The sequence below is a fragment of the Chryseobacterium sp. GW823-FHT05E08 genome, from assembly GCF_058795655.1.
Window position 1 is genome coordinate 196,432 of record NZ_JBXAHY010000001.1, and the last position, 57,671, is coordinate 254,102.

Below are 57,671 nucleotides of genomic sequence, written 5' to 3' on the forward strand. Positions count from 1 at the left end.
CGGCAAAGCCGCCGCCGAAACCCAGAAAATGAGCTCAAACAAATGCTACGATCAGGGCTAGGTATTTGCCGTTCTTTTCAACCTTCACTATCACCACAAAGTTTGTCATTCCGCAGGAATCTCACCAAAGATTTTACAAAATAATTCCGAAAAAAATAAGACTAGATTCCACTAAATGGATATTGTAGCCTTCCAACCTTCGCTGAGTGAAACGCCTTTGTGAACGAAAAATATCCTCAATCATTTCAAAAAAATCTTTGCGACCTTCGCGTTAAAAAGAGATTGCTTCGCTTTGCTCGCAATGACAAATTCCTTATTTTTGCATAGCTACACATGAAAGATTACTACTATTTTCTCGGTATTTCACAGGATGCTTCAGAAGAAGACATCAAAAAAGTGTATAGAAAACTCTCCATAAAATACCACCCGGATAAAAATGATAACGACGATTTCTTTTCGGATCGTTTTCGTGAAATTCAGGAAGCGTATGAAACGTTGAGTGATAAAAGCAGGAGATATGCGTATGACCAGAATTTAGAAAGTCATCAGAAAAGTTTTAGATATAATATTCCGCCTGCGATCAAGACTTTTACAGCGAATAAAATTCATGCGAAAAAAGGAGAGGAGATCATTATTAATTGGCAGACAAGCAATGCTGATGTCGTGAAAATTCTACCTTTTGGATTAGAAAAACCTTACGGAGAAAGAATTTTTAAAATAACTGAATTCAAAGATGGTAAATTTCAGCTTTTGCTTCATGTAACGAATTCACTTTTACATAAAACTGTAGTTCAGGCCATCACGATCACAGAAGTTTTTGAAAATGATGCGGAAAAATTCAGAGACAAAGCGGAAGCCTTATTCAAGTCGCAACCGAGAACAGTTACGAATCGTCATGGTCAGCCCAAAATTATAAGAATAATTGGGGCGATAATAGTATTAGCAGTTGCTATCTATTTTTTAATAAAAAGTTTTAGCTAAACTAAGCCATTTTCTTTCTTCCAGGGCACTTTTTACATCTTTTTCCTTTCTTAAATTTTTTGCAACAAGATTTCTTTTCGCAAAACATATCTTCATTATTGAAAGCAAATGCTGGAGTTAAAGCCGGAACTTTAAACGGGACAATCATATTCATGTTGCAAATATATTAATTTAGAATAAATATAGATAATAAATTTTCATAAATTATATGAGTGCTGATTAATAACAGTTTATCCCGCTTAAAATGCCTTATTTATTTTAAAAGTTTAACGCAATTGATGACTGAATTCGCCATGCTTCAGCTTTTTGGTCTTGAAAATTTCTTACTCTTCCATAATTTCCTTCAACACCCATTCTCAGTTTTTTTAGAGGTTGAAAAACAAGATTAAGTCCAATATTCTGAAAGTTCTTCGCCAGATCTTTTGGAACAAAATCTTTATTACCAACTTTTGAATAACTTACATAAGCAACCGAAGACCATTCCGGATTCCACCAATGTTCGTACATTCCGACAACATTGAAAAGTGGGAGAGTTTCTAATAAATTTCTGTTGGCGGGATTAGGCACGGCATCATATTTTTCACCATTCAAATCACTGTTATTAGTTGCGTATCCGCTTCCATAAGAAGTTTGAAATCTGAAACTGTTAAGGTCATTAATATAACGTCTTGCCGATATAATGGCTCCCCAACCAATCATGGTTTTAGTTTGATAAGCATCATCTAAGGAATATCTTATATCATAACTTATAGGAGAAATAAGTGCTCCCATTTTTACATAATCTTTCTCATCTCCATAGCGGTACATTGCCGTAAAAGTAGGAATCACTGCTCTTTTTTTCCAGTTTAAGGAATCAATTGGTAATGAAATACTTGGCGTATTTGGATCTTCCAATGAGAAGGACAGATTTTCTTTTGGCGAAATTTTGGTAGAATAACGAACCTGCATTCTTCGGTTGAATAATAATCCGTCAGGGCCAATAAAATCAAAAATATTAGGAAAGATGTCAGGATCGGAAAAGTTCTCCATGTTTGTCCGGCAATCCATTTTTTCCATTTGATGTAGCCTTGTCGGAATCTTGGAGCGGTTGTTCCGTTGGGACCATAAAGATCGACTTCTACATAAGCAGAAAAATTATCGTCGCCTTTAGGATTTCTTTGTTTAATTCCCAATCCGATTTGCGACTGTTTTACACTGAAATTACTGCTTGCAATGTTCCGTTGAGGAACTGTGATAGATTGTGCAGCAAAACCCTCTATCGATTTCATATCCTGAAAATCTACCGTGTAATCTGTCTGAACAAAACCTTTAAGATATAATTCCCATTCGTTTTGATCTTCGGCTTTACTTTTTGTAAGTGTGATTTGCGCATGGGTTTTGATGTTGAATATTAGGATAATACTCAATGAGGCCGTAAGCCTTTTTGTTGTTTTTTTCATTTGTTTGTGTTTAAAAGCTGTCTTATTTACTTATGTTTTCATCTTTATTTAATTTTAATTGGTTACTATTTTTTAGAATAAATTTTTCACATTTTTTTGGTTTGTTTAAAATAATTTCAACTGAATTAACTATTGCTTTTTTATTTTGTATTTATTTGATTAATAATATTTTAAATGATAAAAAACGAAACTACGAAATTAATTTTTAAAGAGTCTTGTTTAAAATATCTACCAATTAATGAAATATTGAGTAAATATTTTTTAGATATTAATAATTGTTTTTAAAAATTAATATTGAATTATTAATAATTTAAAATAAAATCCATAAGAATGATAGATGAAAACTAAATTGAATTTTAATCAAAAAAATATCCGAAAGTCATTAGTTTTAAAAACGATAGAGATCAATCTTTGCTATTTCAATAATTTTAGAGTGTTGTGCAATCCTGTAAAAAATTGTAATTTTACCCATCTTTTTACAAACAAAATCTAATATAAAAAATGAATACAGAACAGTTTGTGAGCCGTCACATTTCCTTAAATGAAGCCGATAAAGAGGCGATGTTGGAAAGAGTTGGCGTTTCAAGTATCGAAGAGTTAATTTCTCAAACCATCCCTTCTTCTATCCGTTTAGAAAAAGATCTTGAAATCTCAGAACCGCTTTCAGAATACGAAATGCTTATCCATTCTAAGGAATTGGCATCGAAGAATACTGATTATACAAGCTATATTGGTTTTGGATATCACAATACATTGTTGCCATCGGCTATTCAAAGGAATATTTTTGAAAACCCGAGCTGGTACACAGCTTACACACCTTATCAGGCGGAGATCGCTCAGGGTAGATTGGAGGCTTTGCTGAACTATCAGACTGTTGTATGCGATCTTACAGGTTTTGCATTAGCAAATGCTTCATTATTAGATGAATCTACAGCTGCTGCAGAAGCAATGCACATGTTCTTTAATAACAGAACGAAAGATCAGAAAAAAGGAGGTGCCAACAAATTCTTCGTTTCCGATCTTGTTTTACCTCAAACAGTTTCAGTTTTAAAAACTAAAGCTGAAGGATTGGCAATCGAGATCGTTGAAGGTGACCACAAAACGCACCAATTTGACGAATCTTATTACGGAGTTTTATTACAATATCCAGGTAAAAACGGTGTTGTTTTAGACTATACAGAAAACATCGTAGAATACAAAAAATTAGACTTACAAGTTGTTGTAGCTTGTGATCCGATGGCTTTGGTTAAACTAAAATCACCTGCTTCTATGGGAGCTGACTGTGCAGTTGGTACTTCACAGAGATTTGGTATTCCATTAGGTTACGGAGGTCCTCACGCAGCATTTTTCTCTTGTAAGGAAGATTATAAAAGAGATATTCCGGGAAGAATTATCGGGGTTTCTCAGGATATGTACGGAAAACGTGCATTGAGAATGGCTTTACAGACTAGAGAACAGCATATTAAGAGAGAAAGAGCGACTTCAAATATTTGTACTGCTCAGGTTCTTTTAGCTGTAATGGCTGGAATGTACGCTGTTTACCACGGTCCGAAAGGATTAAACTATATCGCTGATCAGATCCACTTTAAAGCAAACGCTTTGAAAAACGGTCTTAAAGCATTAGGATATGAAGCAGTTGAAGAGCCAATTTTCGATACTGTAAAAATCTTGTTGAATGAAGATGAGAAAGGAAGGTTAATGAGAATGATGCTTGATCACAGACTTAACTTAAACTATTTCACAGAAGGCGTTGTAAGTGTTGCGATCAACGAAAGTACTACATTGGACAAATTAAATGTTCTAATGGCTTCTTTCGCTCAGTTTAAAGATAAGCAGACTTTCAAATTAGAAATAAAAGAAGGATACAGCATTCCTGAGGAGAATTTAAGAAAAGACGAAATTCTTACAGAAAGTGTATTCAACAAATACCATACAGAAACGGAATTGATGCGTTACATCAAACGTTTGGAAAGAAAAGATTTATCATTAACGCATTCAATGATTTCTCTAGGTTCTTGTACAATGAAACTGAACGCTGCTACTCAAATGTTGCCACTTTCTTGGGATAACTGGGGAGCTGTTCACCCATTTGTACCGGTAGACCAAGCAGGAGGTTATCAGGAAATGATCAGAGAATTGGAGAAAGATTTAGCTGAAATCACTGGTTTTGCAGGAACTTCTCTTCAGCCAAACTCTGGAGCTCAGGGTGAGTATGCAGGATTAATGGTAATCAGAGAATATCACATTTCAAGAGGCGAAGGTCACAGAAATGTAGTATTGATTCCTCAGTCTGCACACGGGACAAACCCGGCTTCTGCAGCAATGGCAGGAATGAAAATCGTTGTTGTTAAAAACCTTGAAAGCGGAGAAATTGATTTCGAAGACTTAAAAGCTAAAACAGAACAACATTCTGAAAACCTATCTTGTGTAATGATCACGTATCCGTCAACTTACGGATTCTTTGACGCAAACATTAAAGAAATTACAAGCTTGATTCACCAACATGGCGGACAAGTATATATGGACGGTGCCAACATGAACGCTCAGGTTGGATTCACAAGTCCTGGAAACATCGGAGCAGACGTTTGTCACTTGAATCTTCACAAAACTTTCGCTATTCCTCACGGAGGTGGAGGTCCTGGAGTTGGTCCGATCTGTGTGGCTAAACACTTGGTTCCATTCTTACCTACCAATGCAAACATCAGAATCGGAGCTAAAGATGCTATTGAAGGGATTTCTGCAGCGCCTTACGGTTCTGGATTGATCTTAAATATTTCTTACGCTTACATCAAGATGCTAGGAACTTCTGGATTGAAAAAAGCAACGGAGCACGCGATTTTAAATGCTAATTATTTAAAAGAAATTTTAGCTGAACATTTCCCTATTTTATATTCAAATACTGAAGGTAGAGTAGCGCACGAGTGTATCGTAGATTTCAGACAGTTCAAAACGTTAGGAATTGAAGTGGCTGATGTTGCGAAAAGATTGATGGATTATGGTTTCCATGCTCCAACAGTTTCTTTCCCGGTTGCAGGAACATTGATGATCGAACCTACAGAATCTGAAAGCAAGTCTGAAATCGACCGTTTTGCAGAGGCTTTAATCGCTATCAAACATGAGATCGATGAGATTGCTAACGGTGAAGCTGATCAGGCGAACAACGTATTGAAAAATGCTCCTCACACTGAACAATTGGTTATCTCCGATTCTTGGGATAAACCATACAGCAGAGAAAAGGCAGCATATCCGCTAGAGTGGGTGAGAGATCACAAATTCTTTGCTTCTGTTTCAAGAGTTGATGAAGCTTACGGAGATAGAAACTTAGTTTGTACTTGTGAGCCGATTGAAGCTTATATGTAATAGAATCTTCTAGATATAAATATAAATTCCTCTCAGAAATGAGAGGAGTTTTGTTTTTTCAGTGTTTAAGATTTAGAAAAAATTTATAACTCCTTTATATATTCTATAATCTCTTCCAATACTTCAATATGAATGTCTTTTAATGTTTTAAACTTAATACAATATCCACTTACACTTGCTTTTCCTAGCTTTTTCCCATAGGTTTCAGCTAAAAATTTTTTATCCTCAATACCAAAAATATAAACAGAAATTCCAGTCGTATTTGCACTGAGACCAATTTTATAAAACTCTTTTGTTGTTCCGTTTGTATATTTTATCGTGTGAAGTCCGTATCCGATATTAGGATTGGAAACAATTTTACCTTCACTGTCTTTACCATCCAAAAACCATAATTTGCATTCAGGCATTATTTGTTTGATGAGATTGTCCAATATCTGCATTTCACTGCGTTTTGGTTCGGGTTGGCTGGCGATGTATTGTTTGATTTGTTCTTCTATGTTCATGGAAAGTATCAAATTATGACTTACTGCTTTAAATCAATCAAATATAAAACAAAATTAGAAATGAAAATTTCTTTTATGTTTAATAGTATAATCATTATTTTTTGAGTAGATGAAGCTTAAGGAGAAAGAAATTTGGTTTGTACTTGTGAGTTGATTGAAGCTTATATGTAATTAAAAGTTTTTTAGAATAAAAAATCCCTTTCGGTGATGAGAGGGATTTTTTTTCTTATTTTATTTCATTCAATTTTTGAATTATTGGTGCAAATTCTATTAAAATTTGATTTTTATAATCTGTGAATTCTTCTGGAGTATTGAATTGCCTTCTTAAATATATTCTAAACATATGTATCTCACATTCTAAAATTTTTAATTCTTTATTAAAATTTTTCCAGTCTTCTTCTATAATATAATTATTATCGGTCTTTTTAGCTATTTTAATCTTTGATTTATCTTCATCTTTAAACACCTTATTAGGAAAATTATCTACAGCTACATAAATATTTTTATCTTTTAATTTCGAAATACTATCACTGATTTGTTGTTTAATTTCTTTTAAATTTTTTAAATTCTCAATTTTATCAGTTGGAGTTATAACTATTTTAGTTTGATAAACCCTTTTCCACAATTTTCTTTCTAGCAATTCATTTAATACATTTAACTTTTCAGTGTCAGTAACAAGTTTATTTTTTAATGTATTCCATAAAAATATTTCATCTGAATTTTCCCAATAAAAGTTTTCTAACTCTAAATAGGTTTTTGCATCAATTACAGATTTTCCATTTACTATATCTTCACATATAAAATCTAACATAAGGTTTGCTGCTCTATTTGTTTTATGGAAATATACTTGATTATATAAATGAGTCCTTGATTGTATAAATCTGATTACAGAATCTATTCCACTTTCTTTTATGCATAAAGTAATTTTATTTTTTATTTTGATAGGTACAAATGACATTAAGAGCCTACTCAGATCATAAATTCCATATTTAACTCCAGAGAAGTAACTGTCTCTATATAAATAATCCATTCTATCTGCATCTAAAGGAAAACTTGATATAATAGAATTAAAGTAATCTGTCATATCAATAGAATTTACTTCTATTTTTACATCTGAGAACTTAGGTTCTATCATTTTTATAATTCTAATTGGATCTAATTGTTTAATTATTAGATTTTCTTCTTCGGAGAATTTAATTGAATTTTTTAAAGATACATTTTTTAAGTTCTCAATTATTTTAATTATAAACAAGCAAGAAATGGTTTCGTGATTTACTCTCTTCTTTTCATTTTTTATAATATTTTTAAAATTTTCATTATATTTATTTAAATCCTCTTCAGATTTTAAAATTTCAAATAATTCTTTTCCAGTTAAAGTGTATTGGTCAAATTTGTGAGCCATTGGTCCATGACCTACATCATGAAGAAGTGCTGCAAGTCTTAGTTCTTGAATAAAAATATCTTCCTTTTCATCAAGTATATCTTTTACTGAACAGAATTCGAAATCTTTTGGAGAATCCGATTTATATTTCTTTTTTTTATAATTTCCTGCTAAATAATTATTATTTGAGTTAACATATATTTGATAGGCTAAATGCATTACTCCGATTGAGTGTTCAAATCGTGTGTGGTTTGAGCTTGGAAATACTAAATATAGAAAAGTATTCTGTTTTATTCTTTTAAGTCTGTTAAAAGGTTTTTGAGAAATGACCCATTTCTCGATTTCTGATAATTTAATGAGTCCATGAATTGGATCCAGAATGTTTCCTGTATGCATGTTTTTAGTTGTTGGTTATTAGTGTTTCAAATATAGTGTTTATTGAGGATTATTTAAAAAATAAAATATCTTGCACATTATTCTGCAAGGCATGTTTGTATTTTGTTTAATTTATCTTACAATCTCATTGAAAGGTCTTCTTCTTTTATATCTTAAATAGACAATTTAATTTCCAACTTCTCAATCAACCTACCTTTCACCGCCGTAAAAGCATAATCCTTCGCCTCCGCAAAAGAAACCTCATATTTCTTATCAATATTTCTCAAATCCTCAGGAAATTTAGACAATAAATTATCATAAAAACTGTCCAAAAATTCTTTAGAAGGCATTTCATAATTAATTTTCAATTGAAAACGTCGTAAAATAGCAGTATCAATGATTTCGGGATGGTTGGTGGCGCAAAGTAAAAGCGCATTTTCAGGATAATAATCGATCAGCTGAATCAAAGTATTCACAAGCCTTCTCATTTCGCCCACATCTTTATCGTCGCTGCCTCTGGCTTTCCCAATCTGATCTAGTTCATCAAGAAAAAGAACCGATCTTTCGCGACCAGCTTTGTCGAATATCATTTTAATATTTTGAGAAGTTTCTCCAATTCGGGATGAAACAATATTGCTGAGGTTTAAGATCATAATATTTTTCCCCAGCGCATTGGCGATCGCTTTTGCTGTCATCGTTTTTCCACAGCCCGAACTTCCCTGAAGCAGAACTTTATTGTTAACTGGAAGTCCGTATTCCTGAAGTTCTTTGATGTAGGTGTGTTCCTTGATGAGCTGTGCAAACTGTTCCTTATTAGATTGATCAAGGAATACGTCATTAAGCGTTATTTCTTCTTTGTCCTGAATAATAAGGTCGTACAGATTCATGATAGCAGATGATTTTTTATAAATTCTCTGCAAAGATAAAACTTTCAGTTGTGGGAAAAAGAAAAGCCGAACATTACGCTCGGCTTGACTAAAAAAATATAATTAAAAATTTTGTTGCGTTGAAATAGGTTTTCGCTTTATGTTTTGTCTGCTCTTTTACTCGGGTTGAGTAAAAGAGCGCGCAATCCGAAATACAGATCAAAAACATAAATAACCAATGTGTAAAAGTTTTCTAGAGGCTATATCTCTTTAGAAGGCTTTAATTAGTTTTTCTCTTCTCTTCTTGCTGTTACGAAATAAGAAGCGAATACTATTAAACATGTTGCGATTCCGATGTAAGTTACCATTTTTTGTTTTATTTATAATTAATTAGAGTTTTATTGCTTATTTTTCAATTGCAATATTACTACTTTCAAACTGTATGCCAAAACAAATAATACTGATGTTTATCAGTGAGTTATGATGCTGTATTCTTAATTTTTGCCACATATTTGTTTACATTAATTTAATATATTATAAAAGATTTTTGCCTATATTTATTGTCTTATTCGTAAAATTTTATCAATCTGATAATCGTTTTACGTCTTGTATTTAAGAGTTGATAATACAAAACAAAAGAAATGGCGTGCATAATATTGTCCTAATTAATGTTTAAAAACATGAATTTTTTTCCTAAAAAAAAGTTTTCATGTTAAGGAGATTTATTATTTATTCTAAAAAGTGTGAATTTTGTACGTGAATTTTTGTCAGTTTCTGTGCATAAAATGACAGTGACAATTCTGCCGAAAAAAAATAACTGTCAATTTTTGCTACTTTTGTAAATCAAGTTTAAAAAATTATGGGACGAAGTTATATCTATCTTATTTTAGCAATTGTTTTTGAAATTATTGCAACAACTTTTCTGAAAAAATCCGAGGAATTTTCAAAATTGATACCTTCAATAGTTACGGTAATAGGATATTCGGCGGCGTTTTATTTTTTAAGTCTGACGCTTCGTCAAATACCGGTTGGAATCACGTATGCGATCTGGTCGGGTGTTGGGATCATATTTATTACGATCATTGGTATTGTGGCTTTTAAACAGATTCCTGATCTCCCTGCCATCATCGGAATTGCCCTGATCGTGATTGGAGTGATAATTATTAATATTTTCTCAAAAATGGGAACGCATTAAATTTATTCATCAAGATTGGTTTCCTTGAAAATCAGAATAATCAATCTTAACTATACTTAACTCCTTAAATTATTCTTAATGGTTAAAAAAGAAAATTATTTTTTCAAATACTTGACAATTAAAGTATTAAGAATAATTTAAGGAGTTAAGAAGATTAAGTTTAACTTAGAGTTATAGAAAGTGATGTCTTAGATGTTCCCATCTTTCACCTGTTCAATCAATTCCAGTCTTTTCACAATACTTTCTTTTGGTAAAATGGTACCAGGCGATAGAACAGCATTAGCTCCAATCCTCGAATCATCACCAACCAACGCTCCGAATTTTTGAGTATTGGTTTTAATAATTTCAGAATTAAAAAGCACCGAAATCGTTTTATCTTTTCTTTCGTTATAATGATTGGCGCAGATAGATCCCGCTTCAAAATTGATGCGGTTTCCGATGATGCTGTTACCAATATAATTAAAGTGAGCAACGGCTGTATCATTAAAAATAATGCTTTGCTTGATCTCGTTTCCGGGTCCGATTTTCACATTTTCTGCAATATAAATCGGACCTCTTAAATAAGCATTAGCACCAACGAAAGAATTTCTGCCAATAATGATTTTTCCTTTAAAAATTACATTCTGCTCAACGATAGCGGTTTGATGAATGGCAGTTTCTCCTGAAATTATAAAATCATCATCCAAATGAGTAAATTTTTCACCTAAAATTGTCTCCAGATTATCAATAATTTCCCAAGGTTGAGGGCTTTCGTCTGAATTAAAATCCGAGAAATTTTGAATAAAATCGGTAATGCTGATCATTTGTATAGGTGTTATTTAAAATTGAATACTAAAAACAAATTTAAATAATAATATCTTGAGTTTTTTGTTTCTGTTTCCAATGTTCGGTTCTTTTTTCGTAGAGAAAAAATTTCCCGAGCTTATATTTGAATTTTAAGTAGCCCCGAAACTCAATACCGTCAAATAATCTGTATGAAATTTTAGGATTTTCCTGTAAAGATTCTCTTATCGCTCTGCTAAAAACGGTTGGGCCGGTCGTTGCATGAATATTGTGGGGATAACGGTGTGTTTCAATATTGTCAAGCATTAATTCTAATGTTTTTTTTAGAAAAGGATGTTTTTTATTAAAAATAAGTCCCCATTGCACGTATAGATTTTTATGCCTTTCTGCACTGATAACGGCATCGTCTTCATCTCGTATCAATTCTTTTAAAGGTCTTGTGATAGAGCTGTCTATATCTAAATAAATTCCTCCTTTCTTATATAAAATTGCGTATCTGAAAAAATCCGCTTTTGCAGCTCCGATCGTCAGTTTATTGTAACTTCTAATATATTCGGGCGGAAATTCATCAGTTATAAATTTCTGAATATCATTGTCATCGTAAAAGAAATAGCGGTATTCCGGGTTTTTCCTTTTCATATTCCAAATATGTAATCTCGTGAGTAAAGGAAGGTTTTTAGATTTAAAAGTTTGAAATATTTGTTTAGGTACAGCCATATTTTACAGATTTAATAATGCGTTATGAGCAAGCTTTAATGTTTAGTTTCGACAGTTGCAAATTTTAACTTTAAAGTTATTTTATCTTAAAAAAATATTACAACTAGATAGTTATTCTAAGATTTCTTGTCTTTACATTAAATATTTGATGAAAAGTTTTGCATTAAGTTAAATGCTTGTTTAAAATAAATGATTATTTTTTTCTGGGCTTTCCAAAAGGATTATAAGAAACTCCGACATTGAAATAAAAGGAAGGTTTGGGTTTGGCTTCAAAAATATAATCCTTGAAAGATTCTTCTTTATCAAATATTCTGGCATTTGGAACTGCTCTTATGCCTGTTTTAAAGGTTCCTATGAAATTTGAGCCTAAATTATGTTCATAAATTACTCCGGAATTAATCGCCAATTGCCTGAATTCATACGTTTTATTGGTTTGATAAAGGTAAAATGAAGTATTACTCATTTCCGAACCTAAAGAAATACGTCCGTTTGAAAAAATATCTTTTCTTATCAAAAGTTTTTGAGGTAAAATAATATCAGCAACCCAGCCATTGTCGAATTTATGTTCGTAGGTGAAAATTGGGATTACAGGAACCTGCGTGCTCGGATCGATCATAATAGCTAAACCTACAGTCATTTTCGTTTTAGCATTGGCTTTTAAGACGATATTTCCGGTTACCATTCCTCGGATTCTTTCAAAATGTTGATCGCTTCCATCTACCGAAGCTGTCGCTGAGTAAATGGCAATTTTATTGAATAACTTTGAAAAATAAGTGAAATTTAACGCTTCTGAATGATAATGAAAATCAGCTTTATTACTATTTTCATTAGAAAATAATGAGTTTGCATTCTCAGTTTCAACAGAAGTATAACGATAATTTAAAGCTGTGCTTAACATCCATTTTCTGTTTTTAATGAAATAAATATTAGCATTTGCGTTGATCTGACTAAAATTTTTAACCTTGTTATCAGGCAAGTCAGCTCCCTGAAATGCTGAAGAATAATTATAAGGTGTAACTTGAGTATATTCGACATTCAGATCACGTGCCTGCGGGAATTTATCTGTGACAAAAGCAACCAATTTTTGCGGAATGCTGTCTCTTTTTTGTGCAGAAACAATATTTTTAAATGGAAAAAAGGCAAGTGGAACCAAAGCTTTTCTAAAGTTGTTCATTGTTATTTTATTTTTTTAATTGTTGATTGAAAGAAGTTGAATAAGAATATTTTGTCATAAAATATTTCAATACTGTTTTCGATGATGAAATCTGTGTAAAGACGGGTGTTGGTATTCATTTCTTCTTCCACAAAAACGAACCATATTTCCTGCAACTGCCTTTGTCTTTTAAAGGATTCGTAGGCGTTGAGATCGAATATTGAAGAATGTTTCAGGTCATAAAATAAAATTCCTTTTTTAATGCCATTTTCCTCTATAATATTAATAGGATGGTGGATGTAGTTAATAATTTTTATATCCGAATGGTAACATTCTATGAAATGATGAAGGTCAATAAGCTGAATTACTTTTTCTTCTTTTTGAGAATCTGTCATAAAAAAACATTCTAATGTAATTTGTTCTGTGAGTTCCTGAAAAACGGCTAATTCCATAAGCAAATAAATTATACAGGAGCAAAGGAATAGAGAATACAGCTTGTAGTTCGGGATTTTATACCAAAGCCTTTACATTTTATACCAAATCCGGGGCGTTGAAATTTTGTATAATAAAATGACGTGTTCGTATAATATTATACTGTTTACTTCCGTTATTAGTTATTTTTGTTGTTCTTTAAAAACTGAATAAAATAAAATGAAATACGGTTCGCACGCGTTGAAAGATAAACTGTTTATAGATTTTCTTATGGAAGACCGATACAAGTTTCTGCGTCATTTGGTATTTCTCATTTGTTTCTTTTTATTCTTATATTTCACCCATTTCTGGCATTGGTACGTTCCGGAGTATAAATATTACATTCTGCTGTTTGTATATTTTTCATTGATTTTAATGGCTTATATAAATATTTACATTTTAGTTCCAATGTTCTTTTTTAAAACACATTATGCTTCCTATTTTATATTGTTAATCATTTTAGGTGTCGGAGGATTGAATCTTATTGGATATTGTTTCAGTCATTATTTTTCAGAATATAAAATTCCTACCCTTCAGGATGATGAGCGCAGGGGAGGGCTGTACGAAGGAGTGATGATGTGTATTCCGATCATAATGATCAGTACAACAGTGAAATTATTGCAAAAATGGACGAGAGATAACAACAGAATTACTGAGCTGAGCAACCTTACTTTAAATATGGAATTGAATGAGTTGCGAAATCAAATCAACCCGCATTTTCTATTTAATATGCTTAATAATGTGAAAGCGTTAATCAGAACCGATCCTGAAAAAGCATCAACCGTTATCATCAAACTATCAGAATTTTTAAGATATCAATTGTACGAAAACAGCGAGGAAAAGACATTATTAACCTCCGAAATCGACTTTCTATCTAATTTTCTTAACCTTGAAAAAATAAGAAGAGAAAATTTTTCTGTTGAGATTGATAGTAAAACGGATAAAAGAATGTTGAACAGCACATTTATTCCACCCAATTTATTCACCACTTTTGTTGAAAATGCAGTAAAACACAGCGTTGAAATTGATGATAAAGATTCTTATGTAAAGATCAAAATTGAAGTAGAAAATAAGAAATTATATTTTATCTGTACAAATTCTCAAAACCCAAATTATTCTATTTCGGATAAAAATTATGGAGGTTTGGGATTGGCAAATATCAAAAGACGTCTGGAACTTTTATATCAGGATCAATACAGTTTAAACATCGTTTCTACAGATAAAGAATATACCGTAAACTTAATAATTCCCGTATGAATTGCATTATAATTGATGATGAACCATTGGCAAGAGCAGAAATGCAGTCGCTGATTAATGAAGTTTCCCAACTTGAAATTCTTGGGAAATTCTCCAATGCACCCGCAGCGATAGAGTTTTTGAAAACGAATGAAGTGGATCTTATTTTTCTCGATATAGAAATGCCTTTGGTGACGGGATTGGAGTTCGCAGAAATGCTTCCAAAACAAACTTTGATCATTTTCACAACAGCGTATTCTCAATATGCTTTGAAAAGTTATGAGCTGGAAGCGGTAGATTATTTGCTTAAACCTATCGACAAACAAAGGTTAGAAAAAGCCATAGAAAAAGCTGTTCTATACAAGGAACTTTTGTCAAGAGATACGGTAAAAAATACGGTAGAATCTAATACAACAGATTTTTTGTTCATTAAAGCGGACAGAAGATATTATAAAATTAATTTTTCAGAGATTAAATTTATTGAAGGGTTAAAAGATTACGTGGTCATTCATACTCAATCCCAAAAGTTGATCACAGCAATGAATTTGAAAACAATTCATCAGAAGATCTCAGAGGATATTTTTTTGAGAGTGAGTAAATCGTATGTTGTGAATATTAATTTTATCGACTCATTTGATAATCACAATATCTATATTAATGATGCAGAAATTCCTCTGGGAGAAGTTTACAGATCAGCTTTTTTCACAAGATATTCTGGTGGATCTCTAAACTTGGATGGTAATTAAATAGGTATTAATAGCCGACCTAGGAAGCTGTAGCGTTAAGAAAATGAATTCTGTGAGCGTTAAGAAAATTCTTATGTTTGAAGCGCGAGACAAATTCAGAATTGAAGAACGACAATTGAATTCGCGCAAGTTTTAGAATTTTTAGTGAATAGAAATCATTTTTAGCTACAGCTTCCAGTCTTGAATTTTTGGTCCGTTTGCTTCAAGGCAAAAGGACATATTAAAAAAAAGAAAAGTAAATTTTGTTGAAATTTCCAAAAATTATCTTTTTTGTCCTACAAACCTAATCACAGACCCCGTTCCATTATGAAAAACGCCTTCATTAAGCTCAATTTCAGTTTCTAATAATTCAATAATATCATAATTTGGGAAATCAGATGTAATTTCATCGATAGAAAATAGTGAACCTATATCTTTAGGACCACCAATTTTTTCATTTTTCAAGACCAATTCAAGATGATTTTTACTGAAAGCTTCAAAAATAATAAAACCTCCTTTACGAAGATATTTGTCTAACATTTTGTGAATTGATGATTTAATATCAGCCGGAAAATGGGCATAAATAAGAGCAATCGCATCAAACTGTTCTTCCTGAAAATCCAATGTCTGCAATTCGCCAACCTGATAATCAATCTTTACATTGTTGATTTCTGCAAGCTGTAATGCTTTATTTTTTCCTTCAGAACTGATGTCAAAAGCCGAAACATTCCATCCAAGTTGAGCCGCAAAAACAGCATTTCTTCCTTCACCTTCAGCGGGGAAAAGAATTAAGCCCGGATTTAGTTTTTGTAGTTGATCTTTTAAATAATTATTGGGCTTTGTTCCGTACGCAAATTCATCATTGCTGTATCTTTCGTCCCATCTGTCGAGCCATGTGTTGTCGGTCATTGTATCGTTTTTAAGTTGTATAAAAGTAAGATATTTCCTTCTTCTTAAAAACATGATTTTTAATACAGTTTCTGATCTTTTTTGCAATAAAAACTGCTTCTTTTCCCGAGTCCTGTATTTTTCTGGATGAGCTTTTGTCCGCAAATTGGACATGTATTTTTGCTGTAAACCTGCCAATGTTTTTTCAGGACAGACTGGCTTTTCCATTTTAAGAAATCAAAACTGTAATTTCTGGCTTCGGCAATGAGTTCTTTTACCTTTTTCGGAGGTAAATTTCCTAGTAAACTTTCGGGCTGAACTCCAATTCTGAACAAAACTTCATTCTTAATAATATTTCCGACACCTGAGAAAATATCCTGATCCATCAAAGCATCGCAAACCATCATTTTAGGATTTGAATCTAATTTTTGTTCGGCTTTTTTAGTGTTCCAATCATCGCTCATGACGTCGGCTTCCCAATCTATTTTCGATAAGAATTCGAGATCGACTAATTTTACGTTGCAGGTATAAAAGTACATTCCGCCAGTTTTGAATTGTAATCCTAAACGTAAATTTTTCTCAGATTGCAAATGTTCATCAACAATATAAGAACCGAACATCAATAAATGAATTCTAATGGCAAATTCATCAAAAACAAGATATGTTTGTTTTCCAAAAGTTCTGATTTCTTTTAAAATTTCACCCTTCAAAGACTCTTTTTCGAAGTTGGCATCTCCGAATACATCAATAACTTTTTTACCTGCAAATTTTTGCAGATCTTCTTTCATTAACAGGATTGTTGGACCTTCTGGCATACGCTGATTTATGCTTTCATAAATTGCAATTAGTTTGCCATGATTTTAATTTTAAATTGAATTTTGGTTTAAAATTTTCACTTATGCAAATCGTTAAACATTTCAACATATTTTTGTTTAAAAAGCCTTTCTGCATTTTCAGGAAAACGAAAACCGTCTGGTCCTACATAAATTTGCGTTGTTTTTGTGTCTTTATCAATTGATCTTATTTGATTGTATTTTGTAAGCCAAACATCAAAATGTTCGATCAATTTTGAAGCTTCATCCAATAATTCCGGAGGCAAAAAATGTCCATTGTTGATTAATAAATCTCTGATGTGCTGATTAGATTTAAAAATGATCTCATCTTCATAATAAGGATCATATTCAGGAATTTTGGAGTATTTATTTTGAAAGCCAAGTCCCAATCGATTCAAGTGAATATAAACTTGTCCCAACAATTCTACGGTATTTTTTCTCCATTCAAAATGGGAATTATCTTTACTTGACAGTTGTTCAAATTCTCTTTTGAGAACCGCATTGTGTCTTTCTGTTCTTTTGTGAAAAAAGTAGGCAATGGCTGATGTAAATAAAGCAATCACAATCGAATTGCTTATTATTTGTTTTAATAATTCTGACATGACGAGTTTTTTTGAGTTGGTTATTAGCAATCACTAAGTTAGATTGAAATGTAGAAAAAATTTCAGGTATTTTTACGGAAAATCATTGGTTTTGAAAATGAGGTTTTTTAGAAAAAATCATCTTATTAGTTCCTTAAAATTAAAATTTGAAGTAATTTTGAAAAATGATGAACTTGAATCAGATTTTTACGAATCAGCGCACAGGAAATAATCCACATACCAAAGCTTCACGAACAGATTTTCAGAGAGATTTCGACAGAATTATCTTTTCTTCGGCATTCAGAAGACTGCAGAATAAAACGCAGGTTTTTCCGCTTCCGGGAAGTGTTTTTGTACACAACCGTCTGACGCATTCTTTGGAAGTTTCGTCCGTAGGAAGAAGTTTGGGGAGTGTTATCGGAGAATTTATTCACGATAATTATCAAAGTGATCTGACGGAAGATTCAAAAAGTTTTTATCTTCACAATTTAGGAAATGTAATAGCAGCAGCCTGCCTTTGTCATGACGTTGGAAATCCTGCGTTCGGACATTCAGGAGAAGATGCCATTGCAAGCTATTTTGATCGAAATGAAAATGATCTTAAACCTAAATTCAACGAAAAAGAATGGGCTGATCTGGTTAATTTTGAAGGAAATGCCAATGCAATTAGAGTTTTAGCTCAACAACAGCAAGGGAAAGATGCGGGAGGAACTCAGTTAACGTTTGCAACATTGGCGAGTATTGCGAAATATCCGTGTGAAGCGATTGCAAGAGATAAGAAAATTATTCACAGAAAGAAATTCGGGTTTTTTCAAAATGAAAAGGATATTTTTCTTGAGATAGCAAAAGGAACAAATTTAATCTCAGAAAGCGAAGAACCGCATATTTTTAAGCGACATCCTTTCGTTTGGTTGGTGGAAGCTGCAGATGATATCTGCTACAATATTATCGATATGGAAGATGCTCACAGATTGGGTATTGTTTCAACTGCTGACTGTCAAAACCTGTTTTTTGAGTTGGTGAAATCAGAAACCGATGATGTTGATAGAGTCAAAAGAAAGCTTGATTCTATTGGAAATGATAACGAAAAAATTTCATATTTACGAGCGAAAGTTATTAATGCTTTAATTAATAAGTCGATTTCAATGTATAAACAGAACTTTGATAAAATTCTTGAAGGAAATCTTGACAAAGCTCTGCTCGATATGTATAAAGGTGAAAATAAAGCATTGCAGGATATTGCAAGTTTTTCTGTCGAGAAAATTTACAATCATAAAGCGGTTGTTGAAATTGAAAATGCCGGCTATAATGTAATGTATGAATTGTTGGATCATTTTATTCCTTCAATTTTAAAATCAGAAGAAAAAATTAAATCTTACGATATAAAAGCGTTGAAATTAATCCCCAAACAGTTCATCTACGAAAACGGAACTGATTATCAAAAAGTTCTCGGCGTGATCGATTTTGTTTCAGGAATGACAGACAACTATGCAACCGATCTTTACAGAAAAATCAAAGGAATTGATATTGGAATGACCATGTAAATTTTTGGCAGGAAAGATGGAAGTTGGAGGCTAGGAGTTTGTTTTAGTCAAAATAAGAACTTCCAGCCTCCAACTTCAAACTTTTAGCAAATCAACCCAACAATTCATTTGCATCTTCAATTAATGATTTCATTAATGTTGATGCTTTTTTATGTTTTAAAATTGGAGCAATTTGTCCTGACCAGAAGAAAACTAATTCATGTTTCTTTTGTTCCAGCGCTGCTTTTCTCATGGATGAAATGAAAGTTGTCTGCAAAGGAAACGGCAAGGTTTGATCTGTTGCGGTTAAGAGTTTTCTTGTGATTTCTGTGGTAATTCCGCGTCCTAATCTTCCGGTGTACGCTCTGGAAAGGGTAGTGGATTTTGCGGCATCTGAAAAGAGAAATTCTTTGTGAATCGGCAATGCTCCGGATTCGTCGGTTGCTAAAAATGCAGTTCCGATTTGTGCGGCTTCTGCTCCTAAAGTCATTGCTGCAGCGATTCCGCGACCGTTGGCAATTCCTCCTGCGGCTACGATTGGAGTTTTCACTTTATCTTTAACCAATTGAATTAATGCGAAAGTTCCCGTCGTTGAAAGCTCGGCTTTATCCAAAAACGAAGGTCTGTGACCGCCACTTTCAAAACCGGATGCGACAATCACGTCTACACCGATGTTTTCCAAAGCGATGGCTTCGTCTAACGTTGTGGCATTTCCGGCAACGATCGTTCCCTGATTTTTCAATCTTTCAATGATATCCTGATCCAAAAGCCCGAACATGAAGCTGAAAACTTTAGGTTTAATATCAAAAACAACCTGCAGCTGATTCTGAAATCTCGACTCAAAAGAGGGTGGAAGCGCAGGAACTTCAATATTTAAACTGTCATAATAAGGCTTGAAAATTTCAACCGTCTTTTTGTATTGATTCTCAGTATGTTCCTGATCAATAATGTCATGATCGTTTACCCAAAGATTGAGATTGTAGGGTTTGTCTGTCTTTAATTTTATCTGTTGATCAATTTCATAAATTTCATCGGGAGATGATGTGTAAGCTCCGAAACCGCCCAATCCACCGAGATTGCTGACTGCAGAGGTCAACTCAACTGTTGATAATCCGCCACCAAAAGGTCCCTGAAAAATTGGATATTCTATGCCCAATAAATCTGTTATTCTGTTTTTATTCCACATGATTTTGATGATTTTGGTTTAAAATTAAAGTTCTACATCAGTTAATGTTTTATTGACGATGAGCCATTTACCATCAATTTTATGGAAAGTTATAAAATTATAGTAATTAAAATCATACATTTTTACATTTAATTTTGCTGTGGCAATTGTGTTTATCACGTCGATAGAGATGATTGTCGGCTTAAAATCTTTACCTGATTTTTGAGGACTTATTCTGCTTCCGACACCTTCAATATATTGTGTGGCGGTTTTGTAGTAAGGAACTCCTTTTATATCTCCGAAAAGTAGAGCATCTTTATGGAAAACCTGTTTCAAAAGCTCGGTATTTCCTTCATAAATTCCTTTGAAATAATATTGCTCGATGGCATTTCTTATCTCTGTTTCTTGTACTGTGTCTGTTTTCATGACTTTGATTTTTTGAGCAAAGCTGCTTACCGGAAAGATAAACAGCCATGCAAATAATAGTAAAACTTTCATTTTTACAAATTATGACCTGCGCCCATTCCTCCATCTACATTAATAATGGCGCCTGATATGAATGTATTTTTAGCAATAGCATGAACCATTTGAGCTATCTCTTCCGATTCTCCAATGCGGTTAATCAGATGAATTCCCGCATTGTTATCTATACTTTCATCGTGCATCGGCGTTCTGATCAGGCCTGGTGCAACGACATTTACTCTGATATTATCTTTTCCGAATTCTGCTGCCAGTTGCAATGTCAAAGCATGAATTGCTCCTTTGCTTGAAATCGGTGCAGTTGAAGGAGATTGTGCGATCGCGTGATATACAAGCGGAGTTCCGATATTGATAATAACTCCATCTTTTTGTTTCTGCATTTGAGGAATTACGGATTGCGTTGTGAAGAATGTTCCTTTTAAATTGGTATTTAAAAATCTGTCTAAATAGTCTTCTGTAACTTCTAAAAACGGTTTGTTTTCGTAAATTCCTGCATTATTGACCAATACATCAATCGAACCAAATTTTTCAAGAGCCGTTTTTGCCAGTTTTTCTCCAACTGCTTTATCGGCAACGCTTCCTGCGACCATTGCAAGGTTTTCGCCTGCTCCCAATTCGTTGTAAACCTGTTGTAATTTTGATTCTGTTTGTGAATTAATGACCACATTATCACCTCTGTCAAGAAAGTAACGGGCAATTTCTAAGCCGATTCCTGATGACGCACCTGTAACGATTACTGTTTGTTTTTTCATGTCTGATTTATTGTTTTTCAGTTGAAAATCCCTGTTCTTTCAGGACGGTAACCTGTTCTCCGGCGTATCCCCAGTTGTCGTCTTCGATTTCATTGATCACGATGTGTGTCAAATGTGGATCTTTATTCAAAACTGTTGTTACAGCCTTACTTATTTCTCTGATTAATTGTTGTTTTTTTTCGCGATTAAGATCTTCGCGCAAAACATCTACTTTTATAAATGGCATGATGTTAAATTTTAATTGTTAAGTTTATTTGAACTGTTATTTTAACCGCAAAAGAGACAAAAGCTATTTGGACATTTAATCTTGTTTAATTATTAGAAAACAAAGTTTTGCAAAAGAAAAAATCAAAGATTTTTTTAAACTTATGTGTTCTTTTTGATGTTTGTTAATGAGCTTAAGAAAGCTTATGAGTTAATCTTTTGTGACTTTTGTGGTTGAAATAAGAATTGAAACAAATTTGTTGTTAATAAATTATTGTGCGTCTGCAACTAAGTGAACATTCAGATCGAAATTATTGTAGATCAAAGTATCTCCAAGATTGCTGAAGAAATTGGATGATCTGAATTTGATATTGAATTTTGTTCTGTCGATGACAATTTTAGTGTCTAAAACTGCAACGTTGTCTGTCTTCACGATCTGTAAAGTCGTTTCTAGTGAATGTGTAATTCCTTTGATGGTAAGGTCTCCTGTTACGTGGTAAAAATTGTTTTCACCCGGTTCTGCGTGTTTGATCTCGAAAACTGCATCAGGAAACTGATCTGAGTTAAAGAAATCATCAGAAGCCAAATGACTTGCAAATTGTGCGTTTGTCTCAGAATCATCGATGTCAAGAATTTTGATTGATCTTGTGTTGATGACAAATTTTCCTGAAGAAAGAATGTCATTTTCAAAATTGAAATTTCCTTCTTTTACTTCGATTGTTCCGTTGTGGGCTCCGGTTACTTTTCTTCCGATCCATTCAACTAAACTGTTTTCGCTGTTTACTTTAAAATTTTTTGTATCCATTTTGATTTGTTTTAAATGATGATACAAATGTCAGCCGATTGTAGGAAAAAGTTACGTGATGTAGATCACGAAATATGGGAAGTTTTTAAGGGATGGAAGATGGAAGATTGGAGCTGGAAGATAGTGCGGTCGTGAATTTTTTAAGAGATTTGCTTTTAACAATCAGAAATTACCACTCCAATGGTAGCTTCTAACACCCATCTTCCAACTTCCGACCCTTCTTACTACTGATGAAGCCTGCTTAAAGTCTCTCTCGTGACTCCCAAATATGCGGCAATCAAATGTTTAGGAACTAAATTGTACAATTGAGGATACAATGCTAAAAGCTCTTCATATCTGAATTTCGCATCGTTATTCATGAAGGAAAGAAGGCGTTTTTGGGCTGCAACATAGCCTTTATTCGTTCGCCACCTGAAAAAATGCTCAACCTCATGGATTTCTTTGCAAATTTTCTCTCGGTCTTCATTTGAGATTGACAAAATACTTGCATTGGTAATACAGTCAACATTGATGGTTGCTCTGTTTTTGCTGTAAAGTGCGTCAAAATCGGTTACCCACCAATTGGGCATTGCAAACTGTAGGATAAACATTTTCATACTGTCATTAAGGTAGAATGCTTTCAGGCAACCGTCGACAACGAAATATTCATGATCTACGAAATCTCCTTCCGTGATCAGCATTTGTCCTTTTTTTAATTTGATTATATTAAAATGTGAAAAAACATATTCAAACTGTTCGAAAGTAAGAGTAGTAAATTTTGAAATGTGTTCCTTTAATATTTCTCGAGCATCAACCATAATGGGTAATTAATATTCAAAAATAGGTTTTTTATTAAAATATTTTCTCAAGAGTCTGAAAAATAATTTAAGTTTTAAATCAAGTAAAAAGTGTTTTGGTTTTCAATGTATTAAATATGATTATTTTACCTATTTTTGAAAATATGGACTTTGAAAAATAAGCTTCATTTAACAAATCGTAAATAAATACGACATATTAAAAAAATAAAACTATGATATATTTAGGTATTTTGGTCTTTTTCGGACTGATCACATTATTTGCTTCTTTTTTCACGGTAAAGCAGGAATCTGCGGCAGTTGTAGAAAGATTAGGTAAATTCTTAAAAGTAAGTCATGCTGGTTTGCATTTGAAAATTCCGTTTTTGGATCAGATTTCTAAGCGTCTGAATTTGAGAATTCAACAATTGGATGTTATTATTGATACCAAAACGTTGGATAATGTTTTCATTAAAATGAAAGTTTCTGTACAATATCAGGTGATCAGAGAAAATGTAAAAGATGCATATTATCGTTTAGAAAATCCTGAAAATCAAATTACATCTTACGTTTTTGATGTCGTACGTGCAGAAGTTCCAAAAACGAAATTAGATGATGTTTTCGTAAGAAAAGATGATATTGCGGTTGCTGTAAAAAGTGAATTGCAGGAAGCAATGCAAAGTTATGGCTATGATATTATTAAAGCTTTGGTAACCGATATTGATCCGGATGAACAGGTAAAACATGCCATGAACAGAATCAACGCTGCAGAACGTGAAAAAACTGCCGCAGAATACGAATCTGAAGCGCAAAGAATACGAATTGTTGCCGTTGCAAAAGCTGAGGCAGAATCTAAAAAACTTCAGGGACAGGGGATTGCAGATCAAAGAAGAGAGATTGCAAAAGGTCTTGAAGAGTCTGTAAAAATGCTGAATGCTGCAGGAATCAATGCACAAGAAGCTTCGGCTTTAATTGTAGTGACACAGCATTATGACACTTTACATTCCATCGGAGCAAATAACAGAAGTAATTTGGTGTTATTGCCCAATTCGCCACAAGCAGCAAGCTCTATGCTGAATGAATTGGTTGTTTCTATGGCTGCAACGCAGAAAATGGATGAAGTTAATAAAGCGCAATTACCCGAACCTCCGAGAAATCATGAGCATTAAGATAGTTTGATGAAAATGTAAATCCCTTTCAATGCATATTGAAAGGGATTTTTTTTTATTTCTTAGTTTTAGAAACTTCTTTCACTAAGGTATACTTGATTGAAGAACCATCCATTGGCGGATTTTCAATTTTTTCTGTTTTTACTTTTAAGACATATTCATAACCCGGTTCGTAAGTGAACCCGTCAATATTACTGTAAAAATTAGTCCAGGTTCCTGATTGGGTTTCTTTCACCTGAAGACATTTCATTGGAGCAACTCCTGTACAATCTACAGTTTGTGGCCCGACGATAAATGTTTTTTCGTCTCCACCGGAAGCGTTGGTTGCTGCTGTACATTGCGTAATTGCAAATAAAGCTGCCGTTGCAATTGTTCCTTTTAAAATTGTTGTAATACTTTTCATAAGTCTGATTTTAACTCGTAGGCGACAATTTCTGTGCCGAAACTTTTTTAGATTAAAAATTTAACCAAATCTATTCCCAAGGCTGTTTTGGCTTACTGACTCCAATAAAGCTTTGCCTTCCTATCAACAATTCAAAAAACAATTTGAAATCAGAAATCAGTGACCACAATGGATATTTAAAAGTAGCAGGTTTATTTTTTTCGATCAAAGCGTGGCTTAACCAAGCGAAACCGTAACCAAAAATAGGAACGTACCATAAGAATCGTTCTTTTCCTGAGCTGATTACATATGCTATCACGAGAAACACGAGTAATGTTCCGATAAAATGAAAAACTCTGGTTCCTGTTCTACTATGTTCGGTAAGGTAGAATTGGTAGAATTCTTTGAATGTTTTTATTCTTTCAGACATGGCGTTATAGTTTAAGTTCTTGATTAACATAAAGCAATAAGTTCGCCAATTTTTAAGCAAGATCATTAAAAGTAAAAAGGCAAAACTGCGAGATTGCAATTTTGCCTTTCAATATGTTTTATTTCTAATTTTTTAAAAACTAAGCGTTTCTAAGTTTACTGTTTTTATAACCGTAGCAGAAATAGATAACTAAACCTAGTGCGAACCACAATCCGAACCAGAACCAGTTTTCGTGGCTCATTCCGGTTAAAAGATATAAGCAAGAACTTAATCCAATTAAAGGAATTAAAGAGAAATTTTTAATAAAAGTGAAAACACATAGAATTAAATTAATCACAATAAATACCAAAATAGAAGCCCTGAACTCACTGTCTTTTGGAGTACTAAAATCGGTCAATGAATTGAAAAATTCCGGTTGCCAGAAGTAAAATCCAATTAATCCTCCAATAAAAATAACAGGAAAAATAATCTTACCATTAATATAAGGAAGGTGAAATCTACCTTTGATTTTTTCTTTAGCAGGAAGCATTAAAACTCCTGCACAAACCAAAACAAACGCGAAAATAGTCCCGATACTCGTGAAATCAAGGATGAAAGTTTTATCTGTAAATAGGATAGGAACACCCACCGCAATACCTGTAACAACAGTAGCAAAAGAAGGTGTTTTATATTTTGGATGCACTGTTTTGAATTTTTCAGGCATCAATCCGTCACGGCTCATAGCGTACCAAATTCTTGGCTGTCCCATTTGGAAAACCAATAGTACAGTTGTAATGGCAACAATTGCTACAAAAGAAACAGTAAGTTCCATCCAGGCAACATTGGCATTTGATTTTTCAAATATGAATGAAAGAGGATCTCCGATACCGTCGAATTTTCTGTAATCAACCATTCCGGTTAAAACTAAGGTTAATGCAATATAAATTACCGTACACAATACAAGGGAAATGATCATTCCTTTTGGCAAAGTTTTCTGAGGATCTTTCGTTTCCTCGGAAAGTACGCTTAACGCATCAAAACCAATATAAGCAAAGAACACTCCGGAAACGGCACTCATAACTCCTGCAAAACCATTTGGCATGAATGATGCAACATGAGTTTCTGGATTAACGGGCGTCCAGTTTTCAGTATTAATATAAGCAAATCCAACTAAAATAACTAAAACGATTACGGCTAGTTTTAGAATAACCAAAGAGTTATTAAAGTTTTTACTTTCTTTAACCCCAACATAACATAACCAAGTGATTAACCCGTTGATAACCAAAGCCGGAACATCAACGATGAATTTTAAACTTCCTAATAAAGGAGCTGATTTCCATGCATTTAATAGATCTTTATTTTCAGAGCCATTCATGAAAGCTTTTTTGGCTTCTGTATAACTGCAGGTTAAATAATCAGGAATATGCATTCCGAGTCGCTCGAGAAAGCTAGTAAAGTAATCTGACCATGAAAAGGCGACATAGATATTTCCGAAAGAATATTCCATAATCAAAGCCCAGCCGATGATCCAGGCGATTAATTCACCAAAACTTGCATAAGCATAAGTATAAGCAGATCCTGCGGTCGGAATTCTACTCGCAAATTCTGCGTAGCAAAGAGCCGTAAATCCACAGGCAAAACCGCAAATCAAATATAACAAAATAACGCCGGGGCCTCCTCTGAATACAGCTTCTCCCAAACTGCTGAAGCTTCCCGCTCCGATAATTGCCGCAATACCAAAAAAAACGATATCCCAAACACCCAAAACTCTCAAAAGATTCGTGGAAGTATCTGTCTCTGAATAGTTTTTCCTTCTAAAAAGTTGATTCATCAATGTCTATATTTGATTTGAAAAAAACAAATGTAATTATTTCTGTGAAATAATTAAGATTTTCTTAATATTTCTTATGAGAAAGTTAATAAGTATTAAAAAATAATCCACTTACTAACAATATGTTAAAAGGCTTGTTTATACAATATCTTTTCAATATTTTCGTTGATAAATTGTGGATAAAATCTCTCTATAAATTTAAAATATTTGGCATTTACTTTAGCCTTACCCATTTTAAAATTTGATATTAATGAAATCAAAAAAAATACTTTTAGCGGCTGCCGTATTTTATTTCGGAATTTCCGAAGGACAGCAGTCTCAATACTTTACCCAGCAAGATAATTACAGGTTCAGTTTAGCCGAAAATCTTTATCAGACCAAAATATACAATGCTTCTCAGTACGAATATGCGAGACAATATTTTTATAATCAAAATTTGTCGAGGTCGAAAAAAGAAGCTGCACAGTTCTTTGATAACGTAATTGGCGTTATTCTTCAGAAAAATCATGCTGAAGAGGGATTAACTGCCTTTATGAAAGAATATCCGAACTCTGCCTATTTTGCTCAGGCAAATCTTCCTCTGGCGGATTATTATCTGGCTAAAAAAGATTTTCCGAAAGCATTGGAAACGTTGAAAAAGGTTAACCAATATCAGCTTTCAAAAGAAGAGAATACGCAGTATATTTTGAAATTAGGTTATGCTAAATTCATGATGGGCGATTCTAAAGGTGCAACAGATGCCTTGGAAGAAGCGTATAAAACTGCCGATGATTCTCAAAAAGGCGATATTGCTTACATGTTGGGACATTTGTATTATTCGAACAGACAGAACGATAAGGCTTTCCAATACTTTGATTCTGTGAAAGATCAGCCAAAATATTCGAAACTGGTTCGTCCTTATTATGTACAAATGTATTATAATGACAAGGATTACGATAAAGCAATTTCAGAAGGTAATCTTTTATTAAATGAAGATATTTCTGCTGCTTATAAAGCTGAAGTTCATAAGATCATTGGTGAAAGTTATTTCATGAAAAATGATTATACTTCTGCTTATCCTCACTTAAAAGATTACCTGAGTGTTCAGCAAAATCCGTCTGAAAATGACCTTTATGAAATGGGATTTGTGGCGGCTCAGCTTAAAAAATATGATGAAGCAGTTTCTTATTATAACCAATTGTTAAACAGCAATTCCGCTTTAGCTCAAAATGCTTATTATCAGCTTGGAAATGCCTATTTGGCGGTTGATAAAAAGCAGGAGGCACTTTCGGCTTTCCGTTCGTCTTATCAGATGAATTATGATCCGAAGGTTAAAAAATTGGCTCACGAACAATACGCAAAGTTAAGCTACGATATTGGAAACCCGTTTGAAAGTCCGTCTGCGGTTATTCAAAGTTATATCAATGAAAATCAAAATGCTGCGAATGCTTCTGAAATGAGATCACTTTTGGTGAAATCATATTTATATTCAGGGAATTTCAAAGAAACGCTGAACGCAATTGATAAGCTTCAAAGTTCGTCTCCTGATATTGATAAAGTAGATCAGGAAGTTTCTTATTTATTGGGAACGGAAGAATTCAACAAAGGAAATTATGATGAAGCTGAGAAATATTTCTTGAGAAGTTTAGGCTTTAATATTAATAAAGAATTCAATAACAGAGCTTTATATTGGCTTGGGCAGGTTTATTATCAGAAAGGAAATTATCCGTCTGCGATTGTTCGTTACGAAAAATTGCTTACCGAAACTTTCCCAGAAAAACAGCAATTGCCTTATGATTTGGGGTATGCTTATTTCAAGTCTAAGAAATTTGATCAGGCTGCAACTTATTTTAAGCAATATTTAACCAATCCAAAACCTGAGTTTAAAAATGATGCAGAACTTCGTTTAGCAGATATTTATTACGCAAATAATGATCTGAATGAAGCGATCGCGATCTATGATAAAAATGAAGATGCAACGGATTATACTTTATTCCAAAAAGCGATGGCTTTAGGATTTAAAGGTGATACGCAGGCGAAAATCACCAACTTAAAAAATCTTTTATCTAAATATCCAGGTTCTGAATATTACGATGATGCTCAGTATGAAATGGGAACAGCTTACGCGGCTCAGGATGATTTTGCCAATTCAAATGACTTCTTTGGAAAAGTGATTAAAACCTCTTCTGATAAAGATTTGATCGCCAACGCATCGATTTACAGAGCGCAGAATTATATCGATCAAAACCAAAATGATAAAGCTTTATCTGAGTTGAAATCTCTTGGTGATCAGTACAAAAATACAGCTTACGCAGAGAAAATCGTTCAGGCTGCAAAACCTATTTTTACGAAAAACGGTGATGTTGCAGGGTATGAAAGTTTCGCTAAAAATATTGGAGTAAATGTTGATGCTTCTGAGATCGATGAAATTAATCTGTCTACAGGAAAACAATATTTCACTAAGAAAGATTATAAAAATGCAATTTCTTATTACGAGAAATATTTAACGCAAAATCCAACAGGAGAGGGGCTTTATCAGGCTAAATACGAGCTTGGAGAAAGTTATTATCAAACCAATAATACGACAAAAGCACTTTTAGTTTTACAGGAAGTTGCGGACGTTCAGAATGATTATCAGGATGATGCGCAGACTCGTTTGGCTCAGATCTATGTGGCACAAGGAAATAGTGCAGATGCTAAAAAATACTTGGAGAACCTTAAAAATTCATCAGATGTCAACATTAAAAACTACGCGAATGTAGAATTAATGAAGATGTATGCAGACGAAAAGAATTTCTCTCAAGCTGAAAAATTAGCGGATGCAGTGATTTCAAACAATAAAAACTCTGCTGCTGTTATTGAAACTGCGAAAGTGATCAAGGCTAGAAGTTTGATGAATTCAGGGAAAGATAAAGATGCTCAAACGGCATATACTTCTCTTGAAAAGTCTTCCAATACAGAAGTTGCGGCGGAAGCTCTTTATGCAAAAGCATTCTATCAAAACAAAGGAAAAGCCTTTAAATCTTCAAACGAAACGATCTTTAAATTGGCCAACAATTACTCTTCTGAAGAATATTGGGGTGCAAAAGCGCTGGTATTGATGGCGAAGAATTATGTAGGCTTAAAAGATAATTATCAGGCGAGTTATACTTGTGATCAGATCATTTCTAATTACAAAGATTTCCCTGAAATCGTTGCTGAAGCAAAAGAGGTTAAAAAACAGATTAAAAAGTAAAAGTAGTAAAAAGGTAGCATGATTTAGGGCTTAGGATTTAGGGACGCTACTTAAATATTGATAAATTATGATGAAATATATTCTTCCAATCATATTTCTAGGGATGTCGTCGGTTGCGTTTTCCCAGATCAAAGAAGAAAAACTGATTCTTAATAAAAAAAGAGAACCGGAAGTAAAAAAGATCGAAAAAAAGAAAACTTCTGTGGAAACAATTAAAAATTATCCACCGGAAGAGAAATCTCAGAATCCTGTAAAATATACAATTACAGACGTTCCTGCGGTTTCTGATTTTAAAACATCAACGATTCAGGGACAGGATGTTACTCCAAAGTTTGAGGGGACGGCTCAAAATAATTACCTCCAATTCGGAATGGGTAATTATGGGAAGATTTTGGGTGATCTGAATATCTCAAAAACACTTGAAAATAAACTGGAAGTTGGCTTGGATGCTCATTTTCTTTCTACTTTAGGGTTGAAAAAAGAATATGCCTGGGATTCTAAACAAAGCGCTGCAACAGTCGGGGCTTTCTTGAATTCTTACGGAGAAAAAGGGAAGTTCAATTTAAATGCTGAATATGGCTTAAATAACAACAATTACTACGGAATTTATGCTTTAGATCCGGGTGATGTAGATTTGGATCAAAGAGTTAATCAGTTTAAAGTAAACGGTTATTATGATTTTTATTCAAACGAAATTTTGAATGATGTAAGAGTAAAATCTTCGTTCTTGAAAGATCATTTTGATGCTAAAGAAAATCAGGTTTCTATCTTGGCGAATTTGTCTAAACATGGCGTTGAGGTTGGAGGTTCCGGAATTACGTTGAATGCAGATTTGGGAGTTGGTTTGGAAGCTGTGAAGTCGGAATTTGCGATTAGAGATAAAAACTCTTCTAACTTTTTTAATACAAGCTTAACTCCGAAAGTAACTTTCAGAAAAGGAGATTCTTATTTGATGTTAGGTTCATCTTTTTCATTTTTAAATGCTAAAAACAATAACGATTTATTGGCAGAACAAATGAAAAATAGTAAAACATATTGGTTCCCACAGGCTGAATTCCAGTTTGCGGCAGCGAAAGAATTTAAGTTTTATGGTGGAGTAGACGGAGGTTTGAAATTAAACACTTACTCAGATCTTTTACAACAGAATCCTTTCATTGTTTCTGATCAGTATTTAAAACCAACTGAAACAAAATATCATTTTTATGTTGGTTTAAGAGGTGATATTGATGAAACTCTTAAATATGATGTTTCTGCAGGTTATGGAAAAATGAGAGATATTATGTTCTTTAAAGCGAATAGTATTTTTGATAATATTTACACGCTTAACCGTTCTGCTTACAACTATGCAAACACGTTTTCTGCAGTTTATGATGATGGAAATGTAAGCGATATTAAAGGAAGTCTACAATATTTCCCATTGGAGAATTTAATTGTAGATGCAGAAGTAAAGTTTACAAAATTTGATTTAAAGAATTACGACAATATTTACAACGTTCCATTGTTGAATGCAAGTATTGGTGCTAAATATACGATGCTTGATAAAAAATTATTGCTAGGATTCAAAGGGATTTTTGCAAGCGACAGAACAACGAATTCTTTTGCTATTGAGGGAGTTGGAAGTCCGATGATGTATCAGTCAACAGAGAATACCGACGATAAAGTTGGTGGTTATGCAGATTTAAACCTTTCCGCAGAGTATAAAATTCACAAAAATTTCAGTATTTTCGCGATTGGAAACAATCTTTTCAACTCAAATTATCAAACCTACAAAGGATATAAAGTTCTTGGTGCACAGATTTTGGGAGGTGTGAAGATTACGTTTTAGAGTTTTGAGTGTGGGAGAGTTTTTAGAGTTGTTTTTAACACATTTACTCTCAAACCCTCCCACACTCAAACCCAAAGCCGGCTGCATAGTTTAATGGATAGAACTTTGGATTTCGGCTCCAACAGTGAGGGTTCGAATCCTTCTGCGGTCACAAATTACTTTTTAACACAAAACAACGCCAATGATTTTCATTGGCGTTGTTTTTATAAAAATTCAGCAAATAATAAAATCAATTCAAATTTCTTTACTCATTTTGAATGTAATCAACTCTTTTCCTAAATAATCTTAAGATGTTACCAAACTAATTTTTGACAGCTTAAAACAAACAAATTTATTTGACTAATTTGAAAAATTGATATAGAAAAAACTTAATTAAAAAACTATCACTAACAAGTTCTTTTGTCAAGTTTAAAGTTCTTCATAAGAAAGTTTTCGCTAAATTTGGCGCATCGGCTTCGTAAAGAAATTTTGTAGTAAAAGATAACCATAACGAAGCACGAAACGATAACCGAAAACAATTCCAAAAAGAAACATATTTTAAAATAATGAATATTGATAATCAAATATTATTTTTTTTAAGTGCTTTAGGTGTTTTTAATAGTGTTGTTTTGAGTTTTTATTTCTTATTCTTCAAGAGAAACAAAGCTATATCCGATTTATTTCTAGGACTTTTATTATTATCTTTAAGTACAAGAATCGGAAAATCTGTATTGTATAATTTTAATCCTCAGTTGTCAAAAACGTATTTGCAAATAGGTTTGTCGGCTTGTTTTTTAATTGGTCCTCTATTGTATTTTTTTGTTAAATCAATACTGCAAAAGCTTAATTATTCTTTTGCAAAATATGGCCTCATTTTTACAATTATAGCCATAAGTGTTTTAGGTTTTCTTTTTCCATACAAGGAAAATCCTGAGATATGGAGAGGAATAATTTATTATTCTATCAATTTTCAATGGTTTATTTTTATTGTATTATCCATTTATGAGGCTAGGGAAATTTTCAGTAAGTTGATCACCAATCGCAACCAAATCAGCTATCAGGAAACTTGGATATTGTCAGTTATCTGTGGTGTTTTTGCAATTTGGCTTTCTTATGCTTTGTCCAGATATACTTCATATATTTCCGGGGCTTTAACTTTTTCCTTCAGCTTTTACATTTCGTTCCTTCTGATCTATTATGCAAAAAACAAAACGTTAATTTCTGTCATTAATAAAGAAAAATACATCAATAAAATAGATGAAAAGCTAGTAAAGGAAATTCAGGAAAAAATTAATATACTTTTTGAAACAAGAAAAATCTATACTAATCCTGATCTCACTTTATCAATTTTGGCAAAAGAATTAAATATCCGCCCTCAATTACTATCACAATTTATTAATGATAATCTGAATAAAAGTTTTACTCAATTCATCAATGAATATCGAATTGATGAAGCAAAACGATTATTAAAAGAAAATACTCAGTTGAAAATAGATGCTGTGGGTTTTGAATCTGGGTTTAATTCGAGCAGCACATTTTATAGCTCATTTAAAAAAATCACAGGAACTACGCCTTCAAATTATCAAAAAACATAATTTTTACTCCTAAAATATACATTCGTACTTCATTATCATAAACTTGGAGTGATTTAAAACCTAAGCAATATAGTTTTGCGAAACATTTTTAAATCATTAAAATCAAAGTTTATGAGAAAAATATTTTTCGCCATTTTATTTGTACTTCTATCAAATTTGTCTTTTGCACAATCGGAAGAATCTCTCATTGAGAATTGTATTCAAAACTATATTAATGGTACATCTTACAATAGACCCGATAGTATTAGTAAAGCTTTTTATGCTGAAGCCAATCTTTTTCTAAGCCGCAAAGAAAAGCCTTTATGGATTGTTCCGATTTCAGAATATGTCAGTTGGTTTCAAAAAGGAAATAAAGGAGAATTTAACGGTCGTATAGGGAAAATCGTCTCTATAGAATATTTTAATGATATTGCTATTGCAAAAGCCGAAATTATTATTCCTGAAAGAAAACAAGAATTTATGGATATGTTCTTGCTAAAAAAAATTGAGGGCGAATGGAAAATAATCAGCAAATCTGCAAGTAGTAAAGCAAGTAATAAATCTGGTAAACGAATATTATTCATTGTTTCCAATGCACATTATTACGGAAATTCTACAATTTCAACAGGAAATAGCTTTGGCGAAATCGTAAACGCTTATGACACTTTTGTAAATTCTGGTTATACCGTTGATTTTGTAAGTCCAAAAGGTGGCGATATTCCTTTAGCCTACATCAATACCTCGGATAGTTTGCAAAAACATTATGTATATGATCAAAACTTTATGTACGCCATCAAACATACTTTAAGTCCTAAAGAAATTGATTATAAAAATTACAAAGCGGTTCATTACATTGGAGGTGGAAGTGCTATGTATGACGTTCCTGAAAACTCAGACATTCAACATATTACTATGCAGGTATACGAAGATAACAACGGAATTATTTCTTCGGTATGTCACGGAACGGCAGGTATTGTTAATTTAAAAACTAAAAATGGTAAATTCTTGGTTCAAGGGAAAAAAATAAGTGGCTATCCTGATTCTTTTGAAAAACAAGATGGTGAATATTTTAAACACTTTCCATTCTTAATTCAGAAGACTATAGAAGAAAGAGGCGGGACTTTTAAATTTTCTAAGGGGGATATCTCTCACGTGGAACAAGACGGGCGAATTATTACAGGACAAAATTTTCAATCATCAAATGGTGTTGCCTTAAAAATTATTGAATTGATTGAGAAAAATAATTAGGGCAAAATTTAAAGTTTGTTTTGTAACTTTGAAATCAATGCTTAATTCGCAAAAATCTTAAAATCAAATTGTTATCGTAAATTATAAAGAAATTTAGTGAAAAACAAGACCATAATTAATCAAATGAAATATTTAGTAAAATTTATTCTAATTCATATTTTTATTGCAAACAATTTTTCTGCACAAACAAATTCAAATGCAGAAAGGAAGATTGATTCGTTATTTTCTCAATACAATTCAAAAACTGCCGGTGTTGCCGTTGGTATTGTTAAAGATGGAAAACTGATTTTTAAAAAAGGATATGGAACTGCAAATCTTGAATACGATATACCAATTACTCCAAAAACGATTTTTAATGTAGGTTCTGTTTCAAAACAATTCACGACTTTTTCAATTTATTTATTGGAGAAACAGGGTAAGATTTCATTGGATGATGATGTCAGAAAATATATTCCGGAATTGCCTATTTATGAAAAAACAATCACGATCAGACATTTGTGTTCCCATACAAGCGGGCTGAAAGATCAATGGGCACTGCTTACATTAGCTGGATGGAGAATGGATGATATAATTACTTCCGAACAGGTCATGAAAATAATATCTAAACACAAAGCGTTGAATTTTGCACCCGGAAGCCAGTTTAAATATAGCAATTCAGGATTTACATTATTAGCCGAAATTGTGAAAAGAGTTTCCGGAAAAAGTTTTGCTGAATTTGCTAAAGAAAACATTTTCGATCCACTGGGTATGGAAAATACCTTAATATATGATGACAACGAAAAAACAGTCAAAAACAGAGCCTATTCTTACGGCAGTGAAAACGGATTGTACAGTAAAAGAAACCTTAACAGTTCTTCTGTAGGGCCTACAAACGTTTATACAAGCGTTGAGGATTTAAGTAAATGGACCACTAATTTTGAAAATCCCAAAGTAGGCGATGTTGATTTTATTAATCGTTTCAATGAACGAACATCGTTAGATAATGGCGAGCCTGCAATTTTAGCAGTAAGAGATGGAGAAACCATTTACCACGCCAAAGGTCAGTTTATCAGAAACTACAAAGGTCTTACTGTCTACAACCACACAGGAAGTGACGCTGGTTTCAAATCTTTTTTAGGCCGTTTTCAGGGTAATAAATTATCCGTCATCCTTTTGAGTAATGATGAAAATTTCGTCTCATACAAAGCAGGATTGGACATTGCAGAACTTTATTTGTCTGATAAGTTTAAAAAAAGAGCACCAATAACCGAACCTGAAAAGAAAGCGGAAGAAAAACCTAAATATGTTTCTACTCCTAATCTAAAAGACTTTGAAGGTCAATTTCAGAACTCCGATTTGTCATCACTTTTTACATTGAAAGTCATCAAGGGAAAGTTAATAATGACTCATGACAGACTAAGCGATGTTGTGCTTACAGAAACCGAGAAGGATAAATTTACAGGAGTTATTACATTTGCCGTGGAAGTCAATTTTCAACGAAACAAAAAAAATAAAATTACAGGATTGAATATTACCAATTTTGGAGCGACAAATGTTAACTTTATTCTGCTAAAATAATTTTCAAAAAAATATTACAATCTATAAAATAGTAAGATCCTCAAGTTTAATCAAATCTTCTACAAAAGTGTTCGAAAACTGTACCTTCTGCAGTCACAAATGCATTTAAAAACCAAACAACGCCAATGATTTTCATTGGCGTTGTTTTTATCTAGCATCTAAATTTTTAAAATTATGGGCACGGGATTATATTACTAACGTCTAAAGTTCCCAAATCGGTAACCGTTATTCTTCGACAATTACTTCCTGAATCTGTCATAATAATACCACTATTAGAGTCATTAATATAGATATCTCCACCTCCAATATCAAGTTTGGTTTTAGGATTATGAGCATTTATTCCTACATTTCGAGTATTAGAAATCATCATTGCCTCCTTACTTCTGTCATCGATGCCGGAAGGGTGGCCTCCTGTATAAAAAGACAATCCACTTACATCAGGATCCTGTATATAACTGATTCCTGCAGAGGAAATTCCAGCTTCTGCTTCTCCAACAGTATTGGCGAAAGCATAAGTACCCCGTACACTACCATTTAATGTATTGGATACGATTGTTGTAACAGCAATTGAAGTTCCTCCCGTTCCATTAGAATTGGAAGTATTTATTGAAGGAAAAGAAGTTCCGGGTGAAGAAGGGTAAATATTTAGTCTTGGTTTAGATAGTGCACTTATCCCTTCAAATCTTACTTGTCGGGTTGGTAAGATAGAAAGAGCGACGTTACCATTTGTTCTAAAATTAAGACTTACGTTACTTGTAGTGCCTATAAAGTTAGTACCAATATTTCCTGTATTTCCTTTAGTACCCCATTGATTGTCGGGGGAAAAGAGATTGGCACTCCATTGTGCTCCGTCAAAACCTAAATAACTTTTATTCTCTGTATTATAAACTAAGAGACTGGTAGCAGGATTTGCAATATTGCTCATGTCTATATTATTCATTCTTGAAACTAGCAATCCTTTTTCAGTACTAACCATTTCAATTGCAGCACTTACATCGGGAGCTGTTGTTCCTATACCAATTTGAGCCTGAAGAAAAACTCCATTAAAAAAAACGGTTAAAAACAAAATACGTATTTTCATAATATTCATTATTATGGGCAAGTTATAGATGTGGTTTGTAAAACGCCAGTATTGTCGATTCCTACTTTGAAACAAGAACCATTAGGCGAAGTCATGATAACACCACTACCAATACTATTTAAGTAGATGTCTCCTCCTGTAACATTAAGTTTAGCATTAGGAAGCGTAAGTGTTCCTGTATTGAAACTGCTATATCCAATATATACATTTCTATTTGTACCTCCAATTATCATTGCTTCCTGAGCTGTACTATTCATATTAGTTGGGTGCCCTCCTGTGTAAAAAACAAGAGAAGAACCAATTATTGGAGAATTAGAGTTACTTAGTATGATACCTGCACTTGATGTTCCACTGGCTGCAGTGGTTGTGCTGCTCGCAAAAGCATAATTACCTCTGACTCTTCCTCCTGCAACATTAGCAGTTATCATATTAACAGGATAAGAATCCCCGGTATCATTTTCTACAACAGACATAATTGAAGGAATGGATGTGGCGGGGTTTGATCTTCCAACAAGTAATCTTGGATTATTTATGTTACCTCCTGCTAAGGATGCTCGTCCATCGCTTGAAATAGTCATTGCTTCAACATTATTAGCTCTGAAAGAAAGTCCCACATTATCTGTCGTTCCAATAAAATCTGTAGTAGGATTGGTGCCAGAATTTCCTGTAATACTCCATTTTGAACCGCTGAAAACATCTAATGTCCATTGGGTTCCATCATATCCTAGAAACTTGTTTAGCTGATTATCATAAACAAGTAATCCTGTAGCTGGATTTAAGATTGAATTACGTTCTGAAGTAGTCATTCTTGGAATTAAAATACCCTTAGAAGTGGAGTTTATATCTAAAATAGAGGAAGGGTCTGGTGTTGTGGTATTAATTCCGACTTGCCCTTTTGTAATAATAAAGCAAAAAATGTACATAAGAAATTGTACTTTGCCTGTAAAGTATCTTTTCTTCATCTAAATTTAATTATTTATGGTTAATATTTTATATAAAGTTAAAAATTTCGTTTAATATTTAAATATAATTTAGAAATAATGATTAAAATTATTCGTTTAGAAAATAGGAGTTACATAGTATAGTAAAACTTCTATCAAGCACTCAGAAAGAGAAATAAGACAAATTATTTTGCTTAAAAATTATTCGACAAAATTATTAAGAAGGTTTATAATTACGATTACTGCAATTATACTTAACATGTCATTTTTGATTGTAAAATGAAGATTTTTACTGCAAATGGATAGTAAATTTCCAAATATTCTCAATACTTTTTTTGCTTTAATAGAGTTTAGAACAGCTAATAATCTGTTAGGATTATAAAATGGATTCAAATGTTTAATTTTTATAAAGATTGACTTGTCTCAATATAGATATTACCTTTAAAAGCTAAAAAATGCCAGAAAATGAAAATTTTCTGGCATTTTAAAAAATAACCAATGGTTTATTTTTTAATTCTAATATTATTCCGAGAGTTTAAAAGTAAACTCGTTTCTCGGATCTATCTTATAGGCGTTTTTCTGAGTAACCGGCGAAATACCGAAAAGAGGGGAGTACGTTTTCACTTTTACGGTTTTATTATCCGGATAGAACTCAATAATTCTTAGCCAGCCGTCACCTCCGTTGCCATCACGATGACCTCCGCCTTCACTCTGCATATCAAAAAGCATTTGATTCACGTTTTTCCCATAATTATTAGAATCTACGCGGAAACCTTCACCAGAAATATGACCACTTAACACAAGCTCAAGGTTTTGAGACGGCTGTATCAGCTTTTGCCATATCTGTTCTCCGTTATTAGACTCCGGAAGCACGATGGTTTTGGATTTTTGAGGCACATTGTTTACCAAAAAAGGCTCGTACATAAACCATGAATTCTCTTTATCCGTTCTCTTGTCTTTCTCATTCAGAAAGGCATGAGTGATTAAAATCGATTTATGGTTTTTGTATTGAGGCATATCCAGCACTTTTTTAGCCCATTCCAACGTTTTATCTCTCGGTGCAAATTCAAGGCTGAGAAATAAAAAGTCCTGACCATTTAATCCTTTAAGTTCCAAAACAGAATTTTCCATGCTTGGAGCACCGGCATCATTGAAAAAGTTCTGTGCCAAATATTTCTGATTTAAACTGTTAAAATTAGAAGGAAAAAACTCATTATAACGGGAAAATCTTCTGCCTTCATTATTAATACTAAAGTCATGATTTCCTGTTGCAGCTATATAAGGTACTTTTCCGTTTAACCTTCCTAAGATTGATTGTATGGATTTCCATTGGTCGTCTGCACTTTGATCTCCGTCATATCCTTGATTAAGAATGTTATTATGTTCCACCAAATCACCAACCTGGCAAACCATTTTAATATTAAGTGGAGAGATATTATCCTCAATCCATCTTACCATCAGGTCTAAAATCGGCTGATTTCTGTTCCATTTCACATAGTTTTGGGTATCAGGAATCAGAACGATACTCCACGATTTTTCATTATCTAATTTTGGTTCCTGAAATTTTTCCTGCCCAAAAATCACTGCAGACAGCAGTAATAATAATAGCGATATATTCTTCTTCATAAATTCTTTTTAAAATTAATATCCGGGGTTTTGTTTTAAATTAGGGTTCGCGTCCATTTCCGATTGCGGGATCGGCCAATATTCATCTTTGTTTAGTCTGTAAACTACCTCCTGTGTAGAAAAATATCCTGAAGCCTGTGAGTGATTATAGATAGGGTTTGCACTTTCATCAAAGCCGGTTATTGCTGATTTTGACCAGTTGTTGGCGTTGCGGTTTAAGTATAAATATCCGTTCATCACATTATTTGCAATGCCCCAACGTCTTATGTCGTACCATCTTAATCCGTCATTTGCCAATTCTACTTTTCTTTCATATCGAAGGGCTTTTCTCAATTGAGCTTGTGACATTCCTGTATTTAAAACCGGCATTTTTGCACGTATTCTGATCTGGTTGATTGCATCATAAACAGAATTATCCAACTGATTCAACTCAATTTTTGCTTCTGCATAAATCAATAGTAATTCCGGCAATCTGAAAATTCCGACATCTAAATCTGAATTTCCACTTACTGAAGTAGAATTAAAGTCAGCAATATCAACTACTTTTCTCCAAAGATAACCACTGAAAGAGCGGTACGCATTGGTAGCGTCGGCATTGGCAACCTGTGTTGGCGCTCCGGCTGACCAGTAGTTGTTTACTTTTACAAAAGATGTATTCGGCTCAAACTGGTATCCAAGATATCTTGAATGCGGACGTACAGCATACATATCAAGACGCGGATCTCTGTTTTTAAACGGATTTGTTTCATCATACAACGGAGATTCCAATATTGATAAACCATCTGTCATTTCATAAGAATCGATAAGGTTTTGAGTAGGTCCCCAATAGCAAACTCCTTTACCTAAACGAGAGGCTGCATAATATTGCTGATTATGAAGATATCCAGGTACATTAATGTTGTATTCAGCAACCCAGATCCATTCTTTACTGCTGGAAAAACCACTGTGTCCGAATATATTACTAGGATCCGGCTCTCCGAAGGTATGATCTTTACCCGCGAAATTCACAGACGCATTAAATGGTGTCAAACTATAAACCCCTGCCGCTGCGTCTAAAGCCTGTTTTGAAGTAACTGCTGCTGCTGCATATTGTTTAGAATAAAGTTCAACTCTGGCTTTTAACATTAACGCTGCTATACGGGATGCACGCACATTTCCGAACTGCGATTGTGAGATCGGAAGTTGAGGGGCAACAGCTCCTAGTTCATCAATAATAAATTGCTGAATTTCGGCAACGGGTGTTCTTGCAACATTCGCATTTTCAAGCGTAACGGCTGCTTTTATTAATGGAACATCTCCGTAAAGCTCGATAAGCTGAGAATAGCAGTAAGCACGAATAAATCTTAATTCCGAACCAAGCTCTGCCTTTTGCGCTTCGGTAAGTCCTGAAATTCCATCCAATTTATCAAGTACGGCGTGACATCTTGCAATGGTCTGATAATGAACTTCCCAAGGTTTTATTGCCAATGCATTGGTCGTAGTAAGAGAACTCGTGATAGGGGATGTGTAATTGGTTCCCGGTCTTGCATATCCGATATCCGTAATATTATCCATCACATGCCACATCGGAGTACTTGCGGCATCCAAAGTGCTGAGGTTTCTATAAGCGGCAAAAAGTCCCATTTTTCCTTCCTCATAAGATGCAGGGAAAGTCCCGGATGTTGGCCCGTTAAGCGGTTCCAAATCCATATCGGAGCTTGAGCATGAGGTGATTACGGCCAATAAAAATATTTTTAAAAAGTTTTTCATTTTTTTATAATTAAAATTTAACATCAATACCGAATGAGTATGTTTTTACCTGTGGATAATAGTTTCCACCTCCCAGAGCAACGCCGTCAGAACTTCCTGCATTGTAATTGATTTCCGGATCATACCCTTCGTAGAATTTTGTGAATGTCAAGAGGTTTTGTCCATTCATATAGATATAAACACTTTGTAGAAACGTGTTGTCTATAAAAGATTTAGGTAATTCATATCCAATCTGTAAATTCTTAAGACGCATATAAGCTGCGCTTCTCATCCACATGGTCGAGTTTTGTGTATTGTTTGTAGAGGTAAGAGAAACACGTGGAAACTGAGCATTTGGGTTTTCCGGTGTCCAATAATCGAGTTGCCAAGGTTTCACAGCACTTGAATTTACGGCAGGAATTACGTAATGTGAATCCAGATAACCGTCAACTTTGCCAACACCTTGTATCAAAGCTGATAATCTGAATCCTTTATAAGAAAAATCCATATTAAAACCGTAGGTATATCTGGGAACTGTACTTCCGATAATGGTTCTGTCGGCATCTGTAATTTTTCCGTCCCCGATTGGATTTCCGTTAGCATCAAAAGCTCCTGCAATATCCTTGTATCTGATATCTCCCGGTTTTAAAGTTCCGAATTGTGTCGGTCCGGCAGCGATTTCTGCTTGATTTTGGTATAATCCGTCAGCGATAAATCCATAAATGGAATTCACTGAAGAGCCAACCTGCTGACGAAGAATTGTTCCGGAAGACTGACCTTTCATATCAAGAATTTTATTATTGACATCAGAAAGATTGAAACCTAGACTCATTTTAAAATCTCCCCATCTTTCATTATACTGCGCACCGATTTCCCAACCTTTGTTGCTTACGGTGGCAGCGTTTTGAACGGGTGCCTGTAAACCTGTAAGCTGAGATGTATTTAATCTTAAAAGAATCCCATCGGTTTTTTTATCGTAAATATCAAAAGTAAGGTCTAATTTTTTCCATAAAGATACATCAACACCGACACCTGACATGGTGGTTTCTTCCCACTTCAAATCAGGATTAGACATGATTAACTGCTGGATTGTCTGATACACCACTCCGTTCATAGAAGTACTTCCCAATGTTAACGGTTCTGAAAACGGATAATACGAAGAACTGATATTCTGATTTCCTAGTTTACCCCAAGAACCTCTCAGTTTTAATTGGCTGATTGTTCCTTTTAAACCTTCAAAAAAGTTTTCTTTTGAAACCACCCAGCCGGCAGAAAACGACGGGAAAACTGCCCAACGGTTTTTACCGATAAACCTTGATGTGCCGTCGTACCTTACGTTAGCTTCAAATAAATATTTTTGATCGTAATTATAATTAAATCTGCCAAAAGCGGAAACTAACAGCCATTCGTATTCTGAGCCTGCATTATCTTTAGTTTCATTATCTGCACCGGCATCCAGCTGTTCGTAATTGTCGTATAGAAAATCTCTTCTGTATCCGGATAATATTTTTTCGTTATAAGTTTCTCTTGAAGCTCCGGCAAGAAGCTCAAAACTGTGCTTACCAAATTCTTTTTTTGCATTCGCCTGAAACTGATAAGTTCCGTAAAACTGACGTCTTGCAGATTCTGTAAGTTCTGTAAAAGTGTTGGCAGAACCGGCTTCAGTTCCGTCTTCGTAATAGGTAGGTACGCTTTTTCTGAAAAGATGGATGTTGGTCGTATGATAACGTGGAGCGACAAGACCTTTTAATGTCAACCAGTCTGTAGGATTGTAAGAAATGTTCATATTTCCTATAAATTCTAAGTCGTTTTGGGTACGGTTTCCGCCATTTTCGATAAAACCAACCGGATTGATTTTTACCCATCCGTCAGAATAGTTACTGCCATAATAAATTGGAATATTTGTCGGCATTCTGCCAAGATAATTCCAGATGGTAGGTTCATCGGCAATCTGCTTTCTGTCTTTGTTTACGAATGACATATCCAGCCTGATATTCCATTGGTCATTTGGCGTAATATCCATATTATTACGGAAAGTAAATCTCGTAAAGTCGGTATTTTTAATAATACCTTCCTGTTTTGAATATCCGAATGACGGCGACACGCTTATAATTCCGGATTTTGCGGACAACGAAAAATAATGATCCTGCAAGAATCCGCTTCCCTGAAGGATCGCTTTTTGCCAGTCATAGTTACTGGGATTTTTGTTGTATGCTTCCGAAAAAGCATTGATAGCTTCATCGCTGTAGATTTTTGTCCCATTGTCATTCATGCTGGCATCATTAAATACCTTCATGTAGGTAAGACCGTCGGTAACTTTTGGTATTGCTGTAGCTCTTTGCCATCCTGTGTACACTCGGTATTGAGCGGTCAGTTTATTTCCTTTGGCACGTTTTGTTGTTACAAGAATAACTCCACCGGCTGCTCTGGAACCATAAATTGCAGCAGAAGCAGCATCTTTAAGCACAGAAATAGATTCAATCATGTTGACATCAATATCATTGATATTTCCTGCAACACCGTCAATAATAAAAAGAGGATTGCTATCGGAACCTCCAAAACTGTTGATCCCTCTGATTCTGATATTTCCGGCATCACCGCCTGGCGCACCGGTCTGTGTAGTCACCGTAACACCGGGTGCGAGCCCCTGTAAAGCATTTCCGGCTGAAAGTATTGGCTGTCCGTTTGCGGATGAGCCTTTCACAACAGATACAGATCCTGTGATAATCGATTTCTTTTGTGTGCCGTATCCAACAACGACAACTTCTTCTATTTTTTTCTCCTGTTGGTTTATGGTATCGTTTTGAGGTTTTATCTCATTTTCGGTAAAAGAATTATTAGAAATTAATTTCCTAAGAGTTACTGTGTTGTTCTGAATCTGATAATCTAAAGGAACACTCTTTTTCAGATAATCTAAGCTTTGCTTTAATGATGAATAGTTGATTTTGCTTTCGTCTACCCAAATATTTTTAAAATCTGAAGCAGAATAAAAGAATTTAGTATTGGTAGATTTTCCTAATTTTTTAAGTATTTTGACTAATGATACCTGCCCCTGATTGTTTGTGACAGGCGTGCTAGCCTGGGTTTGCGCATAATTTAGCACAGGAAGTCCCATAGCTGCGAGTAAAGCAATAGAAATTGCAGTTTTTTTCATAAATTTGAAGAGTTAATTTATTATTCTTTAGCGAGTTTTGAATTAATTACAAGCACTGATAACGCCACATTATTGGTGCTGTTTTATTTAATAGAGTGTTATTTCATTTTCATTTTTAAAAACAGTTTTTAGGTTAAAGGGATAATTTATAATGGAAAGAATTTCTTTTAAATTTCCTGAAAATGAGCCTGATACCTGATTTTTAGCAATGTTTTTCGGATAGGTGATTTTGGCTCCGTATGTATTTTCTATTTCAGTTATAGCATCCTCGAAGGTTGTATTTTCAAAAGTGAAAGTTTTTACAGCAGTTACCGCATAATAATGAAAATCACTTTTTGCCGGAGACGTGCTCCAGTTTTCATTAGGCAGGAGATAGGTCAATTTGCCGTTGTGATCTATTTTTACCTTTCCTTCAAACAATTTTACCTTTTTTTCTTCTGATTTCTGATCGACTGAGAATTTTGTTCCCAAAACTTCAACACTGAAACCACCTGCATCTACTATAAAAGGTTTAGACTTATCTTTTGCAATCGAGAAAAAACCTTTCCCCTGAAATTTTACATTTCTGTATTTCTTTCCAAAATCTTTATTGATGGATAATGTACTGTAAGGCTGCAAGGTGATAACACTATTATCTGATAATCTGAACGTTTTAGAAAATTCATTGGATTGCAATATGATTACTGACAAACTGTTTTTCGTTTCTTTTGGCGTAAAATCTTTATAAAAGAACAGAATTCCGAATAAAGGAACCAAAACAACCGCCGCCATCCAATAATATTTTCGCTTATTATTTTGCTTAATTCTCCCGTCTATTCCTCTCCATATCCTGGAATCGGTTGCAGAATCCATTTCCTGTTTTTCTTCGGAGACGGTTTTCCAAATTTTTTCAAAATGTTTTTGAGAATCTTTCATACAATTATAATTACGCGGTTATATAAAAATATCCACCCCGAAGAGATGGATTTAATGATTTGTTTATATTGATTAATATTTCGTTAAAATAGATTTAAGTTTGCCCTGATGTACCGGACGACTTTATTCACTTGCTTTTCCACGGCTGTTTTTGATATATTATTTTCTTTCGCGATTTGAGAATAGCTTATTTTCTCTAATTTATTTTTATAAAAAAAAGTCTTGCTTCTTTCGGGAAGGTTTTCCAGCAGGTTTTGTATTTTTCGTAGCTGTTCTTCTTTAAATTCAGTATCATTTTTTTCTGAATCGGCTTCATCTTTGATAAAACTTTCATCCGAAAAAGAGAAGATCATTTTGTTTTTCCTGTAAAAATTAGCAACTTCCTGTTGAGCTGTTTTGAAGATAATAGATTCTAGAGTCTGGGGATTTTTAAGAGAGGAAGAATGTTTCCAAAGATGTACAAAAATCTCCTGTACAACGTCTTCCACATCTTCCATATTGGAAATAAACTTTTTGACAAAAAAGTATACTTGATGTTTGTAATCTAAATATATTTTTTTAAAATATTCCATTATAAGGCACGACACGGTTTCAATGCTTGGCAAAAGTAATGAATTCGTGTTGTGCCAATATAAAGTATATATTAAATTTAACATCGGTTATCTCTAAAGCCGATAAGTTTCAGAGAGTAGGAGATGTTGAAATGTTTTCGAGTTAAGTTAAATTAATGATTATCAGTGTTTTATAACTCATTAGCCTTAAGCGATTTATTTTTTAGGCTTCAAAGAAAAATTATCCACATAAACTGCCTGATGCACTCCATTCAGCAAAACTTTCAGACCCAAATTTGAATCCTTTTTTAAAGAAATGTCAATTGTTTTTTTACCTCCCTCTATTTTAGAAGATTTAGCTATTGAAACATATGATTTTGCATCGGCTGTATTGTTTATTGAGAACAGTTCAAGTGTCGTTTCTCCGCCGTTGTCTGAAATATCAAGAGTTAGTGTATATTTTCCGGCTTTAATTTTTGGAGTCACTAGATACATATTTTCTCCGGGGCTGCTCATCGAATAAAATATAATTTTTTTATCGCTTGCATAAAGCATTGCTTTTCCTTGTTGAGCCGTCCAGCATTTGTTGATCTCTTTCCAGGTATCAAAATTTTCTGTAAGTGTGGATACAGTTTTACACTGTGCATTTGCTGTTAGAAATCCTCCTAAAGCTATTATTCCCGCAAATACGATTTTTTTCATAGTCAATTATATATTGTGAGGTAAAAATAGTTAAAAAAGGTTGCATTGAAAAGGCTTTGCTTAATAATATAATTAGCTTTTAGTAGCAATTATGATTATTCCAGAAACCATATTTCAAATAAACTTCCTTTTTCCAGAGGTCTGTAATTTAAATACCCTTTATGTGCTTCAATAATACTTTTACTAAGAGTCAAACCGATTCCCGAACCGCTGATTCTGGTCGTGAAAAATGGGAGAAAGATCTTATCTTTAATTTCATTTGAAACTCCGATTCCATTGTCTTCAACGCTTAGAACAGTTCTATTATTAAGTATTTTGATTTCTGTTTTAATGATCTTTTCAGCATTGTCTTCAACAGCGTAAATTGCATTTAAATAAAGGTTTATTAGGCATCTTTCGATCATTTTTTGATCTGCCGAAATGGTTTGATTTTCTAATGAATTGATGATTGTAATATTATTTTTTTCAAACTCTGGTTTTAGAAAATTAAGCGCAGATTTTACAATTTGAGTTAAAGAAATGGTTTTGAAAACAGGTTTTGGTAATTCGGCAACTTGTCTGTAATCGTCAACGAAATTCAGTAATTGTTTTGATTTTGAACTAATGATCGTTAAGCTTTCCTTCATTTCCTGTTGATCTTCTTTTTCAACAACATCTTGATTGGCAATATATTCCAGATTCTGAATTAAACTGTTGACCGGCGTCAGCGTATTCAGAAGTTCATGAGAAATTACCTTCATCAGATTATTCCAGGCATGTTTTTCCTTTTGCTCAATAATTTTTTGAACAGATTCCAGACTGATGATACAGAAACGGTTTTTCACATTCTGTACTTTTTTTGTTCGAAGAGAAAAAGATTGTTTTACATTTTCATTGATCGAAATATCAAAGAATTCCTGAGAGTTTTCGTAATTCGCCTGTTCTATGATTTTATAAAAATTGGGAGTTTTGGATTCATATAATTCCCATGAATTGTATTTCGGAATTTGCAGAATTTCTAAAAAAACAGGATTTACATAAAATACTTCCCATTTATTATTTTTCTCGGAAAGAATCATCAGTCCAATTTCCAATTGACTCAAAATTTCTTCATACAAAAGTTTATAGGAAGAGTACGAAAGGTGTTCTTCTTTGCTTTGGTAATAGAGTTTTATGGCATTATCAAACAAATTGTTTTCCTCTGTTTTCGGGAAAAGAGAAAAGTCTTTTTTCTGAATTGCCAACAATATTTTTTCAGTTTTCTGAATAAATGATAATGCTGAAAATTGGGCTAAAATAATACACGAAATAGCAATAATCGTAAATAAACCGAAATTGATCCACTTATTCTGTGAATAAAAATCAAAAGCAAAAATCCCGCTAACTACCGCCAGCAAAATAAAAACTAACCAAATAAGTTGTTGTTTTTTCATTTACAATTCAAATTTTGAGTGAATAGGATTTTATCCTATCCTTTATTAAATTTCCATAAAGATTTTAACTTCGGACTTCCATCTTCTAACTTCCGAACTCATCACAATTCAAATTTTTCCATTCTTCTGTAAAGTGCGGCTCTCGACAATCCGAGATCTTCGGCGGCGAGAGAAATATTTCCTCTGTGCTTTTTCAACGCTTTTTTGATGAGAATTTCTTCCATTTCCTCAATATTGAGATTGATTATTGGATTGTCAGCTTCTTCATCCTGTGGCATTAGTAATTTAAGGTTTTTATCGTTAGAAAGAATTAAGCTTCTTTCAATACAATGATCCAATTCACGGATATTTCCCGGCCAGGAATAATTTATCAATTCTTCAATTAAAGTTTCGTTAAGAGTAAGCTCTGTTTTATGATATTTCTGTTTGTATTTTTCCAAGAAATAATTTCCCAAAGTCGGAATATCTTCCACTCGGTCTCTCAGATTTGGGATCTGCAGTTCTACAGTGTTGATTCTGTAATAAAGATCTTTTCGGAAACGGTTTTCAGATACCGCTTTTTTCAGATTTTCGTTGGTTGCGAAAATAAATCTTATGTCTAATATTCGTTCTTTACTTTCACCCAATCTGGATAATTTTCGATTTTGAATAAGACTTAACAATTTGGTTTGAAGATGAGACGGAAGATTTCCTATTTCATCCAGAAAAACAGTTCCGTTTTGGGCATTTTCAATCTTTCCGGAATAATCTTGATTGGCATCTGTAAAAGCTCCTTTTTTGTAACCGAATAATTCCGCTTCGAAAAGATTCTCAGAAAGACTTCCCAAATCAATGTGTACAAAAGGCTGATTTTTTCTGCCCGATAATTCGTGAATATGCTCCGCCAAAACATATTTTCCGGTTCCATTTTCTCCTAAAAGCAAAACATTAGCATCAGTTGCAGCAACTTTTGTAATTTGATCCATCACGGCCTGCATTGCAGCAGATTTTGTATCTAACTGATATTGATTGGTTTTAATGCTTACATTTTCCCACTGATTCAGTTTTTTATTCTTTCGTGAAATATCCACAGCCAGATTGACGGAAGCGTATAATTTTTCATTATTCCAAGGCTTCAAAATGAAGTCTGATGCCCCGTTTTTAAGAGCTTCAACAGCCAATTCAACTTCGCCATAAGCCGTCATCAGAATGATCGGAAGTTGAGGTTCTAAAGTTCTGATTTCCTGCATCCAATACAATCCGTCTCGCCCGTTTTCAAATCCTTTTCGGAAATTCATATCCAAAAGAACGGCATCGATTTGTTGTTCGGTCAAAAACTTCAGAATATTCTTTGGCTGGCTGAGACAGCTTACTTCCGTGAAAAATTTCTTAAGCCAAACTCTTGCCGAAAATAAAATATCTTCGTCATCATCAACAATTAAAATATGAGCTTCTTTTTTTCGCATTGTTTTTTATTTGTATTTGGTGTGTGGTTTCTTGTGTTTAGCTTTTAGTGATTCGAATGTAATTTTTTATCATAATCGAACATCAAACATTAAAAACCAACAACTAAACACTAACAACCAATTAAAAATGTTCGTTTTCGTACAAAAAGTGTCCGATAATGAACAGTCCTGAAATGAATAAAATTATTTTCGTTCACGTTTTCAGGCTCTTACAAGATTATAAATCTCTGGTATTTGATTTGTCTAATATATTGTAAGTAAATTAGTTATCTCAAATATGGATACGAAAATAGTAAAAAAGAAGTCTAAATTAAAATTAATATTAATCATCGTTGCTTCTGCGTTGGCAGTTTCGGTTTTTGGTTGGTATTTTCTGAATCAGAAAAAAACGTATAACGTGAAGTTGGAAGACATTCAGGTGGATGAAGTTACGGTGGGAAGATTTGAAGATATGTTGATGGTAACCGCGCAGACCCAATCTTTAAATTCATCATTGGTCAACGTTTTGGAAGGCGGTGCTGTAAAAGAAATTTTTACGGAAGACGGACAGATGGTAACCAAAGGTCAGCCAATCGCACGAGTTTACAACCCGAATACGGAATTCAATTATCTGAATCAGGAAACGGGAATTATGCAACAAATCAGCCAGATGAGAAGTACGCTTTTGGAACTTAAAAATCAGGAATTCAATCAGGATAAAGAGTTGCTTCAATCTCAGAATGATTACAATACGGCTTTGCAGTCTTTCAATCTTCAGAAAAGATTATATGATGCAGAAATTGGAAAGAAAACGGATTACGACATCAGCCTTCAAAACTTAAATTATCAGAAACAGAGAAAAGTAATCGTGGAAAAAGGAGCTTCAAGTGAAAAAGCTTCCAGAAATTCTCAATTCTCAGCGATTAATAATTCTATTAATCAAATGGAAAAAAGTTTAAATATTCTTCGTTCCAACAAAAACAATTTCCTTATTATGTCGCCGGTTTCAGGAAGATTGTCATCGTTCAATATTACGCTTGGGCAGAATTTGACAAGTGGCGAAAGTATCGGAAAAGTAGATCTAATGGGCGGTTACAAACTGATTGCAAAAGTGGATGAATATTACATCAATAAGCTTCAAAACGGGATTAAAGGAAGTCTGGAAAGCAATGCAAAACAGTTTGAAGTCATTATTACAAAAATTCTTCCGGAAGTTAAAGAAGGACAGTTTTCTGTAGAATTGACTTTCATCGATGCAAAACCTGAAAACCTGAAAATAGGGATGACCTTCGGAGTAAAATTAAAATTATCTGCCGATACCCAAAGCATGATGATCCCGAAAGGAAATTTCTACAAAGACACCAACGGAAAATGGATCTTTGTTCTGAAAGGTAACAAAGCTGAAAAACGCAACATCAGTCTGGGAAGAGAAAATCCACTGTATTATGAAGTTGTTTCCGGATTGAAGCAGGGCGAAAAAGTCATAAGTTCCGATTATTCTGAGATAAAAAAATATGAAATGCTTGATGTTCAGAAATAAAAATAAATCCTCAAGCAAAATAAATAACACTTTAAAAAATTAATAAAATGATAAATATTCAAAACATTTCAAAAGTCTATAAAACCGAAGACGTTCAAACCAACGCATTAAACAATGTAAGTCTAAGCATAAAAGAAGGCGAATTTGTAGCGATAATGGGACCTTCAGGCTGTGGGAAATCAACTTTTCTTAATATTTTGGGATTGTTGGACAGCGCTTCATCAGGTTCTTATAAGTTTGGAGAAACTGAAACGATCAATTTAAATGAAAGAAAAAAATCAGACATCAGAAAGAAAAATATAGGGTTCATTTTTCAGAATTTTAATTTGATTGATGAATTGACAGTTTATGAAAATATCGAACTTCCATTGATCTACAACGGCGTTTCGCCTTCCGAAAGAAAAAGACAGGTGGAAGAGATCATGGATAAAATTAATATCGCTCACAGGGCAAAGCATTATCCACAACAGCTTTCCGGAGGTCAGCAACAAAGAGCAGCCGTTGCAAGAGCGTTGGTAACGAAACCAAAACTGATTCTTGCCGATGAACCTACAGGAAATCTGGACAGCTCCAACGGAAACGAAGTTATGAATCTCTTGGCAGAGCTGCATAGAGAAGGATCTACCATCGCAATGGTAACGCACTCTTCTTACGATGCCAATTACGCTTCGAAAATTGTGAATATGAAAGATGGCGAGATCTTCTCCGAAGAGCATTCTTCCCAGAGAAAAGATGTTTTCGAAAAAGCAGATGCTAAGAATTTTGGATAATAAAATTCTGCAAAAAATACATTCATTCATTCATTCATCCTTATTTTTCAAAAATTACAGAGAGCGGTTTAGCGCCGTTTCTCTGTAATTTATCACCACTTATTACATCAATTATGATAAACAATTGGCTAAGAATTGCCTTCATCAACTATAAAAAGAATTGGCTCTCAACCATCATCAATTTGTTTGGATTGACGATCGGGTTAACCGGATTTATGCTCATCCTCATGCATTGGAATGACGAAGAATCCTTCGAAAAATGGAATCCTAAAAAAGACCAGATTTACTATTTCCAAACGTACCATAAACCGGAAAATTCTTACGGGAACAATATTTCTATTCCAATGGCGAGACGTGCGAAAGAAGTAATTCCGGGCGTTGAAGATTACGTTTTGTTTAATGGTTCTGGAATTGGTTTGAAAATGACCACAAAGGTTAAAACCGTTTTCCAGAAAGACGGAATGACGGGTACAGAAAGTTTTTTCAAATTTTTTCCTTTCAAATTGGTTGCTGGAAGTTATAAAGATGCCTTGAAAGGCGGAAATGTAATTGCGATTTCCACAGATGCAGCCAAAAATCTCTTTGGAAAAACCAATGTTGCCGGAGAAAGTATAAAATTTGAGAACAAAGATTACATCGTAACTGCCGTTTATGAGTTACCGAAAGAAAATAGCCAGATAAAGCCCGAATTCATCATTAATCCTGTAGAACAGATCAAAAGTGATGAGAAAAATTGGGGAAACTTCAATTACGGAGCATTTTTTATGCTGAAAAAAGGAACAGATCCTAAATTTGTGCAGAAAAAATTTATAAAGGATATTTTTGAATATCGTGCAAGTCTGGACAAAGATTCCTCAGGAATGACCATTCAGCAATACCTTGATTTGTACGGACCTACAGACAGTGAATTAACACCACTTGATCAAATAAAACTCCACGCAAAAGCATCTTGGTTCGGAAATCCGGATTTTAAAACGTTGATGATTCTGTTTACGCTTTCAGTTTTAATTGTTGTGTTATCAGCTATTAATTTCATCAATCTAAAAACGGCGCAAGCTTCTCAAAGAGCGAAAGAAATTGGCGTTAGAAAAGCAATTGGAAGTACAAGATCTAACCTTGTTCTACAGTTTTTGATGGAGACATTTGTAATTTGTATTGCGTCATATTTACTTTCATTGGCCTTAACGGAGCTTCTTTTACCAAGTTTCAATAAGTTTTATGACAAAGAAATGAAGATGAACGATTGGCATATTTACTTTTACTCATTTGTGATGGTAATTATGGTAACACTGATCTCAGGATTGATTCCGGCAACTTACTTGGCCAACTTCAAGGCAATAGAAACCTTGAAAGGAAATTTCGCAAGAAGCAAGCACGGAGTTTGGTTGAGAAACGGGATTTTGACCTTACAATTAATTATTTCTTCATTTTTCATCATTGGCGGATTGATCGTTAATCAGCAGGTGAAATATATGATGAATAAAGACCTCGGCTACAACGGAAAACAAATCATCATGATCAACTTTAATGAAAGCGATCCAAAACCGTGGCTGAAATATGAAAGGCTTAAAACTGAAATGAGAAAAATTAAGGGTGTGACCGATGTCTCTTACGGAGAAGCGGTTCCCGGAAGTAACAGATCAAGCAGTTCGAATATGGATTTTATGGATAAAAGTATTCAGGGACAGCATGGATCTATGGATTATGATTATCTGAAATTTCTTAATGTTAAACTGAAAAAAGGCCGTTGGCTAGACCCTAATCTTTCGTCTGATACGGTAAATAATGTGCTAGTTAATGAAGCTTTTGTAAGAAAATTCGGCTGGAAAGATGAAGACGCTTTAAAAAATGAAATTAAGCCTGGATTTGATAACAAAAAGTATAAAATTGTAGGTGTTGTAAAGGATTTCAACATCAGAAGTTTGAGAACGGAAGTAGAGCCAATCATATTTTTCCATTACAAAGAAACTGAATGGAAGAGGTTAAATGTCTACAATATTCAGTTAAAAATAGATCCGAATGATATCGACGGAACTGTAAAAAGACTGAAAACCTATTGGCAGGGTAGTATAGAGCCGGGTTATCCTTTCGATTACTATTTTCTGGATAAAAAATTTGCAGAGACATTTGCAAAATATCAAAAACAGCAAACCCTTTTCACTATTCTGAATGCAATGGTTTTGATCGTAGCATTGTTAGGACTATTCGCTTTGTCATCATTAATGATCGAACAGAAATTGAAAGACGTTGCCATCAGAAAAACACTTGGCGCATCAGACAGAACCTTGATTCTTGGGTTAACTAAACAATTCCTTTGGATTACATTTACTGCCGTTGTTATCAGTATTCCGATCAGTTATTATTTGATTAATGAATGGCTGAAAGACTTCGCTTACAGAATAGATATGCCGGTTTGGCCATTTGTTTTCAGTCTTATTGTGTTGCTTTTACTTACGTTTTCTGTGGTAAGCATTAAAGCGTATCAGGCCACAAAAGTGAATCTTGTAAAATACCTGAAATACGAGTAAGCTGTAAATCATAAGCTTTTCTATCAACTATTAATTATCAACTGTCAGTCAATTTGTTATGAAAAAATTATTCTTCATATTTATCATTAATCTTTTTCCGGCTCAGCAGGTTTGGACGCTCGAGCAATGTCTGGATTATGCAGCCACAAATCATCCGTTGATAAAGCAGGCTACCGTTACTATTCAGAAAAATGAGCGTCAGATTTCTGCTGCAAAAGGGATGTTGCTGCCGTCGGTTGAAGCCGGAGTTAATCATAATTACAATTTCGGATTGGGGATCAATCAGAATAATAATCAAAGAGAAGCGATCAACACACAATACGATAATGTGTATGCACAAGCCAATTGGGAGTTGATGAACTGGCGAAATTATCTCAATATTTCTTTATCAAAAATTAATAAAGAGAGTTCAACGTACAAAATGAAGCAGGCTCAAAATGATGTAAAACTGAATGTTATCCAAATGTTTTTCAAATATCAAAACAGCAAAAGCTGGCTGGATGTTTTGGAAACTCAGATCTCAGGAATTGAAGATCAGATCAAACGTACCGAGAAAGAAGTTGAAATAGGAAACCGACCAAAAAGCGATGTGTACGATATTAAAGCAAACCTTGGAACTTTGCAGGAACAGTGGGTTTCTGCAAAGAATGCCAGGGATCTTTCTAAAATAAATTTATTGAATGCGCTGGCCATCACAAACGATTCTTTAGATTTTAAAATGACTGAAGAAAATCTATCAGATTTTGGCTTTAATGATCCTGAGTTTATTAAAAACTTGTTGGAGAAAAATCCTGCTTACAAAACCGTAATTACAGAAATAAATGCTGCTGAAAAGAATATCAGTATTGCAAGATCTGCCTATTTCCCGACGCTTAATGGTTCTTACAACTGGTCAAGTTTTTACAGCAAAGTTTTGGGTGAATCTGCCGATCCTTTTTCGGATCAGTTTAAAAGAAATAAAAGTCAGCAGGTTTCTTTCGGACTTTCGGTTCCGATATTTAATAAACTGCAAGTGAAAAACAACGTTGAAATTGCAAAACTGAATGTTATTAATTACAATTACGAAAAAGAAATTGTCGTTAATAATCTTACGCAAAGTATCAATTCCATCAAAACACAATTCCAGAATTCTGAGGAAAAATATAGTTTATTGAAATCAAATTTTGAAAATCAGAAATTATCTTTCCAAAAATCAGAAGAAAAATACAAAGAAGGATTAATGGATGCGTATACATTTTTTGTTGTGAGAAATAACTGGCTTCAGGCAAATTATAATCTGATCAACAGTAAAAATGAAGTGATGCAACAGACGGAATTGTTAAAAGTGCTTCAAACAAACTATTAAACAACTAAAATTTAATGAAAATTGAGAGCATTTAGTACTTCAATAACACTCAAATCATGAAAATCGTATGCTGTACACTGTATTTTTATGATCAACTGAAATAATTTAAAATTTCAATTTAATTTATTGTAAATGAGTTGATTGTAATTCTGTATTTATAAAAAGGAATTCCGAATTGATAACAAGATTAGGCAAAATCAATGCCTGTTTTTAATTGATAATATTCACATTTGTAAGAATTAACAATTAAAAAAACATTTTGTATGTCAAGAAATGATTTAAAAGATAAGGTTGTTCTTATTGCGGGAGGAGGAAAAAATCTGGGTGGATTATTAAGTAAAGATTTTGCATCAAAAGGAGCGAAATTAGCCATCCATTATAACAGTGAAGGATCCAGAGCCGAAAGCGAAAAAACATTGGCGGAAGTACAGGCGCTGGGTGCGGAAGCATTTTTATTTCAGGGTGATTTAACTAAAGTAGAAAACGTTACCAAATTATTCGACGAAACGATTTCTAAATTCGGAGGTATCGATATCGCAATAAATACGGTAGGAATGGTATTAAAGAAGCCATTTACCGAAACTACAGAAGCTGAATATGATACGATGTTTGGCATTAATTCAAAATCAGCATATTTCTTTTTGCAGGAAGCCGGTAAAAAACTGAATGATCACGGGAAAATTTGTACTGTTGTTACTTCATTATTAGCTGCTTACACAGATTTATATTCCACATATGCAGGGGCAAAAGCTCCGGTAGAACATTTTACAAGAGCGGCTTCTAAAGAATTTGGAGGAAGAGGAATTTCTGTAAATGCTGTTGCTCCGGGCCCAATGGACACGCCTTTTTTCTATGGACAGGAAAGTGCGGATGCTGTAGCTTATCATAAATCTGCATCAGCTTTGGGTGGATTGACTGATATTAAAGACATTGCACCTTTAATTGAATTTTTAGTAACAGACGGATGGTGGATCACCGGACAGACCATCTTTGCAAATGGAGGTTATACGACACGATAAATATAAAAAAAACAGTTGCTAATTGATTGAGCAACTGTTTTTTACTTTGAATTTGTTTAAAATAATTAAAAATTTAACCACAAAAGAAATAAAAGCTATTATTGGACTATATAAAGTTTACTTATTTTGAAAACAAAAGCACGCAAAAGAATAAAAATCTTAGATTTTTAAAAACTTATGTGCTCATATTTTACATTATCCTGATAAACTCAAATAACGAAAGTGTTAGTTTTTTGTCTCTTTTGTGGTGAAAATAAAAAGTTGAAACAAGTTATTTATATAGCTTCTTGTTTTACGTCATCTTTTTTGAGCTGATTTATAAAATAAGAAGGCGTAACACCGGTTTCTTTTTTGAATATAACCGCGAAAACTTCTCTGGAAGAAAACCCGCAATATTCTGCCAGATAACTGATTTTATATTCTCTGAAAACAGGAGTTTCATATAATTTGTTGGTGATATAATGAATTCGTAGTCCGTGAAGATAATTATTGAAATTTTTGCCTCTATGCTGTTTTATAATTTCTGAAAGGTATCTTGGGTTTGTATTTAATGAGCTT

General features: G+C 33.7%; 48 protein-coding genes and 1 tRNA gene (1 of these 49 running past the window's edge). 18 read left to right on the forward strand and 31 right to left on the reverse strand.

The window, feature by feature from the left end:
• Positions 1-333: 333 nt before the first annotated feature.
• On the forward strand, positions 334-981 hold the full coding sequence (locus AC1Q7L_RS00940; RefSeq protein WP_492305795.1) for a DnaJ domain-containing protein: 648 nt from the start codon (positions 334-336) through the stop codon (positions 979-981).
• Positions 982-1,239: 258 nt separating this feature from the next.
• Here the strand turns inward: AC1Q7L_RS00940 and AC1Q7L_RS00945 are convergent, their stop codons facing one another.
• Complete coding sequence (locus tag AC1Q7L_RS00945) at positions 1,240-2,037, reverse strand: DcaP family trimeric outer membrane transporter (protein WP_492329367.1); 798 nt, start codon at positions 2,035-2,037, stop codon at positions 1,240-1,242.
• Positions 2,038-2,921: 884 nt separating this feature from the next.
• Between AC1Q7L_RS00945 and gcvP the strand changes: the two genes are divergently transcribed.
• Positions 2,922-5,780, forward strand: a complete 2,859-nt coding sequence (gcvP, locus tag AC1Q7L_RS00950) for an aminomethyl-transferring glycine dehydrogenase (RefSeq protein WP_410690968.1) — start codon at positions 2,922-2,924, stop codon at positions 5,778-5,780.
• Positions 5,781-5,863: 83 nt separating this feature from the next.
• Here the strand turns inward: gcvP and AC1Q7L_RS00955 are convergent, their stop codons facing one another.
• From AC1Q7L_RS00955 to AC1Q7L_RS00965, 3 genes are all read right to left on the reverse strand, one after another.
• Complete coding sequence (locus tag AC1Q7L_RS00955) at positions 5,864-6,283, reverse strand: DUF1801 domain-containing protein (protein WP_492305793.1); 420 nt, start codon at positions 6,281-6,283, stop codon at positions 5,864-5,866.
• A gap of 226 nt (positions 6,284-6,509) precedes the next feature.
• Complete coding sequence (locus AC1Q7L_RS00960) at positions 6,510-8,060, reverse strand: HD domain-containing protein (RefSeq protein ID WP_492305792.1); 1,551 nt, start codon at positions 8,058-8,060, stop codon at positions 6,510-6,512.
• 152 nt (positions 8,061-8,212) lie between these two features.
• Positions 8,213-8,926, reverse strand: a complete 714-nt coding sequence (locus tag AC1Q7L_RS00965) for an AAA family ATPase (protein ID WP_492305920.1) — start codon at positions 8,924-8,926, stop codon at positions 8,213-8,215.
• Between the two features lie 838 nt (positions 8,927-9,764).
• Between AC1Q7L_RS00965 and AC1Q7L_RS00970 the strand changes: the two genes are divergently transcribed.
• The gene (locus AC1Q7L_RS00970) at positions 9,765-10,100 is read left to right on the forward strand and encodes a DMT family transporter (RefSeq protein WP_492305791.1); all 336 of its coding nucleotides are present in this window, start codon (positions 9,765-9,767) and stop codon (positions 10,098-10,100) included.
• A gap of 188 nt (positions 10,101-10,288) precedes the next feature.
• On the opposite strand, the gene AC1Q7L_RS00975 is transcribed toward AC1Q7L_RS00970, so the two are convergent.
• From AC1Q7L_RS00975 to AC1Q7L_RS00990, 4 genes are all read right to left on the reverse strand, one after another.
• Positions 10,289-10,903 (reverse strand): DapH/DapD/GlmU-related protein, encoded by a 615-nt coding sequence (locus tag AC1Q7L_RS00975; protein WP_492305790.1) that lies wholly within the window; start codon positions 10,901-10,903, stop codon positions 10,289-10,291.
• 40 nt (positions 10,904-10,943) lie between these two features.
• Entirely contained in the window at positions 10,944-11,600 is a 657-nt protein-coding gene (locus AC1Q7L_RS00980; RefSeq protein ID WP_492305789.1) for a glycosyltransferase family 32 protein, read from the reverse strand.
• Between the two features lie 193 nt (positions 11,601-11,793).
• Positions 11,794-12,774, reverse strand: coding sequence for a hypothetical protein (locus tag AC1Q7L_RS00985; RefSeq protein ID WP_492305788.1), 981 nt, complete (start codon positions 12,772-12,774; stop codon positions 11,794-11,796).
• A gap of 2 nt (positions 12,775-12,776) precedes the next feature.
• The gene (locus AC1Q7L_RS00990; protein ID WP_492305787.1) at positions 12,777-13,205 is read right to left on the reverse strand and encodes a hypothetical protein; all 429 of its coding nucleotides are present in this window, start codon (positions 13,203-13,205) and stop codon (positions 12,777-12,779) included.
• Between the two features lie 199 nt (positions 13,206-13,404).
• Between AC1Q7L_RS00990 and AC1Q7L_RS00995 the strand changes: the two genes are divergently transcribed.
• Both AC1Q7L_RS00995 and AC1Q7L_RS01000 read left to right on the forward strand, forming a co-directional pair.
• On the forward strand, positions 13,405-14,481 hold the full coding sequence (locus AC1Q7L_RS00995) for a sensor histidine kinase (protein WP_492305786.1): 1,077 nt from the start codon (positions 13,405-13,407) through the stop codon (positions 14,479-14,481).
• Positions 14,478-15,206 (forward strand): LytR/AlgR family response regulator transcription factor, encoded by a 729-nt coding sequence (locus AC1Q7L_RS01000; RefSeq protein ID WP_066757467.1) that lies wholly within the window; start codon positions 14,478-14,480, stop codon positions 15,204-15,206. The genes AC1Q7L_RS00995 and AC1Q7L_RS01000 overlap by 4 nt, the downstream gene beginning before the upstream one ends.
• Before the next feature lie 261 nt (positions 15,207-15,467).
• On the opposite strand, the gene AC1Q7L_RS01005 is transcribed toward AC1Q7L_RS01000, so the two are convergent.
• The 3 genes from AC1Q7L_RS01005 to AC1Q7L_RS01015 all read right to left on the reverse strand — a co-directional run bounded on the left by AC1Q7L_RS01005 (position 15,468) and on the right by AC1Q7L_RS01015 (position 17,508).
• Positions 15,468-16,094, reverse strand: coding sequence for a class I SAM-dependent methyltransferase (locus AC1Q7L_RS01005; RefSeq protein ID WP_492305785.1), 627 nt, complete (start codon positions 16,092-16,094; stop codon positions 15,468-15,470).
• A gap of 59 nt (positions 16,095-16,153) precedes the next feature.
• Entirely contained in the window at positions 16,154-16,888 is a 735-nt protein-coding gene (locus AC1Q7L_RS01010; protein WP_492305784.1) for a DNA-formamidopyrimidine glycosylase family protein, read from the reverse strand.
• Between the two features lie 77 nt (positions 16,889-16,965).
• Entirely contained in the window at positions 16,966-17,508 is a 543-nt protein-coding gene (locus tag AC1Q7L_RS01015; protein ID WP_492305783.1) for a hypothetical protein, read from the reverse strand.
• Positions 17,509-17,675: 167 nt separating this feature from the next.
• On the opposite strand from AC1Q7L_RS01015, the gene AC1Q7L_RS01020 reads away from it, so the two are divergent.
• Complete coding sequence (locus AC1Q7L_RS01020; RefSeq protein WP_066757480.1) at positions 17,676-19,031, forward strand: deoxyguanosinetriphosphate triphosphohydrolase; 1,356 nt, start codon at positions 17,676-17,678, stop codon at positions 19,029-19,031.
• A 91-nt stretch (positions 19,032-19,122) separates the two neighbouring features.
• Here the strand turns inward: AC1Q7L_RS01020 and AC1Q7L_RS01025 are convergent, their stop codons facing one another.
• From AC1Q7L_RS01025 to AC1Q7L_RS01050, 6 genes are all read right to left on the reverse strand, one after another.
• Positions 19,123-20,196, reverse strand: coding sequence for an NAD(P)H-dependent flavin oxidoreductase (locus tag AC1Q7L_RS01025; RefSeq protein WP_492305782.1), 1,074 nt, complete (start codon positions 20,194-20,196; stop codon positions 19,123-19,125).
• A 24-nt stretch (positions 20,197-20,220) separates the two neighbouring features.
• A complete protein-coding gene (locus AC1Q7L_RS01030) occupies positions 20,221-20,601 on the reverse strand; it encodes a nuclear transport factor 2 family protein (protein ID WP_492305781.1) in 381 nt (126 codons plus the stop codon).
• Positions 20,602-20,675: 74 nt separating this feature from the next.
• Positions 20,676-21,407 carry an SDR family NAD(P)-dependent oxidoreductase gene (locus AC1Q7L_RS01035; RefSeq protein ID WP_492305780.1) on the reverse strand — a complete coding sequence of 244 codons (732 nt, stop codon included), beginning with the start codon at positions 21,405-21,407 and terminating at the stop codon, positions 20,676-20,678.
• Between the two features lie 7 nt (positions 21,408-21,414).
• Positions 21,415-21,633: a tautomerase family protein gene (locus AC1Q7L_RS01040; protein WP_066757493.1), complete on the reverse strand. Its 219-nt coding sequence runs from the start codon at positions 21,631-21,633 to the stop codon at positions 21,415-21,417.
• 249 nt (positions 21,634-21,882) lie between these two features.
• Positions 21,883-22,416, reverse strand: a complete 534-nt coding sequence (locus AC1Q7L_RS01045) for a YceI family protein (RefSeq protein ID WP_492305779.1) — start codon at positions 22,414-22,416, stop codon at positions 21,883-21,885.
• A 224-nt stretch (positions 22,417-22,640) separates the two neighbouring features.
• Positions 22,641-23,213, reverse strand: a complete 573-nt coding sequence (locus AC1Q7L_RS01050; protein ID WP_492305778.1) for a Crp/Fnr family transcriptional regulator — start codon at positions 23,211-23,213, stop codon at positions 22,641-22,643.
• A 212-nt stretch (positions 23,214-23,425) separates the two neighbouring features.
• On the opposite strand from AC1Q7L_RS01050, the gene AC1Q7L_RS01055 reads away from it, so the two are divergent.
• Positions 23,426-24,358: an SPFH domain-containing protein gene (locus AC1Q7L_RS01055; protein ID WP_066757502.1), complete on the forward strand. Its 933-nt coding sequence runs from the start codon at positions 23,426-23,428 to the stop codon at positions 24,356-24,358.
• Positions 24,359-24,413: 55 nt separating this feature from the next.
• Here AC1Q7L_RS01055 and AC1Q7L_RS01060 read toward each other — a convergent pair whose 3' ends face one another.
• The 3 genes from AC1Q7L_RS01060 to AC1Q7L_RS01070 form a co-directional block, all read right to left on the reverse strand.
• Positions 24,414-24,761: a DUF4377 domain-containing protein gene (locus AC1Q7L_RS01060; RefSeq protein WP_492305777.1), complete on the reverse strand. Its 348-nt coding sequence runs from the start codon at positions 24,759-24,761 to the stop codon at positions 24,414-24,416.
• Between the two features lie 70 nt (positions 24,762-24,831).
• Positions 24,832-25,170, reverse strand: a complete 339-nt coding sequence (locus AC1Q7L_RS01065; RefSeq protein ID WP_410690943.1) for an Mpo1-like protein — start codon at positions 25,168-25,170, stop codon at positions 24,832-24,834.
• A 139-nt stretch (positions 25,171-25,309) separates the two neighbouring features.
• Positions 25,310-26,980, reverse strand: coding sequence for an APC family permease (locus tag AC1Q7L_RS01070; protein WP_410690942.1), 1,671 nt, complete (start codon positions 26,978-26,980; stop codon positions 25,310-25,312).
• 250 nt (positions 26,981-27,230) lie between these two features.
• On the opposite strand from AC1Q7L_RS01070, the gene AC1Q7L_RS01075 reads away from it, so the two are divergent.
• The 6 genes from AC1Q7L_RS01075 to AC1Q7L_RS01100 all read left to right on the forward strand — a co-directional run bounded on the left by AC1Q7L_RS01075 (position 27,231) and on the right by AC1Q7L_RS01100 (position 36,377).
• Positions 27,231-30,194 carry a tetratricopeptide repeat protein gene (locus AC1Q7L_RS01075; RefSeq protein WP_066757517.1) on the forward strand — a complete coding sequence of 988 codons (2,964 nt, stop codon included), beginning with the start codon at positions 27,231-27,233 and terminating at the stop codon, positions 30,192-30,194.
• Between the two features lie 67 nt (positions 30,195-30,261).
• Positions 30,262-32,019, forward strand: a complete 1,758-nt coding sequence (locus tag AC1Q7L_RS01080) for a TonB-dependent receptor (RefSeq protein ID WP_492305776.1) — start codon at positions 30,262-30,264, stop codon at positions 32,017-32,019.
• A gap of 79 nt (positions 32,020-32,098) precedes the next feature.
• Positions 32,099-32,170, forward strand: a tRNA-Arg gene (locus tag AC1Q7L_RS01085).
• 394 nt (positions 32,171-32,564) lie between these two features.
• Positions 32,565-33,593: a helix-turn-helix domain-containing protein gene (locus tag AC1Q7L_RS01090; RefSeq protein WP_492305775.1), complete on the forward strand. Its 1,029-nt coding sequence runs from the start codon at positions 32,565-32,567 to the stop codon at positions 33,591-33,593.
• 111 nt (positions 33,594-33,704) lie between these two features.
• On the forward strand, positions 33,705-34,820 hold the full coding sequence (locus tag AC1Q7L_RS01095; protein ID WP_492305774.1) for a nuclear transport factor 2 family protein: 1,116 nt from the start codon (positions 33,705-33,707) through the stop codon (positions 34,818-34,820).
• Positions 34,821-34,943: 123 nt separating this feature from the next.
• Positions 34,944-36,377, forward strand: a complete 1,434-nt coding sequence (locus tag AC1Q7L_RS01100; RefSeq protein WP_492305773.1) for a serine hydrolase domain-containing protein — start codon at positions 34,944-34,946, stop codon at positions 36,375-36,377.
• 172 nt (positions 36,378-36,549) lie between these two features.
• Here AC1Q7L_RS01100 and AC1Q7L_RS01105 read toward each other — a convergent pair whose 3' ends face one another.
• From AC1Q7L_RS01105 to AC1Q7L_RS01150, 10 genes are all read right to left on the reverse strand, one after another.
• Complete coding sequence (locus AC1Q7L_RS01105) at positions 36,550-37,458, reverse strand: phage tail-like protein (protein ID WP_492305772.1); 909 nt, start codon at positions 37,456-37,458, stop codon at positions 36,550-36,552.
• Between the two features lie 11 nt (positions 37,459-37,469).
• Positions 37,470-38,420: a phage tail-like protein gene (locus AC1Q7L_RS01110; protein WP_492305771.1), complete on the reverse strand. Its 951-nt coding sequence runs from the start codon at positions 38,418-38,420 to the stop codon at positions 37,470-37,472.
• A 501-nt stretch (positions 38,421-38,921) separates the two neighbouring features.
• Positions 38,922-40,025, reverse strand: a complete 1,104-nt coding sequence (locus AC1Q7L_RS01115; protein WP_492305770.1) for a metallophosphoesterase — start codon at positions 40,023-40,025, stop codon at positions 38,922-38,924.
• 15 nt (positions 40,026-40,040) lie between these two features.
• Positions 40,041-41,774, reverse strand: a complete 1,734-nt coding sequence (locus AC1Q7L_RS01120; RefSeq protein WP_492305769.1) for a RagB/SusD family nutrient uptake outer membrane protein — start codon at positions 41,772-41,774, stop codon at positions 40,041-40,043.
• 10 nt (positions 41,775-41,784) lie between these two features.
• The gene (locus tag AC1Q7L_RS01125) at positions 41,785-44,907 is read right to left on the reverse strand and encodes a SusC/RagA family TonB-linked outer membrane protein (protein WP_492305768.1); all 3,123 of its coding nucleotides are present in this window, start codon (positions 44,905-44,907) and stop codon (positions 41,785-41,787) included.
• Positions 44,908-44,994: 87 nt separating this feature from the next.
• Positions 44,995-45,822, reverse strand: a complete 828-nt coding sequence (locus AC1Q7L_RS01130; protein ID WP_492305767.1) for a FecR family protein — start codon at positions 45,820-45,822, stop codon at positions 44,995-44,997.
• Positions 45,823-45,905: 83 nt separating this feature from the next.
• Positions 45,906-46,478 (reverse strand): RNA polymerase sigma factor, encoded by a 573-nt coding sequence (locus AC1Q7L_RS01135; protein ID WP_492329368.1) that lies wholly within the window; start codon positions 46,476-46,478, stop codon positions 45,906-45,908.
• Positions 46,479-46,589: 111 nt separating this feature from the next.
• Entirely contained in the window at positions 46,590-47,075 is a 486-nt protein-coding gene (locus tag AC1Q7L_RS01140) for a hypothetical protein (RefSeq protein WP_492305765.1), read from the reverse strand.
• Between the two features lie 95 nt (positions 47,076-47,170).
• Positions 47,171-48,487 (reverse strand): sensor histidine kinase, encoded by a 1,317-nt coding sequence (locus AC1Q7L_RS01145; RefSeq protein WP_492305764.1) that lies wholly within the window; start codon positions 48,485-48,487, stop codon positions 47,171-47,173.
• A gap of 101 nt (positions 48,488-48,588) precedes the next feature.
• Positions 48,589-49,932 carry a sigma-54-dependent transcriptional regulator gene (locus AC1Q7L_RS01150; RefSeq protein WP_492305763.1) on the reverse strand — a complete coding sequence of 448 codons (1,344 nt, stop codon included), beginning with the start codon at positions 49,930-49,932 and terminating at the stop codon, positions 48,589-48,591.
• A 277-nt stretch (positions 49,933-50,209) separates the two neighbouring features.
• Between AC1Q7L_RS01150 and AC1Q7L_RS01155 the strand changes: the two genes are divergently transcribed.
• From AC1Q7L_RS01155 to AC1Q7L_RS01175, 5 genes are all read left to right on the forward strand, one after another.
• Positions 50,210-51,451 carry an efflux RND transporter periplasmic adaptor subunit gene (locus tag AC1Q7L_RS01155; RefSeq protein WP_492305762.1) on the forward strand — a complete coding sequence of 414 codons (1,242 nt, stop codon included), beginning with the start codon at positions 50,210-50,212 and terminating at the stop codon, positions 51,449-51,451.
• Positions 51,452-51,498: 47 nt separating this feature from the next.
• Positions 51,499-52,221 carry an ABC transporter ATP-binding protein gene (locus AC1Q7L_RS01160; protein ID WP_492305761.1) on the forward strand — a complete coding sequence of 241 codons (723 nt, stop codon included), beginning with the start codon at positions 51,499-51,501 and terminating at the stop codon, positions 52,219-52,221.
• Positions 52,222-52,334: 113 nt separating this feature from the next.
• Positions 52,335-54,749, forward strand: coding sequence for an ABC transporter permease (locus AC1Q7L_RS01165; protein ID WP_492305760.1), 2,415 nt, complete (start codon positions 52,335-52,337; stop codon positions 54,747-54,749).
• A 58-nt stretch (positions 54,750-54,807) separates the two neighbouring features.
• The gene (locus AC1Q7L_RS01170; protein ID WP_492305759.1) at positions 54,808-56,094 is read left to right on the forward strand and encodes a TolC family protein; all 1,287 of its coding nucleotides are present in this window, start codon (positions 54,808-54,810) and stop codon (positions 56,092-56,094) included.
• A gap of 263 nt (positions 56,095-56,357) precedes the next feature.
• A complete protein-coding gene (locus AC1Q7L_RS01175; protein WP_492305758.1) occupies positions 56,358-57,113 on the forward strand; it encodes an SDR family oxidoreductase in 756 nt (251 codons plus the stop codon).
• A 275-nt stretch (positions 57,114-57,388) separates the two neighbouring features.
• On the opposite strand, the gene AC1Q7L_RS01180 is transcribed toward AC1Q7L_RS01175, so the two are convergent.
• A protein-coding gene (locus AC1Q7L_RS01180) for a helix-turn-helix domain-containing protein (RefSeq protein ID WP_492305757.1) crosses the window boundary here: on the reverse strand, positions 57,389-57,671 show its 3' end. Its footprint extends 1,328 nt past the window's final position; only the last 283 of its 1,611 coding nucleotides appear in the window; the start codon falls outside the window, past its right edge; the stop codon is at positions 57,389-57,391.

Excerpts from the sequence above, each read along its gene's own strand:
- AC1Q7L_RS01075 (WP_066757517.1), top strand. The coding sequence starts at position 27,231 with ATGAAATCAAAAAAAATACTTTTAGCGGCTGCCGTATTTTATTTCGGA.
- AC1Q7L_RS01140 (WP_492305765.1), bottom strand. The coding sequence starts at position 47,075 with ATGAAAAAAATCGTATTTGCGGGAATAATAGCTTTAGGAGGATTTCTA.
- AC1Q7L_RS00970 (WP_492305791.1), top strand. The coding sequence starts at position 9,765 with ATGGGACGAAGTTATATCTATCTTATTTTAGCAATTGTTTTTGAAATT.
- AC1Q7L_RS01160 (WP_492305761.1), top strand. The coding sequence starts at position 51,499 with ATGATAAATATTCAAAACATTTCAAAAGTCTATAAAACCGAAGACGTT.
- AC1Q7L_RS01150 (WP_492305763.1), bottom strand. The coding sequence starts at position 49,932 with ATGCGAAAAAAAGAAGCTCATATTTTAATTGTTGATGATGACGAAGAT.
- AC1Q7L_RS01170 (WP_492305759.1), top strand. The coding sequence starts at position 54,808 with ATGAAAAAATTATTCTTCATATTTATCATTAATCTTTTTCCGGCTCAG.
- AC1Q7L_RS01175 (WP_492305758.1), top strand. The coding sequence starts at position 56,358 with ATGTCAAGAAATGATTTAAAAGATAAGGTTGTTCTTATTGCGGGAGGA.
- AC1Q7L_RS00960 (WP_492305792.1), bottom strand. The coding sequence starts at position 8,060 with ATGCATACAGGAAACATTCTGGATCCAATTCATGGACTCATTAAATTA.
- AC1Q7L_RS01010 (WP_492305784.1), bottom strand. The coding sequence starts at position 16,888 with ATGCCAGAAGGTCCAACAATCCTGTTAATGAAAGAAGATCTGCAAAAA.
- AC1Q7L_RS01055 (WP_066757502.1), top strand. The coding sequence starts at position 23,426 with ATGATATATTTAGGTATTTTGGTCTTTTTCGGACTGATCACATTATTT.
- AC1Q7L_RS01050 (WP_492305778.1), bottom strand. The coding sequence starts at position 23,213 with ATGGTTGATGCTCGAGAAATATTAAAGGAACACATTTCAAAATTTACT.
- AC1Q7L_RS01015 (WP_492305783.1), bottom strand. The coding sequence starts at position 17,508 with ATGTCAGAATTATTAAAACAAATAATAAGCAATTCGATTGTGATTGCT.
- AC1Q7L_RS00955 (WP_492305793.1), bottom strand. The coding sequence starts at position 6,283 with ATGAACATAGAAGAACAAATCAAACAATACATCGCCAGCCAACCCGAA.
- AC1Q7L_RS00965 (WP_492305920.1), bottom strand. The coding sequence starts at position 8,926 with ATGAATCTGTACGACCTTATTATTCAGGACAAAGAAGAAATAACGCTT.
- gcvP (WP_410690968.1), top strand. The coding sequence starts at position 2,922 with ATGAATACAGAACAGTTTGTGAGCCGTCACATTTCCTTAAATGAAGCC.
- AC1Q7L_RS00990 (WP_492305787.1), bottom strand. The coding sequence starts at position 13,205 with ATGGAATTAGCCGTTTTTCAGGAACTCACAGAACAAATTACATTAGAA.
- AC1Q7L_RS01040 (WP_066757493.1), bottom strand. The coding sequence starts at position 21,633 with ATGCCATTTATAAAAGTAGATGTTTTGCGCGAAGATCTTAATCGCGAA.
- AC1Q7L_RS01020 (WP_066757480.1), top strand. The coding sequence starts at position 17,676 with ATGAACTTGAATCAGATTTTTACGAATCAGCGCACAGGAAATAATCCA.
- AC1Q7L_RS01095 (WP_492305774.1), top strand. The coding sequence starts at position 33,705 with ATGAGAAAAATATTTTTCGCCATTTTATTTGTACTTCTATCAAATTTG.
- AC1Q7L_RS01105 (WP_492305772.1), bottom strand. The coding sequence starts at position 37,458 with ATGAAAATACGTATTTTGTTTTTAACCGTTTTTTTTAATGGAGTTTTT.
- AC1Q7L_RS01070 (WP_410690942.1), bottom strand. The coding sequence starts at position 26,980 with ATGAATCAACTTTTTAGAAGGAAAAACTATTCAGAGACAGATACTTCC.
- AC1Q7L_RS01065 (WP_410690943.1), bottom strand. The coding sequence starts at position 25,170 with ATGTCTGAAAGAATAAAAACATTCAAAGAATTCTACCAATTCTACCTT.
- AC1Q7L_RS01130 (WP_492305767.1), bottom strand. The coding sequence starts at position 45,822 with ATGAAAGATTCTCAAAAACATTTTGAAAAAATTTGGAAAACCGTCTCC.
- AC1Q7L_RS01135 (WP_492329368.1), bottom strand. The coding sequence starts at position 46,478 with ATGTTAAATTTAATATATACTTTATATTGGCACAACACGAATTCATTA.
- AC1Q7L_RS01125 (WP_492305768.1), bottom strand. The coding sequence starts at position 44,907 with ATGAAAAAAACTGCAATTTCTATTGCTTTACTCGCAGCTATGGGACTT.
- AC1Q7L_RS00985 (WP_492305788.1), bottom strand. The coding sequence starts at position 12,774 with ATGAACAACTTTAGAAAAGCTTTGGTTCCACTTGCCTTTTTTCCATTT.
- AC1Q7L_RS01110 (WP_492305771.1), bottom strand. The coding sequence starts at position 38,420 with ATGAAGAAAAGATACTTTACAGGCAAAGTACAATTTCTTATGTACATT.
- AC1Q7L_RS01045 (WP_492305779.1), bottom strand. The coding sequence starts at position 22,416 with ATGGATACAAAAAATTTTAAAGTAAACAGCGAAAACAGTTTAGTTGAA.
- AC1Q7L_RS01120 (WP_492305769.1), bottom strand. The coding sequence starts at position 41,774 with ATGAAAAACTTTTTAAAAATATTTTTATTGGCCGTAATCACCTCATGC.
- AC1Q7L_RS00975 (WP_492305790.1), bottom strand. The coding sequence starts at position 10,903 with ATGATCAGCATTACCGATTTTATTCAAAATTTCTCGGATTTTAATTCA.
- AC1Q7L_RS01100 (WP_492305773.1), top strand. The coding sequence starts at position 34,944 with ATGAAATATTTAGTAAAATTTATTCTAATTCATATTTTTATTGCAAAC.
- AC1Q7L_RS01145 (WP_492305764.1), bottom strand. The coding sequence starts at position 48,487 with ATGAAAAAACAACAACTTATTTGGTTAGTTTTTATTTTGCTGGCGGTA.
- AC1Q7L_RS01030 (WP_492305781.1), bottom strand. The coding sequence starts at position 20,601 with ATGAAAACAGACACAGTACAAGAAACAGAGATAAGAAATGCCATCGAG.
- AC1Q7L_RS01155 (WP_492305762.1), top strand. The coding sequence starts at position 50,210 with ATGGATACGAAAATAGTAAAAAAGAAGTCTAAATTAAAATTAATATTA.
- AC1Q7L_RS00980 (WP_492305789.1), bottom strand. The coding sequence starts at position 11,600 with ATGGCTGTACCTAAACAAATATTTCAAACTTTTAAATCTAAAAACCTT.
- AC1Q7L_RS00995 (WP_492305786.1), top strand. The coding sequence starts at position 13,405 with ATGAAATACGGTTCGCACGCGTTGAAAGATAAACTGTTTATAGATTTT.
- AC1Q7L_RS01080 (WP_492305776.1), top strand. The coding sequence starts at position 30,262 with ATGATGAAATATATTCTTCCAATCATATTTCTAGGGATGTCGTCGGTT.
- AC1Q7L_RS01115 (WP_492305770.1), bottom strand. The coding sequence starts at position 40,025 with ATGAAGAAGAATATATCGCTATTATTATTACTGCTGTCTGCAGTGATT.
- AC1Q7L_RS01005 (WP_492305785.1), bottom strand. The coding sequence starts at position 16,094 with ATGACCGACAACACATGGCTCGACAGATGGGACGAAAGATACAGCAAT.
- AC1Q7L_RS00940 (WP_492305795.1), top strand. The coding sequence starts at position 334 with ATGAAAGATTACTACTATTTTCTCGGTATTTCACAGGATGCTTCAGAA.
- AC1Q7L_RS01025 (WP_492305782.1), bottom strand. The coding sequence starts at position 20,196 with ATGTGGAATAAAAACAGAATAACAGATTTATTGGGCATAGAATATCCA.
- AC1Q7L_RS00945 (WP_492329367.1), bottom strand. The coding sequence starts at position 2,037 with ATGGAAAAAATGGATTGCCGGACAAACATGGAGAACTTTTCCGATCCT.
- AC1Q7L_RS01165 (WP_492305760.1), top strand. The coding sequence starts at position 52,335 with ATGATAAACAATTGGCTAAGAATTGCCTTCATCAACTATAAAAAGAAT.
- AC1Q7L_RS01000 (WP_066757467.1), top strand. The coding sequence starts at position 14,478 with ATGAATTGCATTATAATTGATGATGAACCATTGGCAAGAGCAGAAATG.
- AC1Q7L_RS01035 (WP_492305780.1), bottom strand. The coding sequence starts at position 21,407 with ATGAAAAAACAAACAGTAATCGTTACAGGTGCGTCATCAGGAATCGGC.
- AC1Q7L_RS01060 (WP_492305777.1), bottom strand. The coding sequence starts at position 24,761 with ATGAAAAGTATTACAACAATTTTAAAAGGAACAATTGCAACGGCAGCT.
- AC1Q7L_RS01090 (WP_492305775.1), top strand. The coding sequence starts at position 32,565 with ATGAATATTGATAATCAAATATTATTTTTTTTAAGTGCTTTAGGTGTT.